This is a genomic window from Micromonospora humida (genome assembly GCF_016901255.1).
Lineage (GTDB): Bacteria > Actinomycetota > Actinomycetes > Mycobacteriales > Micromonosporaceae > Micromonospora > Micromonospora wenchangensis.
The window spans coordinates 56,571-113,288 of record NZ_JAFEUC010000001.1 but is presented as its reverse complement, the minus strand read 5'-3'; the positions used below and the strand labels follow the sequence as shown (position 1 = coordinate 113,288).

Annotated in this window: 52 protein-coding genes, 1 pseudogene and 1 riboswitch (2 of these 54 running past the window's edge); of the genes and pseudogenes, 37 read left to right on the top strand and 16 right to left on the bottom strand. The window is 74.1% G+C overall.

Annotation, left to right across the window (positions count from 1 at the left end):
* Together crcB and JQX11_RS00510 are read right to left on the bottom strand one after the other, a co-directional pair.
* Nucleotides 1-75 carry the 5' portion of a fluoride efflux transporter CrcB gene (crcB, locus tag JQX11_RS00515; RefSeq protein WP_204922939.1) on the bottom strand. Its footprint begins 288 nt before the window's first position, so only the first 75 of its 363 coding nucleotides appear in the window; its start codon is at nt 73-75; its stop codon lies beyond the left edge, outside the window.
* Nucleotides 72-626 (bottom strand): FluC/FEX family fluoride channel, encoded by a 555-nt coding sequence (locus JQX11_RS00510; protein WP_204922938.1) that lies wholly within the window; start codon nt 624-626, stop codon nt 72-74. The genes crcB and JQX11_RS00510 overlap by 4 nt, the downstream gene beginning before the upstream one ends.
* Before the next feature lie 311 nt (nt 627-937).
* Between JQX11_RS00510 and paaI the strand changes: the two genes are divergently transcribed.
* From paaI to JQX11_RS00480, 6 genes and pseudogenes are all read left to right on the top strand, one after another.
* The gene (paaI, locus tag JQX11_RS00505; protein WP_204923549.1) at nt 938-1,318 is read left to right on the top strand and encodes a hydroxyphenylacetyl-CoA thioesterase PaaI; all 381 of its coding nucleotides are present in this window, start codon (nt 938-940) and stop codon (nt 1,316-1,318) included.
* Between the two features lie 206 nt (nt 1,319-1,524).
* Nucleotides 1,525-3,060 (top strand): ABC transporter substrate-binding protein, encoded by a 1,536-nt coding sequence (locus JQX11_RS00500; protein WP_204922937.1) that lies wholly within the window; start codon nt 1,525-1,527, stop codon nt 3,058-3,060.
* Between the two features lie 9 nt (nt 3,061-3,069).
* A complete protein-coding gene (locus tag JQX11_RS00495; protein WP_204922936.1) occupies nt 3,070-4,014 on the top strand; it encodes an ABC transporter permease in 945 nt (314 codons plus the stop codon).
* Nucleotides 4,011-4,952, top strand: coding sequence for an ABC transporter permease (locus JQX11_RS00490; protein WP_232376982.1), 942 nt, complete (start codon nt 4,011-4,013; stop codon nt 4,950-4,952). The genes JQX11_RS00495 and JQX11_RS00490 overlap by 4 nt, the downstream gene beginning before the upstream one ends.
* Nucleotides 4,949-5,944 (top strand): annotated as a pseudogene (locus JQX11_RS00485) (ABC transporter ATP-binding protein); the annotation flags it as partial. The gene JQX11_RS00490 and the pseudogene JQX11_RS00485, both read left to right, overlap by 4 nt.
* Nucleotides 5,945-6,054: 110 nt before the next feature.
* Nucleotides 6,055-7,092 (top strand): ABC transporter ATP-binding protein, encoded by a 1,038-nt coding sequence (locus JQX11_RS00480; protein ID WP_204922934.1) that lies wholly within the window; start codon nt 6,055-6,057, stop codon nt 7,090-7,092.
* Here JQX11_RS00480 and JQX11_RS32865 read toward each other — a convergent pair.
* Nucleotides 7,072-9,546 carry an adenylate/guanylate cyclase domain-containing protein gene (locus JQX11_RS32865; RefSeq protein ID WP_269756737.1) on the bottom strand — a complete coding sequence of 825 codons (2,475 nt, stop codon included), beginning with the start codon at nt 9,544-9,546 and terminating at the stop codon, nt 7,072-7,074. The genes JQX11_RS00480 and JQX11_RS32865 overlap by 21 nt on opposite strands.
* 195 nt (nt 9,547-9,741) lie before the next feature.
* Here JQX11_RS32865 and JQX11_RS00470 point away from each other — a divergent pair, with 195 nt between their 5' ends.
* The 5 genes from JQX11_RS00470 (at nt 9,742) to JQX11_RS00450 (ending at nt 17,130) form a co-directional block, all read left to right on the top strand.
* Entirely contained in the window at nt 9,742-12,735 is a 2,994-nt protein-coding gene (locus tag JQX11_RS00470) for a helix-turn-helix transcriptional regulator (RefSeq protein WP_204922933.1), read from the top strand.
* Between the two features lie 116 nt (nt 12,736-12,851).
* Nucleotides 12,852-13,622: a DUF5995 family protein gene (locus JQX11_RS00465; RefSeq protein WP_204922932.1), complete on the top strand. Its 771-nt coding sequence runs from the start codon at nt 12,852-12,854 to the stop codon at nt 13,620-13,622.
* Nucleotides 13,623-13,696: 74 nt separating this feature from the next.
* Nucleotides 13,697-14,446, top strand: coding sequence for a phosphotransferase (locus JQX11_RS00460; RefSeq protein ID WP_204922931.1), 750 nt, complete (start codon nt 13,697-13,699; stop codon nt 14,444-14,446).
* A 65-nt stretch (nt 14,447-14,511) separates the two neighbouring features.
* Nucleotides 14,512-14,922 carry a hypothetical protein gene (locus JQX11_RS00455; protein ID WP_204922930.1) on the top strand — a complete coding sequence of 137 codons (411 nt, stop codon included), beginning with the start codon at nt 14,512-14,514 and terminating at the stop codon, nt 14,920-14,922.
* A gap of 99 nt (nt 14,923-15,021) precedes the next feature.
* Nucleotides 15,022-17,130, top strand: coding sequence for an APC family permease (locus JQX11_RS00450; RefSeq protein ID WP_232376981.1), 2,109 nt, complete (start codon nt 15,022-15,024; stop codon nt 17,128-17,130).
* A 277-nt stretch (nt 17,131-17,407) separates the two neighbouring features.
* On the opposite strand, the gene JQX11_RS00445 is transcribed toward JQX11_RS00450, so the two are convergent.
* The 4 genes from JQX11_RS00445 to JQX11_RS00430 all read right to left on the bottom strand — a co-directional run bounded on the left by JQX11_RS00445 (nt 17,408) and on the right by JQX11_RS00430 (nt 20,400).
* Nucleotides 17,408-17,614: a hypothetical protein gene (locus JQX11_RS00445; protein ID WP_145919792.1), complete on the bottom strand. Its 207-nt coding sequence runs from the start codon at nt 17,612-17,614 to the stop codon at nt 17,408-17,410.
* 194 nt (nt 17,615-17,808) lie between these two features.
* A complete protein-coding gene (locus JQX11_RS00440; RefSeq protein ID WP_204922929.1) occupies nt 17,809-18,972 on the bottom strand; it encodes a helix-hairpin-helix domain-containing protein in 1,164 nt (387 codons plus the stop codon).
* 199 nt (nt 18,973-19,171) lie between these two features.
* On the bottom strand, nt 19,172-19,519 hold the full coding sequence (locus tag JQX11_RS00435) for a TcmI family type II polyketide cyclase (RefSeq protein WP_204922928.1): 348 nt from the start codon (nt 19,517-19,519) through the stop codon (nt 19,172-19,174).
* Entirely contained in the window at nt 19,516-20,400 is an 885-nt protein-coding gene (locus JQX11_RS00430; protein WP_204922927.1) for an AfsR/SARP family transcriptional regulator, read from the bottom strand. The genes JQX11_RS00435 and JQX11_RS00430 overlap by 4 nt, the downstream gene beginning before the upstream one ends.
* A gap of 357 nt (nt 20,401-20,757) precedes the next feature.
* Between JQX11_RS00430 and JQX11_RS00425 the strand changes: the two genes are divergently transcribed.
* From JQX11_RS00425 to JQX11_RS00345, 17 genes are all read left to right on the top strand, one after another.
* Nucleotides 20,758-21,465, top strand: a complete 708-nt coding sequence (locus JQX11_RS00425) for an SRPBCC family protein (RefSeq protein WP_204922926.1) — start codon at nt 20,758-20,760, stop codon at nt 21,463-21,465.
* Nucleotides 21,458-21,862, top strand: coding sequence for a cupin domain-containing protein (locus JQX11_RS00420; protein ID WP_204922925.1), 405 nt, complete (start codon nt 21,458-21,460; stop codon nt 21,860-21,862). Before JQX11_RS00425 ends, JQX11_RS00420 begins: the two co-directional genes overlap by 8 nt.
* Nucleotides 21,859-23,127, top strand: a complete 1,269-nt coding sequence (locus JQX11_RS00415) for a beta-ketoacyl-[acyl-carrier-protein] synthase family protein (RefSeq protein WP_204922924.1) — start codon at nt 21,859-21,861, stop codon at nt 23,125-23,127. The genes JQX11_RS00420 and JQX11_RS00415 overlap by 4 nt, the downstream gene beginning before the upstream one ends.
* A complete protein-coding gene (locus JQX11_RS00410) occupies nt 23,124-24,422 on the top strand; it encodes a beta-ketoacyl synthase N-terminal-like domain-containing protein (RefSeq protein WP_204922923.1) in 1,299 nt (432 codons plus the stop codon). Before JQX11_RS00415 ends, JQX11_RS00410 begins: the two co-directional genes overlap by 4 nt.
* Before the next feature lie 392 nt (nt 24,423-24,814).
* Nucleotides 24,815-26,206 carry a class I adenylate-forming enzyme family protein gene (locus tag JQX11_RS00405; RefSeq protein WP_204923546.1) on the top strand — a complete coding sequence of 464 codons (1,392 nt, stop codon included), beginning with the start codon at nt 24,815-24,817 and terminating at the stop codon, nt 26,204-26,206.
* Nucleotides 26,207-26,367: 161 nt separating this feature from the next.
* Entirely contained in the window at nt 26,368-26,634 is a 267-nt protein-coding gene (locus tag JQX11_RS00400) for an acyl carrier protein (RefSeq protein ID WP_204922922.1), read from the top strand.
* A complete protein-coding gene (locus JQX11_RS00395) occupies nt 26,634-26,879 on the top strand; it encodes a hypothetical protein (RefSeq protein WP_088647750.1) in 246 nt (81 codons plus the stop codon). Before JQX11_RS00400 ends, JQX11_RS00395 begins: the two co-directional genes overlap by 1 nt.
* On the top strand, nt 26,872-28,068 hold the full coding sequence (locus tag JQX11_RS00390; protein WP_204922921.1) for a beta-ketoacyl-[acyl-carrier-protein] synthase family protein: 1,197 nt from the start codon (nt 26,872-26,874) through the stop codon (nt 28,066-28,068). Before JQX11_RS00395 ends, JQX11_RS00390 begins: the two co-directional genes overlap by 8 nt.
* A gap of 26 nt (nt 28,069-28,094) precedes the next feature.
* Complete coding sequence (locus tag JQX11_RS00385; protein ID WP_307826053.1) at nt 28,095-28,622, top strand: beta-ketoacyl synthase chain length factor; 528 nt, start codon at nt 28,095-28,097, stop codon at nt 28,620-28,622.
* On the top strand, nt 28,619-30,235 hold the full coding sequence (locus tag JQX11_RS00380) for a class I adenylate-forming enzyme family protein (RefSeq protein ID WP_204922920.1): 1,617 nt from the start codon (nt 28,619-28,621) through the stop codon (nt 30,233-30,235). Before JQX11_RS00385 ends, JQX11_RS00380 begins: the two co-directional genes overlap by 4 nt.
* Nucleotides 30,232-31,491, top strand: coding sequence for a beta-ketoacyl-[acyl-carrier-protein] synthase family protein (locus JQX11_RS00375; protein WP_204922919.1), 1,260 nt, complete (start codon nt 30,232-30,234; stop codon nt 31,489-31,491). Before JQX11_RS00380 ends, JQX11_RS00375 begins: the two co-directional genes overlap by 4 nt.
* Before the next feature lie 70 nt (nt 31,492-31,561).
* On the top strand, nt 31,562-32,671 hold the full coding sequence (gene hppD / locus JQX11_RS00370) for a 4-hydroxyphenylpyruvate dioxygenase (protein WP_204922918.1): 1,110 nt from the start codon (nt 31,562-31,564) through the stop codon (nt 32,669-32,671).
* The gene (locus JQX11_RS00365; protein WP_204922917.1) at nt 32,668-33,591 is read left to right on the top strand and encodes a phytanoyl-CoA dioxygenase family protein; all 924 of its coding nucleotides are present in this window, start codon (nt 32,668-32,670) and stop codon (nt 33,589-33,591) included. Before hppD ends, JQX11_RS00365 begins: the two co-directional genes overlap by 4 nt.
* 2 nt (nt 33,592-33,593) lie before the next feature.
* Nucleotides 33,594-34,391: a DUF3050 domain-containing protein gene (locus JQX11_RS00360; RefSeq protein ID WP_204922916.1), complete on the top strand. Its 798-nt coding sequence runs from the start codon at nt 33,594-33,596 to the stop codon at nt 34,389-34,391.
* Nucleotides 34,388-35,356: a thiamine pyrophosphate-dependent dehydrogenase E1 component subunit alpha gene (locus JQX11_RS00355; RefSeq protein ID WP_204922915.1), complete on the top strand. Its 969-nt coding sequence runs from the start codon at nt 34,388-34,390 to the stop codon at nt 35,354-35,356. Before JQX11_RS00360 ends, JQX11_RS00355 begins: the two co-directional genes overlap by 4 nt.
* Before the next feature lies 1 nt (nt 35,357).
* A complete protein-coding gene (locus tag JQX11_RS00350) occupies nt 35,358-36,332 on the top strand; it encodes an alpha-ketoacid dehydrogenase subunit beta (RefSeq protein ID WP_204922914.1) in 975 nt (324 codons plus the stop codon).
* On the top strand, nt 36,329-37,687 hold the full coding sequence (locus JQX11_RS00345) for a hypothetical protein (RefSeq protein ID WP_204922913.1): 1,359 nt from the start codon (nt 36,329-36,331) through the stop codon (nt 37,685-37,687). Before JQX11_RS00350 ends, JQX11_RS00345 begins: the two co-directional genes overlap by 4 nt.
* Nucleotides 37,688-37,964: 277 nt before the next feature.
* On the opposite strand, the gene JQX11_RS00340 is transcribed toward JQX11_RS00345, so the two are convergent.
* Together JQX11_RS00340 and JQX11_RS00335 are read right to left on the bottom strand one after the other, a co-directional pair.
* Nucleotides 37,965-38,648, bottom strand: a complete 684-nt coding sequence (locus JQX11_RS00340) for an SGNH/GDSL hydrolase family protein (protein ID WP_204922912.1) — start codon at nt 38,646-38,648, stop codon at nt 37,965-37,967.
* Between the two features lie 211 nt (nt 38,649-38,859).
* Entirely contained in the window at nt 38,860-40,215 is a 1,356-nt protein-coding gene (locus JQX11_RS00335) for an AfsR/SARP family transcriptional regulator (RefSeq protein ID WP_204922911.1), read from the bottom strand.
* A 326-nt stretch (nt 40,216-40,541) separates the two neighbouring features.
* Here JQX11_RS00335 and JQX11_RS00330 point away from each other — a divergent pair, with 326 nt between their 5' ends.
* Nucleotides 40,542-41,066, top strand: a complete 525-nt coding sequence (locus tag JQX11_RS00330) for a hypothetical protein (protein WP_232377042.1) — start codon at nt 40,542-40,544, stop codon at nt 41,064-41,066.
* Between the two features lie 29 nt (nt 41,067-41,095).
* On the opposite strand, the gene JQX11_RS00325 is transcribed toward JQX11_RS00330, so the two are convergent.
* A complete protein-coding gene (locus JQX11_RS00325; RefSeq protein WP_204923544.1) occupies nt 41,096-42,304 on the bottom strand; it encodes an MFS transporter in 1,209 nt (402 codons plus the stop codon).
* A 269-nt stretch (nt 42,305-42,573) separates the two neighbouring features.
* Nucleotides 42,574-44,127, bottom strand: a complete 1,554-nt coding sequence (locus JQX11_RS00320) for a class I adenylate-forming enzyme family protein (protein ID WP_204922909.1) — start codon at nt 44,125-44,127, stop codon at nt 42,574-42,576.
* A gap of 357 nt (nt 44,128-44,484) precedes the next feature.
* Between JQX11_RS00320 and JQX11_RS00315 the strand changes: the two genes are divergently transcribed.
* From JQX11_RS00315 to JQX11_RS00290, 6 genes are all read left to right on the top strand, one after another.
* Nucleotides 44,485-45,771, top strand: coding sequence for an SGNH/GDSL hydrolase family protein (locus JQX11_RS00315; protein ID WP_204923542.1), 1,287 nt, complete (start codon nt 44,485-44,487; stop codon nt 45,769-45,771).
* Nucleotides 45,772-45,833: 62 nt separating this feature from the next.
* Entirely contained in the window at nt 45,834-47,054 is a 1,221-nt protein-coding gene (locus tag JQX11_RS00310) for a cytochrome P450 (RefSeq protein WP_204923543.1), read from the top strand.
* A gap of 11 nt (nt 47,055-47,065) precedes the next feature.
* Nucleotides 47,066-48,049: a LipP1 family hormone-sensitive lipase gene (gene lipP1 / locus JQX11_RS00305; RefSeq protein ID WP_204922908.1), complete on the top strand. Its 984-nt coding sequence runs from the start codon at nt 47,066-47,068 to the stop codon at nt 48,047-48,049.
* A 2-nt stretch (nt 48,050-48,051) separates the two neighbouring features.
* A complete protein-coding gene (locus tag JQX11_RS00300; RefSeq protein ID WP_204923541.1) occupies nt 48,052-49,191 on the top strand; it encodes an alpha-hydroxy acid oxidase in 1,140 nt (379 codons plus the stop codon).
* A gap of 4 nt (nt 49,192-49,195) precedes the next feature.
* On the top strand, nt 49,196-50,515 hold the full coding sequence (locus tag JQX11_RS00295; RefSeq protein ID WP_232376979.1) for an aminotransferase-like domain-containing protein: 1,320 nt from the start codon (nt 49,196-49,198) through the stop codon (nt 50,513-50,515).
* 113 nt (nt 50,516-50,628) lie between these two features.
* Nucleotides 50,629-50,880, top strand: coding sequence for a hypothetical protein (locus JQX11_RS00290; RefSeq protein ID WP_088646644.1), 252 nt, complete (start codon nt 50,629-50,631; stop codon nt 50,878-50,880).
* 68 nt (nt 50,881-50,948) lie between these two features.
* Here the strand turns inward: JQX11_RS00290 and JQX11_RS00285 are convergent, their stop codons facing one another.
* Entirely contained in the window at nt 50,949-52,385 is a 1,437-nt protein-coding gene (locus JQX11_RS00285; protein WP_204922907.1) for a glycine hydroxymethyltransferase, read from the bottom strand.
* 18 nt (nt 52,386-52,403) lie between these two features.
* A riboswitch (ZMP/ZTP riboswitch) is annotated at nt 52,404-52,493 on the bottom strand.
* A 238-nt stretch (nt 52,494-52,731) separates the two neighbouring features.
* Between JQX11_RS00285 and JQX11_RS00280 the strand changes: the two genes are divergently transcribed.
* Nucleotides 52,732-53,601 (top strand): metallophosphoesterase family protein, encoded by an 870-nt coding sequence (locus tag JQX11_RS00280; RefSeq protein ID WP_204922906.1) that lies wholly within the window; start codon nt 52,732-52,734, stop codon nt 53,599-53,601.
* Between the two features lie 9 nt (nt 53,602-53,610).
* Here the strand turns inward: JQX11_RS00280 and JQX11_RS00275 are convergent, their stop codons facing one another.
* Nucleotides 53,611-54,426 (bottom strand): SDR family NAD(P)-dependent oxidoreductase, encoded by an 816-nt coding sequence (locus JQX11_RS00275; RefSeq protein ID WP_204922905.1) that lies wholly within the window; start codon nt 54,424-54,426, stop codon nt 53,611-53,613.
* 110 nt (nt 54,427-54,536) lie between these two features.
* Here JQX11_RS00275 and JQX11_RS00270 point away from each other — a divergent pair, with 110 nt between their 5' ends.
* Nucleotides 54,537-54,962: a winged helix-turn-helix transcriptional regulator gene (locus tag JQX11_RS00270; RefSeq protein ID WP_204922904.1), complete on the top strand. Its 426-nt coding sequence runs from the start codon at nt 54,537-54,539 to the stop codon at nt 54,960-54,962.
* Between the two features lie 100 nt (nt 54,963-55,062).
* Here the strand turns inward: JQX11_RS00270 and JQX11_RS00265 are convergent, their stop codons facing one another.
* The 3 genes from JQX11_RS00265 to JQX11_RS00255 form a co-directional block, all read right to left on the bottom strand.
* On the bottom strand, nt 55,063-55,563 hold the full coding sequence (locus tag JQX11_RS00265) for a hemerythrin domain-containing protein (protein WP_204922903.1): 501 nt from the start codon (nt 55,561-55,563) through the stop codon (nt 55,063-55,065).
* Between the two features lie 89 nt (nt 55,564-55,652).
* Nucleotides 55,653-56,522: an NAD(P)H-hydrate dehydratase gene (locus JQX11_RS00260; protein WP_204922902.1), complete on the bottom strand. Its 870-nt coding sequence runs from the start codon at nt 56,520-56,522 to the stop codon at nt 55,653-55,655.
* Nucleotides 56,506-56,718: the 3' portion of a histidine phosphatase family protein gene (locus JQX11_RS00255; RefSeq protein ID WP_204922901.1), read on the bottom strand. 519 nt of this gene lie beyond the right edge of the window; 213 of the gene's 732 nt are visible here — the last part of the coding sequence; its start codon lies beyond the right edge, outside the window; the stop codon is at nt 56,506-56,508. The genes JQX11_RS00260 and JQX11_RS00255 overlap by 17 nt, the downstream gene beginning before the upstream one ends.

The following is a 56,718-nucleotide window of genomic DNA, read 5'->3' as shown; positions in this document are numbered from 1 at the left end:
CTGCACGGCCCGGTCGGTGAGGTAGCGCAGCGGCGCGCCCAGCGCCGCGCCGAGCGCGATCAGCAGCACGCTCACCGGGCGTCCCGCCGGCCAGGCCGTTCCGCCGCCGGGTCGGGCCGGCCGGGCCCGCGTCCACCCCGGCCGGCCCCCGGCCGGCGGCGGTCGGCGCGGTCCAGCAGCCGACCGGCCAGGGCGTCACCGGCCGTGACGGCCGCGAGCCCACCGACCAGGGTGGCGACCAGGTAGGCCAGCGCCGTCCCGGCGGCCCCGGCGGCCAGCGCCCGGTGGACGTCCATCGCGTACGCGGAGAAGGTGGTGAACCCGCCGAGCACGCCCACCCCGAGCAGCGGCCGGACCAGCGGGCCGGCCCGTCGTCGGCCGAGCACCGCCATCAGCGCCCCGATCAGCAGACATCCGGTGACGTTGACCGTGCAGGTGGACCAGGGAAAGCCGGTCGGGGAGTGTGGCAGGGCGGCCTGCACCCCGGCGCGGGCGAGCGCCCCGAGCGCCCCACCGGCGGCGACCACGCCCAGCACGGCGGCCGGGTGCGCGGCCAGTTCGCCCCGGTCGGCCGGGACCCGCAGGTCGACGTCGGGATCGACGCGCCGCGACGACGGTGACGTCATCGGTACCTCCCCACCAGTATCGCCGAGCACTGGCAGGGACCGTTGGCGCGTCCGCGCGGTTCTCCCGGTCGGGCCGGGACGGCGGGCCCCACCGCCGACTCGTCCGTGAGCATAGTCCGGCCGGCCCGGGTGCCGTGGCCGGTGCCCACCGGCGCGTACGGTCGGCGGGGCGGCCGGCCCGGGTGCCGGTCGTCGCGCCACGACCGTCAGGAGGAGCAGTGCCGGACCGTAGCCCGTACCCCCGTGGAGCGGACCCCGCCGGGCGGGCCGACGGCGCTGCGGTGCCGCCGGCCCGGACCGCGGCCCACGACATGTTCGACGCCGACGTGGCGTCCCGGGGGCTCGGCATCGAGCTGGTCCACGCCGCCTTCGGCACGGCGGTGGCCCGGATGCGGGTGACCGCCGGGATGGTCAACGGTCACCGGATCGGCCACGGCGGGTTCGTCTTCCTGCTCGCCGACACCGCCTTCGCGCTGGCCTGCAACACGCACGGCCCGGCCACCGTCGCGGCCGGCGGCGAGATCAGCTTCCTGCGCCCGGTCCGCGAGGGGGACCTGCTGACCGCGTCCGCCACCGAACGCGTCAGGTACGGCCGCAGCGGCATCTACGACGTCACCGTCACCCGCGACGGCGAGGTGGTGGCCGAGTTCCGGGGACGCAGCCGCACCCTCACCCGCCCCGCCGACGACTGACCCCGGCCCGGGTTTCGACAGGCGTCGGACGGGAAACAGAGCCGGTTTGGGAGCGGTCCGCTGTGCACCCTCCACCCGCGACGGTCGTCGATTGCACTGATTTCCGGGCTTTCACACCACTTTGGTCGGGTTTTGTTGACATCGCCCCGCCCGGCAGAGAAGACTCGCCATTCTGATCTGCCAGGCGACGAAGGGTGACCGAGTCCATGACCAGATCGAAGATCGTCGCGGCGGCGCTCGTCGTCGCCCTGACCGCGCTGGCCGGGTGCAGCGCCGGAGAGAGCGTCGACGTCGACGGCGGGTCCACCGCCGGCGGATCGACAGGCGGCACGCTCACCGCCGCCATCGGCGGCGAACCCGACCAGCTCGACCCGCACAAGACGTCGGCCTACTACAGCTTCCAGGTGCTGGAGAACGTCTACGACACCCTGGTCGAGCCGGACGCCGACCTGAAGATGGGGCCCGCGCTGGCCACGAAGTGGACCACCAGCAGCGACCAGCTCACCTGGACGTTCACCCTCCGCGAGGGGGCCCGGTTCTCCGACGGGTCGCCGCTGACCGCACCGGACGTCGTCTACTCCTACCAGCGGATCATCAACGAGAAGCTGAACGCGGCGTACAAGTTCGCCACCGTCAAGACGGTGACCGCGCCCGACCCGGCCACGGTGGTGGTCACGCTGACCGCGCCCACCCCCAACCTGCTGGCCAACCTCGGCGGTTTCAAGGGCGTCGCGATCGTCCAGAAGGCCAACGTGGAGTCGGGCGCGATCAAGACCCGTCCGGTGGGCAGCGGCCCGTTCACCGTCGCCTCCTACACCTCCGGCGACACCATCAAACTGACCCGCAACGACGCCTACTGGGGGCCGAAACCGAAGCTCGACGGGGTCACCTTCACCTTCGTCAAGGACCCGACCGTGGCGTGGCAGAACCTGCGCGGCGGTGAGGTGCAGTGGACCGACAACCTGCCACCGCAGCAGGTGCCGACCCTCAAGGAGGACGACGCGGTGACCGTCGCCACCACCCCCTCCACCGACTACTGGTACCTCGCCCTCAACGAGGCACGCAAGCCGTACGACGACGTGAACGTGCGCCGCGCCGTCGCGTTCGCCCTGGACCGGGAGGCGATCACCAAGGCCGCCAAGTTCGGCCAGGCCACCGCCAACCAGACCGCCATCCCCAAGGGCAGCTCCTGGTACTACGACTACGCGCCGTACCGGCACGACCCGGACCAGGCCCGGCAACTGCTCGGCGGGGCCGGCGTCAGCGGCCGCACCATGGACCTGATGGTCACCAGCGAGTACCCGGAGACGGTCACCGCCGCCCAGGTGATCGCCGCCCAGTTGAAGGACGTCGGGATCACCGTGAAGATCCGGACCCTGGACTTCGCCCAGTGGCTCGACGAGCAGGGCAAGGGGAACTTCGACGCCTTCCTGCTCGGCTGGCTGGGCAACATCGACCCGGACGAGTTCTACTACGCCCAGCACCGCACCGGCGGCACGTTCAACTTCCACAAGTACAGCAACCCCACCGTCGACACCCTGCTCGACCAGGCGCGCACCCAGACCGACGAGGCCGCCCGCAAACAGACGTACGAGCGGGCCGCGAAGCAGATCGTCGACGACGCCAGCTACGTCTACCTCTACAACCCGGACGTGGTGCAGGGCTGGTCCCGCAAGGTCACCGGCTACCAGGTCCGCTCCGACCGGGCGATCCGGTTCCGCGACGTCGCCCTGAACCGCTGAGGGGGCGAGGTGGGACGCTTCGTCCTGCGGCGGCTGCTCCAGTCGGTCGTCGTCCTGCTCGGGGTGACCCTGGTGGTCTTCCTGCTGCTGCAACTGGTCCCGGGCGACCCGGTGCGGGTCTCCCTGGGCACCCGCTTCGACCAGCAGACCTACGACGCGTTGCGGGAACGCTCCGGGCTGGACCGCCCACTGGTGGTGCAGTACCTCAGCTACGTCGGCAACGCGCTCACCGGTGACCTCGGGGTGAGCTTCCGCAGCGGCCAGCCGGTCACCACGATCGTGCTGCAACGGCTGCCCGCCACCCTGTCGCTGGCGGTGACCGCCGTGCTGCTCGCCCTGCTCGTCGCCTTCCCGCTCGGGGTGCTCTCCGCGGTGCGCAGCGGATCCTTCGTCGACCACGCCGCCCGGGTGTTCAGCCAGTTCGGCGTGTCCGTCCCCGACTTCTGGACGGGCATCATGGGCATCCTGCTCTTCGCCGGGGTGCTCGGCTGGCTGCCCCCGTCGGGGTACGTGGCGCTCACCGACGATCCGGTGGGCTGGGCGTCGCACGTCGCGTTGCCCGCCGCCGCCGTCGGCCTGGTCACCGCCTCCATCCTCACCCGGTTCATCCGCTCCTCGGTGCTGGAGGTGCTCGCCGAGGACTACGTCCGCACCGCCGAGGCCAAGGGGCTGCGCCCCCGGGTGGTGGTCGTGCGGCACGTGCTGCGCAACGCGCTGATCCCGGTGGTCACCGTGGTCGGCGTGCAGTTGGCCAGCCTCGTCGGTGGGGTGATCGTGATCGAGGTGCTGTTCGCCTGGCCGGGCGTCGGTCGGCTCACCTACGACGCCGTCCAGGCCCGCGACTACCCGGTGCTGCAGGGCGCGGTGCTCTTCGTGGCCACCCTGTTCCTGCTGATGAACCTGCTGGTGGACGTCCTCTACGCCCGCCTCGACCCGAGGATCACGCTGCGATGAGCGCCGGGGACCGGGCGACGCCCCCCGCCGCCCCGCCGGTCGACGACCGTCCGTCGGCGACGGCCGCCGAGCCGGGCACCCTGCGCCGTGCGCTGACCGCGCTGCGGCACGACCCGCCGGCCGTCGCCGGCACGCTGGTCCTGCTGGTCCTGCTGGTCGTCGGGCTGGCCGGGCAGTGGCTCGCGCCGGCCGGGACCAACGACGTGGACGTCGAGGAGATGCTGCGTCCACCCAGCGGCGCGCACCCGTTCGGCACCGACGAACTCGGCCGCGACGTGCTCAGCCGGGTGCTGGTGGCGGCCCGGGTGTCGTTGCAGGTGGGCCTGGTCAGCGTCGGCATCGCCCTGGCCGTCGGGGTCACCGTCGGCCTGCTCGCCGGCTGGTACGGCGGCTGGACGGACAACGTCCTGATGCGCGGCATGGACGTGCTGTTCGCGTTCCCGGTGCTGCTGCTCGCCGTGGCGATCGTCGCGGTCCTCGGCCCGGGGCTGGTCACCGCGATGACCGCCATCGGGGTGGTCTACACCCCGATCTTCGCCCGGGTGACCCGGGCCGGGGTGCTCGCCGTACGGGAGCAGGTCTTCGTCCGGGCCGCCGTCTCCATCGGCACCTCCGACCTGCGCATCCTGCGCCGGCACGTGCTGCCCAACATCGCCGCCCCGCTGATCGTGCAGACCTCCCTGTCGTTGGCCTTCGCGATCCTGTCCGAGGCGGCGCTGTCCTTCCTCGGGCTGGGCGTCCAGCCCCCCGCGCCGGCCTGGGGTCGGATGCTCTACGACGGGCGCGGGTTCGTCACCGACGCCTGGTGGCTGGGGTTCTTCCCCGGCGCGGCGATCTTCTTGACCGTGCTCGCGTTCAACCTGGTCGGTGACGCCCTGCGCGACGTGCTCGACCCCCGTCAGCTCACCGTCAGCGAAGCCCGCAGGAGCACCCGATGAGCGGACCCGCCGTACCGTCGCCACGGGTCGCCGGGGACACGCCGGTGCTGGAGATCAGCGACCTGACGGTCACCCTGGGCACCCGCAACGGCCCGGCCCGCGCGGTCGCGGGCGTCGACTGGTCGGTGGCCCCCGGCGAAACCCTCGCCCTGGTCGGGGAGTCCGGCAGCGGCAAGAGCATGACCGTGCTCGCCGCCACCGGACTGGCCCCGCGCTCCGCCACCGTCACCGGCCGGGTCCGGCTGCTCGGCCGGGAGCTGACCGGCATGTCCGGGTCGGACCGTCGCCGGTGGCGGGGCCGGCACGTCGGCTTCGTCTTCCAGGACCCGATGACCACCCTCAACCCGGTGCTGACCGTCGGCCGGCAGGTCGCCGAGGCGTGCGAGGAACACCTCGGGATGAGCCGGCGGCAGGCCCGCTCCCGCGCCGTCGAGCTGCTCGACCTGGTCGGCATCCCGGCACCCGGGCGGCGGGTGGACGCCCACCCGCACGAGTTCTCCGGCGGGATGCGGCAACGGGTCGTCATCGCGATGGCCCTGGCCTGCGAACCGGCCCTGCTCATCGCCGACGAGCCGACCACCGCGCTGGACGTCACCACCCAGGCGCAGATCGTCGACCTCGTCGCCGACCTGCGCCGCCGGCTCGGCACCGCGGTCGTCTGGATCACCCACGACCTTCCGGTGGTGGCCGGGATCGCCGACACCGTCGCGGTGATGTACGGGGGACGGATCGTCGAGCAGGGCCCGGTCGACGCGGTCTTCGTCACGCCGGGGCACCCGTACACCCGGGCCCTGCTGGCGGCCCGGCCCCGGCCCGGCGCGCCGGGGGAGGACCTGGCGGCGATCCCCGGCGCGCCGCCCAGCCCGCTCGACCTGCCACCCGGGTGCGCGTTCTGGCCCCGCTGCCCCGTGCGCGGGGACGCCCGCTGCGCCCACGAGCTGCCGCCGCTGGTCCCGATCGCCCCCGCCCACCGGGTCCGCACCTTCTATCCCGCCCCCGCCCCCGCCACCGCTGCCGAGGCCCGGGACGGCGCGGCCGGGCGTCCCGCCGCCGGGGCCCGGTCCACCGCCGACGACCCGGACCAGCCCACCCCGGAGGACCGATGAGTACGGGAACGATCGCCGAACTCGACGACCTCACGGTCTGGTTCCCCAGCCCCGGTGGCCCACCGGTGCGGGCGGTGGACGGGGTGTCGCTCACCGTACGGTCGGGCGAGACCCTGGGCCTGGTGGGGGAGTCCGGCAGCGGCAAGTCCACCACCGGCCTGGCGCTGCTGCGGCTGGTGGCCCCGACCGGCGGCCGGATCGTCGTCGGCGGGCAGGACGTCACCGGCTGGTCGCGGCGTCGGCTGCGCGGGCTGCGCCGCCGGGTGGCCATGGTGTTCCAGGACCCGCAGGCGTCGCTGGACCCGCGCCGCACCGTCGGCGCGAGCATCGCCGAACCGCTCGTCGTGCACCGGCTGGCCCGCTCGGCCGACGCCCGCCGGCACCGGGTCGCCGAGCTGCTCGACCTGGTGGGCCTGCGGCCGGAGACGGCCGGCCGGCACCCGCACGAGCTGTCCGGCGGCCAACGCCAGCGGGTCGGCATCGCCCGCGCGTTGGCCGGGGAACCCGACCTGATCGTCCTCGACGAACCGATCGCGTCGCTCGACCTGAGCGTGCAGGCGCAGATCATGAACCTGCTGCGACGGCTGCAACGCGACCTCGGACTCACCTACCTGTTCATCGCGCACGACCTGGCCGCGGTGGAACACCTCAGCGACCGGATCGCGGTGATGTACCTGGGTCGGATCGTGGAGACCGGCACCCCGGCGCAGCTCTGGCGGGAACCGGCGCACCCCTACACGGCGGCGCTGCTGTCGGCGGCCCCGGTAGCCGACCCCCGGGTGGAACGGCACCGGCGGCGGATCATCCTCACCGGTGACCTGCCCAGCCCGACCGATCCGCCGAGCGGCTGCCGGTTCCGTACCCGCTGCCCGCAGGCCCGTCCCGCCTGCGCCGAGACCGACCCGCCGCCGGTCGAGGTGGGTCCCGACCACCGGGCCGCGTGCCTGTTCGCCGGGGAGGCGGTACGCGCCATGCGCGCCGACCCGCCCACCCCGGTCACCGACGGCGACGGGTCAGGCGGCGCGCGCCGGTAACGGTACGGCGGGACGCGGCAACCCCTCCCCACGTCGTCGCCGGCCGGTCACCGGCCCCTGAGCAGCGGCGACACCGGACGGTCGGGACGGCAGCGGCACGACGACAGTCAGTCGCCGACCGGCCCGGCCCGGCCGTTGCGGCAGCGCCGCCGGACGTCCGGTCACGGTCGCCGCCCACCCGGGCCGCCCGCCGTCGGTGTCGCCGGACCCCCGGCCCGGCTCGGGACGTCGGGCGACCCCGGGTGGGGCTGTCGGCTGCCGAGATCCCCGGTCGAATACTCCGTCACCCGTGGGCAGGCTGCGCAGGAGCTGCCCGGCCACCCCGGCGGCGGCAGCCGCCCGACCCGCCCCGGGCCACTGACCGGCGGACCCCACGCGCTGCGTCCCCGCCCCCTGACCGGCGGACCCGGCGCGGTGGGCCCCGCCGATCCGACCGGCGGACCCGGCGCGGTGGACCGGTTCCGCCGCACGGGCGACCCCGGTGCGCCGACCCGGTGCGGCCCGGTGCACGGGTGCCACCCGCCCCGGGTCCCCGGCCCGGTGGGGCACCCCGACCGGGCGACGAGCCCCGACCCGCCCGGTCACGCCGGTCGGCCGGCTGGCCCCGGCCCGCGCGGCGGCCACCCCGGCCACCTCGGTCTGCGCGGCCACCCCGGCCTGTCCAGTCGTCCCGGTCGGTGCGGTCATCCCGGTCAGACCGGCGGATGCGGCCCGGCGGGCGAAGTCGGCGCGGACCGGGCGGGGCAGCCGGTCGGACGCGCAGCGGCGCACGGCCGGGTCGGCCACCACCAGACCACCCCGGGTCGACGGCTGCAGGAGCCCGGCGTCGGTGAGCCGGCGCAGCGCCCCGGCGACCCGCTCCGGGGCCCAGTCGAGCAGCACCGCCACGGCCGGGGCGGTGACCGGGACGTCGAGGGTCGCGGCGGCCATCAGCACCGCCCGGTGGGCGCCGTCGCACCGGTCCAGCCGGGCGGCGGCGCGGCGGCGCAGCCCTTCGGGCAGTGCCGGCTCCGCCCCGGCGTCGACGGCGGGATCACCGGCCGTGCCGTGGCGGGGCATCGCCTCGACGTAGGCGGCGGCGTGGCCGGGCCGGCCGGCGACCAGCGGCAGCAGCCGGGCGGCGGCCCCGACCGGCCGGCCGGAGCCGGCGAGCAGCCGGCGCAGCAACCGGCCGGTGTGGAGGGTGCCCAGCGGGGCCAGTTCGATCAGGTGCCGGCCGGCGGGCGCGGGCAGCGGGTCCGTCCGGTCCGGCCGGTGGGTGGCCAGCACCGCCAGCGGCAGGCCCCGGTCGGTCGCGGCGGCGAACAGCGCGTGCAGGAACCGTCCCAGCTCCGGGGCCGCCCGGTCCAGGTCGTCCACGCCGACCACCACCGGCCGGCGGGCGGCCAGGGCGAGCAGGACCCGGCGTACCGCCGCGGCCCCGGCGACCGCCGACCGGTCCGGGGCGTCCAGCAGCGCGGCGAGCGCCGCCACGGTCGGGCCGACCTGGCCCGCCGGGACCAGCCCGTCGACCAGGGCGGCCAGCCGGGGACGGACGGCGTCCGGCGGGCCGCCGGCGGGCAGCCCCGCCAGGTCCCGCAGCAGCTGCGCGACCGGCCCGAACACCTGCTCCGGGTACGGCGGGCAGTGCGCCACCGCCCAGCGCACCGCCCGGCCGTCGACCTCGGTCAGCCGGTGGCGCAGCTCGGCCAGCACCCGGCTGCGGCCGATCCCGTCCGGGCCGGTGAGGGCCACCCACCGTGGACGATGTTCCCGGACCGCCCCGGTGAGCTGGTCCAGGGCGGTGGCGACCTCCCGGCGTCGACCGATCAGCGGGCCGTCGTGGCGGGCCGGCCGGCGGTGGGTGGGGCGGGTGACCCGCCAGACGTCGACCGGCAGCGCCTTGCCGGTGAGGCTGGCCGGGGCGAGGGCGTGCTGGTCGACCAGGCCGGCGGTGGCCCGGTGGGTGGCCGCGCAGACGACCACGCCGCCCGCCGGGGCGTACTCCTGGATGCGGGCGGCGGTGGTGAGGACCGCGCCGGAGGCCATGCCGTGCCCGCCGTCGCGGGCGGCGGCCAGGTCGACCACGGCCTCGCCGGTGGCGACACCCACCCGGACCCGCAGCGTCACCCCGCCGGGCAGCGTCCGCCGGTCCAGCGCGGCCTGGATCTCCAGGGCCGCCCGCACCGCCCGGTAGCCGTCCAACCCGTCGGAGGTACGCGCCCCGAACAGCGCCATCACCGCGTCGCCGACGTACTTCTCCACCGTGCCCTGCCAGCGGCGCAGCACCCCGGCGACGGTGTCGAAGTAGGCGAACTGCACCGCCCGGACATCCTCCGGGTCGAGCCGTTCGGTCACCGCGGTCGACCCGACGATGTCGGCGAACAGCACGGTCAGCGTGCGTCGTTCCTGCGGCACCGGCCAGGGCGTCGTGGTGGCGTCTTCCCGACCGGTACCGACCGTGGACAGTGGCATCCCACCCACCCCTCTCCTGCGCGGTGCTGCTGTTGTTGACGACGATCGGAGACTGTCACCACCGGGCTGACGGGGGATCTGCCGAACGACGTATGTCGGTCGGTCGCCACCTTTAGTCGCAATATCGACGCGAGAGGTACCAATGCCGGATCCAGCCCGTAGAACGGTGCGGGGACCTGTGACTAGGCTGCGGACATGGCCAGCGATGTGGACACCGCACCGCTCGTCGGCCGCGCCGACCAGCTGGCGGTGCTGCGCGCCGCGCTCCACGACGAGATCGGCCCCGGGCAGACCGCCGCCGTCTTCGTCACCGGTGAGAGCGGGGTGGGCAAGACCCGGCTGCTCACCGAGGCCGCGGCGCGGCTGCGCGACGCGGGGGCGGTGGTGCTCACCGGCTCCTGCCTGGACATCGGCGACGCCTCACCGCTGCATCCGGTCCTCCAGGCGTTACGCCGCTTCGACGCCGACCTCACCGCCGGCCAGGCCCGCACCTCCTCGGCGGTGCGCGGTCTGCTGCGGACGTTCGCCGAGGACAGCGGCGGCGCGGACAGCGCCGGGGCGCTGCTGGAACGGGTCTCCCGGGGGCTGAGCCTGATCGCCGAGGGGCGTCCGCTGGTGCTCGTCCTCGACGACCTGCAGTGGGTGGACCGGACCACCCGGCAACTCCTGCTCTATCTGCTCGCCGGCCTGGGCGACCTGCAACTGTCGGTGCTGGCGGCGGTCCGGGCCGAGTCGCTGCAGGGGGCCCACCCGCTGCGCCGGGTGCTCACCGAGCTACGTCGGCTGCGGTCCGTGCGGGTGCTCGACCTGGGTCCCCTCGACCGTACCGGCACCGACCTGCTGGCCGCCGAGATCGTCGGCGCGCCGCTCGCCCCGGAGGCCGCCGACCAGGTCTGGCAGCGCAGCGGCGGGAACCCGTTCGTGGTCGAGGAACTGGCCCGTGACCTGCGCGACGGCCACGACGGGCTGTCCGACACGCTGCGCGAGATCTTCCTGTCCCGGGTGGACGCGCTGCCCCGGCACGCGCACGCCGCGGTGCACGCGGTGGCGGCGGGCGTCGAACCGGTCGAGCACTGGCTGCTGGCCGAGGTGCTCGGCCTGCCCGAGGCGGAACTCATCGACGCGTTGCGGGAGGCGGTCGCCCACCGGCTGCTCGTCGGCGCGGACGACGGTTACCGGCTGCGGCACCGCCTGGTCGCCGAGGTGCTCGCCCACGAGCTGCTGCCGGCGGAACGCGCCGGCCTGCACCGCCGCTACGCCGAGGCGCTCACCCGGGTTCCGGCGGAACTGCACCAGGCCCGGCTGGCCCACCACTGGCGGCTGGCCGGGGAGCCCGGCCGGGCCCTGCCGGCGGCGATGGCCGCCGCCCGGGAGGCCGAACGGCTGCACGGTTTCGCCGAGGCGCACCGGCACTGGACGGCGGCGTTGCAGTTGGCCGCGACGCCGGTCACCGGGCCGGTGGACGCCCCACCCGAGGTGGACCGGGCGGTGCTGCTGGGGCGGGCCGCCGAGGCCGCCCACAAGAGCGGCGAGCACGCCCGCGCGTTGTCCCTGCTGGCCGAGTTGACCGGGGGCGAGCCACTCGACCCGTCCTGCGCGGTGCGTATCCAACGGGCCCGTTACCTGGCCGCCGCCGGTCGGTCCGCCCCCGCCGAGGCGGAGTACCGCAGCGTGCTGGAGGCCGCCGAGTGCACCGCCCGGGAACGGGCCAACGCCGCCGCCCGGCTGGCCGAGCTGCTGCTGCACCTGGGGCGGTACGCCGACGCCGGGCAACGCGCGCGGGAGGCCCTGGAACTGGCCGCGTCGGTCGACGGCAGCACCACGGAGGTGGTGCTGGCCAGCTCCGCGCTCGGCTTCAGCGAGGCGTTCCTGGAGGACCCGGACGCCGGGCTGGCCGTGGTACGCCGGGCCCTGGAGACCGCCGAACGCTCCGGCGGCCCGGAGGACGTGGCCTGCGCGTACCTGCACCTGGCGGAGCTGCTGACCGGGCCGCTGAACATCCTGGAGGAGGGGGTGGTGGTGGCCCGCCGGGGTGCCGAGCGGGTCGCCGAGCTGGGCCTGGGCCGCACCTACGAGACCCGGTTGTTGGCGATCGCCACCAACGGGCTGTTCCGGGTCGGCCAGTGGGCCGAGGCGGAGAAGGTGGTCGCGGCGGCGCTGCGGCACCGCCCGTCCGGCGCCGACGCGGTCGAGTTGCTGCTGGCCCGCTGCCGACTCTCCGTCGGGTACGGCGACATTGAGGCCTCCGACCGGGACCTGGAGGCGGTGGCGACGATGCTCGCCGGCGGTGGCGCGCCCCGGCACGTCCTGCCGATGCTGATCCTGCGGGCCGGGCTGGCGATGTGGCAGGGCCGGCACGACGTGGCCCGGCAGGCCGTGCAGCGGGGCCTGACCGAGAGCCGTTCCGACGACGTGGTGCTGTTGGGCGCGCTGGCCTGGCACGGGTTGCGCGCGGAGGCGGAGGCGCACGCGAGCCGTACCGTGGCGGTCGACGAGACGGCGGTCCGCCGGCTGCGCGACGCGGTCGACCGGGTGGCGGCCAAGAGCGCGACGGCCGCCGGGCCGGTGCGGGTCAACGCCGACGGCTTCCTGGCGTTGTGCACGGCCGAGCTGAGCCGCCTCGACGGCCGGGGTGACCCGGAGGCCTGGGCCCGGTCGGCGGCCGAGTGGGACAAGCGGAACCACCCCTACCCGGCGGCCTACTCCCGGCTGCGTCAGGCCGAGGCGTTGCTGGCCCGGCGCAGCCGCAGCAGCACGGCGACCACCCTGCTGCGGCAGGCGCACGAGATGGCGTCGAGCCTGGGTGCGGTGCCGCTGACCAGCGAGATCCGGACGTTGGCCGGCCGGGCACGGGTGGAATTGACCGGTCGGACCCAGCCCGGGGCGGGGCGGGTCCCGGCGGCCCGCAGGGGCGGTTCCCCGTCGTCGGGCACGGGTCGCGGCCGCGCCGTCGCGGCGGCGGAGACCGCGGCCGCCCCGCCGGGGGCCGACGAGCTGGCCCTGCTGACCGCGCGGGAACGGGAGGTGCTCGCCGCGGTCGCCGAGGGGCTGACCAACAGGGAGATCGGTCAGCGGCTGTTCATCAGCGAACGCACCATCGGCGTGCACGTGTCGCACATCTTCGACAAGCTCCAGGTGCGGACCAGGGTCCAGGCCAGCGCCATCCACCTGCGTAACCGGGGCGGGTGAGCGTACGTCCGGCGCGGGCGAATACGTCGTTCTACTGATCCCCGCCGTGGCCGGCGCTGACAGGCTGTGCATCGGAAACGACGGCGCGGCGCTGCCCCGACCACTGTGGAGGAGACATGACGGAACCGGTCTGGGGGCCCGTCCACGCGGACATCGTCGATCTCCTCGCCGACCACCCGGAGGACGTCCCGGCGGTGGTCGACCACCTCACCAAGCTCCAGGACCTGCTGGTGCGGCTGCCGCCGCTGGAGCGCAGCTGCCCGCTGGCCGACTTCAACCGGCTCTACCTGACCATCACCAGCCGGGTGCTGGAGGGGCTCTACGACGACTACTTCGCCGACCCGGTGTTCCTGTCCCGGCTGGACGTGGAGTTCGCCGCCCGCTACTTCGACGCGTTGCGGCTGTGGACCGAGTCCAGCCCGACCACCCCGCGCGCCTGGTCGTGCCTGTTCAAGCGGATGCGTGGCCCGGACGCCCGGCCGTTGCCGTCGGCGGCGGCGGGGGTGAACGCGCACATCAACTTCGACCTGCCGTTCGCCCTGGTGACCACGTTCGACCACCTGGAGTCCGAGCCGGTGGACGGCACCGAACAGCACCGCGACTACCTCAAGATCAACGATATCTTCGCCGACAAGATCCCGACGCTGCGGCGGGGGTACCTGGAGCGGTGGCAACTGCTCCTGGACATGCTCAACGGCGACATCGACGACTGGTACCAGGGCGAACTGGTCGAATACACCAGGGACGTCGCCTGGCGCAACGCGCAGAAGATCTGGCGTTGCCGGCACGACCCGCAGGCCCGAGACTGCGAGCGCACCCGGCTGGACGACAACGCCGCGGCGCTCGGCCGGCTGCTGCTGTCACCGCTGGGGGCGTTCCTGCAGTAGCAGCCGGGACGGGGGGTCCCCGCGCCCCGGGAAACCGGGGCGCGGGGACGCGTCCGTTGCACCAGGATGACCGGATGAGTCCGATCGAGGAGCCGCTGCCCGGCAACGTCACCACCGGCGTGGTGCGGGTCGGTGACACCGTCCGCCGGCCGGTCGGCCCGTGGACCGACGCCGTCGACGCCCTGCTGACCCACCTGCACGGCGTGGGCTTCGACGGTGCGCCCCGGCCGCTGGGCCGCGACGGGCAGGGCCGGCAGGTGCTGGAGTACGTGCCGGGGGAACTGGGCCACCCCTCGGGCCTGTACCCGACCGCGGAGCTTGCCTCGATCGGCCGGCTGCTGGCCGACCTGCACCGCGCCACCGCGGACTTCGTGCCACCCGAGGCGGCCCACTGGCAGGTGCCGATCCGCCCCGACGGCACGGACCTGCTCTGCCACCACGACCCGGCGCCGTGGAACCTGGTCCGCGCCCCGCGCGGCTGGGTGCTGATCGACTGGGACGGCGCCGGCCCCGGCACCCGCCGCTGGGAACTGGCGTACGCCGCGCAGGCCATGGCCGGAATGCGCCCCGACCGGCCGGTGCCCGACTCGGCCCGCCGGCTGCGCGCCCTGGTCGACGGGTACGACCTGCCGGCGGCGGACCGGCCCGCGCTCGCGGCGACCCTCGGCCCCCGGGCGCGGGCGATGTACGACCTGCTGCGCGACGGCGCGCGGCGCGGCATCCAGCCCTGGGCCCGGATCCACGCCGAGGACGGCCCCTACTGGCGGGCCGTCGCCGAGCACCTGTCGGCCCACGTCGACGACTGGACCCGCGCCCTGGCGTGACCCCGCGAACCGGCGTGCACCCGGCCGGCGGGTGTCGGACGGCCCGCCCGGGGTACCCGTCGGTCATGCCCGCACACCGGTTCGCGTTCCGTTTCGACCCGGCCTTCCGGGTGCCGTTGGCGCTGCTCGGCATCCGACCGCAGACCTGTGCCGTGCTGCTCGACGACGCGGAACTGGTGATCCGGTTCGGCCGCTTCCGGCTGCGGACCGGCCGGGCGAACGTGGTCGACGCCCAGCGCGGCGGGCCGTACCGCTGGTGGCGGGCCGTCGGGCCGCACCTGTCCCTGGCCGATCGGGGGGTCACCTTCGGCACGGGCACCACGGCCGGGGTGTGCCTGCGGTTCGGTACACCGGTGCCGGGGCTGGCCCCCGGCCGGTGGCTGCGCCACCCGGCGGCCACCGTGACGGTGACCGACCCGGACGCCCTGCTGGCGGCCCTGCACCGCACCCCGGCCGACCAGCACCGTTCCGGCTGACGCCCGGCCTGCGCTGACGCCCGGCTTCCCCTGTTCCGGCCGGCCGGACCGCCTCCAGCGCCTACCGTCGGGGGCAGGGGACACGAGGGCGGTCGGCGGATGGCGGACGGGCGGGACGGGACCCGGGGGCGGCGGACCCGGGAACGACGGGGGAGCGCGCCGCCGCCGGGGCACGGGCGGGCGTTGCGCGAGGCCCGGGACGCCGGCCAGGGTGAGCGCACCCGACCCGGGCCGGTGGGCCTGCCGGAGTGCGTGAACAGTCACGCCCGGCCGGCCCGGCCCGGTGGCGCGCTGCGCCGGTGGCTGTTCGCGTACCGGGTGCAGCCGGTCGGCCCGGAGAGCGAGGAGGGCAGCCAGCGCCGGCACCCCTGGTGGCAGGTGATGTGCCTGACCGGAGTCGACTACTTCTCGACCCTGTCCTACCTGCCGGGCATCGCGGCGCTGGCCGCCGGGGCGCTCTCCCCGCTGGCCACCCTGCTGATCGTGGCGCTGACCCTGCTCGGGATGCTGCCGATGTACCGGCGGGTCGCCCGGGAGAGCCCGCACGGCCAGGGCTCGGTGGCGATGCTGGAGCGGCTGCTGCCGTTCTGGCGGGGCAAGATCTTCGTCCTGGTGCTGCTCGGTTTCGTTGCCACCTCGTGGATCATCACGATCACCCTGTCCGCCGCCGACGCCACGGTGCACCTGCTGGAGAACCCGTACCTGCCGTCGTCGGCGCCGCACGGTGACGGGCTGGCGGTGCTGGTGACGGTGGCGCTGCTGCTCGTCCTCGGCGGGGTGTTCCTGCTCGGGTTCAGCGAGGCGGTGCTGGTGGCCGTACCCCTGGTGGTGGTCTTCCTCGGCCTCAACGCGGTGATCGTGGCCGACGGCCTGGCCGGGATCGCCGCCGACCCGGGCGTCGTGCGGAACTGGACGGCGGCCCTGACCGCCGGGGGGTCCGGGGTGGGCGACCTGCTCGGCCCGGCGGTGCTGGCCTTTCCGCTGCTGGTCCTGGGCCTGTCCGGCTTCGAGACCGGGGTGAGCATGATGCCCCTGGTACGCGGGGCGGGCGAGGACCGCGCACAGCGGCTGGCCGCGCGGATCCGCAACACCCGCCGGCTGCTCACCGCCGCCGCGCTGATCATGTCGGTGTACCTGCTGACCACCACGTTCGTTACCACCGTGCTGATCCCGCCCCGGGAGTTCCAGCCGGGCGGGGCGGCGAACGGCCGGGCGTTGGCCTGGCTGGCCCACGCCCGGCTGGGGGAGGGGTTCGGCACGCTCTACGACATCAGCAGCGTGCTGATCCTCTGGTTCGCCGGGGCGTCGGCGATGGCTGGTCTGATCAACATCGTGCCGCGCTACCTGCCGTCGTACGGGATGGCGCCGGAGTGGGGCCGGGCGGTCCGGCCGGTGGTGCTGGTCTACACCCTGATCAGCATCGTCATCACCGTCGCCTTCCGGGCCGACGTCAACGCCCAGGCCGGCGCGTACGCCACCGGCATCCTGGCGATGATGGTCTCCGGCGCGGTGGCGGTGACCATCGCGACCGTCCGGGCCCGGCACCGGTTCGCCGCGTCCGGCTTCGCGGTGCTCACCGCCGTGCTGCTGTACGCGCTAGTCGAGAACGTCATCGAAAAGCCCGACGGGCTCGCCATCTCCGGCATGTTCATCGCCGGCATCGTGGCGGTGTCGCTGGTCTCCCGGATCACCCGGACCACCGAGCTGCGCACCGAACGGATCGAGTTCGACGAGCCGGCCCGACGGTTCGTCACCGAGTCGCTGGCCCACGACGGCCGGCTGCACCTGATCGCCAACAAGCGCGACACCGGCGCGCTCAAGGAGTACCGGGTCAAGGAGCGGGCGCAGCGGAGCATGAACCCGGTGCCGGGCGCGTCCGACGTGCTCTTCCTGGAGATCGACGTGGTCGACCCGTCGGAGTTCAGCCAGGTGCTGTGGGTGCACGGGGTCGAGGTGGGCGGCTTCCGGGTGCTGCGGGCCAGCAGCCCGGCGGTGCCGAACGCGATCGCCGCCATCCTGTTGGCGCTGCGCGACGGCACGGGGGTCCGCCCGCACGCCCACTTCGAGTGGTCCGAGGGCAACCCCATCGCCCACCTGCTGCGCTACCTGATCCTCGGCCGGGGCGACACCCCGCCCGTGGTCCGCGAGATCATCCGCAAGAGCGAACCCGACCCCTCCCGCCGCCCCGGCATCCACGTAGGCGCCTAACCCACCCCCCTCCCCACCCGCCCTCCCGCCTCGCCCCCCACCCGCCCTCCCGCGTGATCAAGAGGTTTGCGTCACCGGAGCGCGCATCTCTGACCACAACTTCTTGATCACCGCACGACGATCGTCGATGGGCGGGCGGGGAGGGCTGCGGGGTGGGTTCCTAGGATGATTAGCGGGTGTGGGGTGGTGGGCGCGTCGCGGAACGAGGCAGGTGATCTGGAGCGGACATGACGCGGCCCGCGCCCCGAGGGGTGGGCGCGGGCCGGGGAGGTGCGGCTTACTTGGACGGCTCGGGGAGCTTGCAGTCGATCTTCGGGTTGGCGCCGATGTAGTTGAGCGGCCCGGCCACGATGGTCACCAGGATGGTGCCGGCCTCGGCACAGTTGGTGTCGTCATTCCCGTAGTAGCCGCGCTGACCAGCGGCGATGGCGCCGATGACCAGCCAGATGACGACGATGACTCCGAGGATCGACGAACCGCGCATGGGGGTGCCTCCCGGCTTGTGTGATGTTCGAGGTGACGCCCATGTACCCAACGGCCGGGACCGGGTAAACGGTATTCCGGAACGGTCAGCGCGATGATGGCCAATTCACCGACGGCGGGCCGCCGCGTACCCCGGACGACAGGGGCCGGCGGCCACGCCTCGCACGTGTCCACCGGCCCCGTCGGTTCTGCGGGTCAGCCCTGGCTGTCGCCGCCGGTCGGCGTCGGCAGCACCCGCTCGGCCTCGGCGCCCGCACCGGCCAGCACCTGCGCCTGCTGCGGCCAGGTGGCCAGGCTCGCGGTGGCACGCAGCCCGGCGGCACGGATCGTCTCCCGCAGGCTCGCCTCGTCCAGGGCGGCGAGCTGCCGGTAGCTGCGGATTCCGGCGGCCTGGAGCGCGGCGGCCATCTTCGGGCCGACCCCCTGGATACGCCGGAAATCGTCCGCCGGCTCGTCCTGCGCCGCCGCGACCTCCGTGACCGGGGCACCCGCCGAACCCGGAGCACCGTCCACGACCGGAGCACCGTCCACGGCCGGGGCACCGTCCACGGCCGGGGCACCGTCCACGGCCGGAGCACCGGCCGAAACCGGGGTGCTGTCCGCGATCGCGGGGCTGTCGGCCTCGGGGGTGCGCTGTGCCGGGATCACCGGCCCGGCGGCGACCGGGGCGTCGTCCACGTCGGCCGTACGCGGGGCGGTGTCCTCGGGCGTGCCGGCCGGCTCCGGGTCCGTCGGGGTCGGTTCCGGCAGGTCGGCCGCCGCGCTGTCCGGGGTGTCCTCGGCGGTGGCCCGGGGCGCGGGGACCGGCGCGGCGGTCTCGTCGGTGACGCTGTTCGCGGGCGCGTCGTCCGAGGCGGTACGGCCGGCCAGGTCGACGGTGGTGGGCTCGTCCGCGAGGTCCGGCAGCGGGACGGTCCGGTCGGCGGCGACCGTGCTGGAGGTGCCGTTGACGGCGACGTCCTCGACGGCGGAAGCGCCGGACTCGGAGGCGACCGAGGATTCGGAGGCGACCGAGGACTCGGAGAGGGCAGGGGACTCGGCGGAGGATTCGACCGAGCCGGCAGTGGCGGCCGACCCGGTGGTGGCCGGGGTGAGGTGGTCGGGGTCCGGCGCGACGTGCGGGGTGGGGTCGTCGACGACGGCGGCGGGTGCCGGGGAGTCGTCGACCGTGGCGGCCGGACGCGGGGCGTCGATCGTGGCGGCGGCCTTCTCCTCGGGGGTGAGCCCGACGACCGGGTCACCCTCCACGATGGGCGCGGCGGCGGTCGGCTTCTGCCGTCCCCACAGCGCCCAGCCTCCGGCCAGGCCCACCAGCAGGGCCAGGATCACGACGAGCCACTGCCCGACAGTCGACGGCACGGCTACCTCCCTATTGCGTATGTCGTTGAAGTCGCGAGGAAAACGCGAAAACCCGCCGCAGCTTTGCACACGCGAATGTCGGACGACAGGGAGGACCACACCTCGTTGCGCAGGTGGAATGCCCGGTGTCGGGCGGTATCGACGTCACGACAGGGTGTCGTCGTCGGACGTCGGTGACGGTCCGCGCCGCAGCGGCGGTTCAGCGCAGCGGCTCCGGGCTGGGTGCGTCGGAGACGTCCCAGCTGTAGAAACAGCCGGCAGGCGCGTCCCGGGGCGACCGCCAGGTGGGCAGGTACGCCGACGTGTGGGCCGACAACCGTTCGTTGGTCCGCTGGTACAGCGGGTGCTGGCGGGCGGTGACCAGGGTGTCGACGTCCACCTCGGTGGTCTCCATCAGGTGTACGCACAGGTCGTGCAGGCGGTACAGGGAGCGGTGGCGCAGCCCGGTGAGTCCGGGTAGTTCGGTCGCGTCGAATTCGGCGAAGATCTGGGCGACCCGCCCCTCCGCGCCGGGAATGATCCTGCTGACGATCACCAGACGGCTCATCGGACCCCTCTCGCCGGTGGCGCGCCCCGATCGGTCCAGGGCTCACGGTGGGTTAACCCTGGCGGTGGGGATGTCACCTCGTCGTCACGCCGTCCGGCCGGCTCGTGACGGCGGGCGGCCGGGGTGCGGCGGGTGGCCCGCCGGATCGGCGCGAGGGTCTCGTCGACCAGGGCGCACATCGCGGGGGAGGGTTCCAGGCGCAGTTCCCGCATGAGCAGGTCCCGGTAGACGTAGAAGGCGTGCACCGCCTCGAACGCGTTGCCCTCGGCGAGGTGGATGCGTACCACCAGGCGGTGCGGGGTCTCCCGCAGCGGTTCGGCGGCCATCGCCTCCAGGGCGGCCTGTAACGCCTCGCCGTGCCGGCCGGCGTCGAGGTGGTCGACGGCGAGTTGTTCGAGCATGTGCAGCCGGAGTTGGCGCAGCCGTTCCCGGTCCAGCAGCACCCAGTCGTCGTACCAGCCGGGGAGCAGGTCGCGGCTGCCGGCGGCGAGCGCGTCGGCGGCGGCGCGCGGGTCGCCCCCGTCGCGGATCCGGGCGGCGGTGGCGACCAGGTCGTCCACGTCGAGGCGGACGGCCGGGTCGAGGCGGACGGTGTCCCCGCTGACCAGCAGCGGGCAGCAGGGGTCCTGGCGCAGCCGCCACAGGGCGGTCCGCAGGGACGACAACGCCCGTTCCTCGGGCACCTCGGGCCAGAGCAGGCCGGCGAGGTTGCTGCGGGTGGCGCCGGGGCGCAGTCCGATGAGGCCGATGACCCGTTGCAGCCCCCGGGGGACCACCACGGGGGTGTCGCCGTGCAGCAGCCGGAAGCCGCCGAGCAGGTGCAGGCGTACCGGCGGGTCGGCCGGGACGTCGCTGGTCGGCGTGCTGGCATGACCGGTCACGGGCGCACCCCCCCTGCACGGAAACCTGGGTCCAGATCGTCCGGTGTCCCGACGCGGTCCCCCGCGACGCCGGGGCCGGTTCACTGTGCGGCCGAGCCCGGCCGGCCGGCACGAACACTACCAATATGATTACTCTCGGTCAACGAAAGTGTAGCCATGGTGACCGGGGTCGAATCGCCTCTGATCTGCGAACCTCCATCATGATGGACAGCTCGCGCATAGCCGGTACACAGTCTGCGTCAACGCAACGTCACCACGAAGCGGGGGCGTTGCGGGCTGCGGTGTGACGCCCGGGTGACGGGTCGGGCGGAGGGTGGCGGCTACCGGGGTGAGTCGCCCGGTGGAGGAGGACCCGAGATGACCGTCACCCACGGCCGACCGCTGACCAGCGAGATCACCGAGATCCTGGTGACCCGCTGCGGTCTCGACGCCGACGCCGCTGCCCGCGCGCCCGCCGCCAGCCTGGAGGAGCTGGGCATGGACTCGCTGGCGCTGCTGGAACTGTCCGCCGTGGTCGCCGACCGCTGGCGGGTACGCATCCCCGAACAGGCCGGGCAGCTCAGCATCGCCGGCGTCGCCGACCTGGTGGCCGACGCCGGCCCGGCCGGGCACACCGAGAACAGCATCCTCATCGCCGCCCCGCTGGCGCTGGTGTGGAAGATCACCAACGACGTGGCGCGCTGGACGGACCTGTTCACCGAGTACGCGGTGGTGGAGGTCCTGCACCGGGAGGGGGACACGGTGCGGTTCCGGCTCACCATGCACCCCGACGAGAACGGCGTCGCGTGGAGCTGGGTCAGCGAACGTACCGCCGACCCGGCGACCTGGCAGGTGCGGGCCCGGCGGGTGGAGACCGGACCGTTCGAGTACATGCGCATCCACTGGTACTACGACACCGAACCGGAGGGCACCCGGATGACCTGGGTGCAGGACTTCGCGATGAAACCGACCGCCCCGGTGGACGACGTGGCGATGACCGAGCGGATCAACACCAACAGCCGGGTGCAACTGGCCGTGATCAAGGAGCGGATCGAGCGGGTGTACGCGGGGGGCGGCGATGAGTGAGGTCACCACCGGCCTGGTCGCCGCCCGGGACGTACCGGCCGACCGGCGGCGCGGCGGGGAGCTGCGGGTGCTGCTGGGCCCGCGTACCGTCGGCAGCACCTCCGGGTTCATGGGGGTGGTGACGGTGGCCCCCGGTGACCGGGTGGCCGAGCACTACCACCCGTACAGTGAGGAGTTCCTCTATCTCGTGCGCGGCGCGATCACCGTCGACCTGGACGACGAGCCGGTGCCGCTGGCCGCCGGGGAGGCGCTGTTCGTGCCGCGCAACGTGCGGCACCGGCTGCGCAACACCGGCGACGTCGCCGCCGAGGTGGTCTTCCACCTCGGCCCGCTCGCCCCCCGCCCGGAACTCGGCCACGTGGACACCGAGCTGGTCGAGCAGCGGGGCCCGTCGTGACCGGCCGGCGGGTGGTGGTGACCGGTGTCGGGGTGGTCGCCCCGGGCGGGGTCACCCGGGACCGGTTCTGGAAGACCCTCACCGAGGGGCGGACGGCCACCCGGCGGATCAGCTTTTTCGACCCGTCGCCGTACCGGTCGCAGATCGCCGCCGAGTGTGACTTCGACCCGGACGCCGCCGGGCTCACCCCGGCACAGCGGCAACGCTCCGACCGGTACGTGCAGTTCGCGTTGGCCTGCGCGGCGGAGGCGCTGGCCGACAGCGGCCTGGAGCTGACCGACGCCGAGCGGGACGTCGCCGGGGTGGTGCTGGGCACCGCCGTCGGCGGCACGACCGCGCTGGAGCAGGAGTACGTCCGGGTCAGTGACGCAGGCCGGCACTGGCTGGTCGACCACGCCCTCGGTGGGCCGTACCTCTACCAGGCGCTGGTGCCGAGCAGCCTGGCCGCCGACGTGGCCTGCCGGCACGGGTTGCGCGGCCCGGCGCAGGTGGTCTCCACCGGCTGCACCTCCGGCATCGACGCCATCGGCTACGCCCACCAGCTCGTCGTCGACGGGGAGGCGGACGTCGTGCTGGCCGGCGCGGCCGACTCGCCGATCTCCCCGGTGACCGTGGCCTCGTTCGACGCGATCCGGGCGACCAGCCCGGACAACGACGACCCGGGGCACGCCAGCCGCCCGTTCGACGCGCACCGGCAGGGTTTCGTGCTCGCCGAGGGGGCGGCGGTGCTGGTGCTGGAGGAGTGGGAGCACGCCCGGCGGCGCGGCGCGCACGTCTACTGCGAGGTCGCCGGCTACGCCGGCCGCAGCAACGGCTTCCACATGACCGGGCTGCGGCCCGACGGGGTGGAGATGGGGTTGGCCATCGCGGCGGCGCTGCGGCAGGCCCGGCTGGACCCGTCGGCGGTCTCCTACGTCAGCGCGCACGGCTCGGGCACCCGGCAGAACGACAGGCACGAGACGGCGGCGTTCAAGCGGTCGCTGGGCCCCACGGCGTACCGGGTGCCGGTGAGTTCGATCAAGTCGATGGTGGGGCACTCGTTGGGCGCGATCGGCGCCATCGAGATGGCCGCCTGCGCCCTGGCCATCGAGTACGGCGTGGTGCCGCCGACGGCCAACTGGACCACCCGGGACCCGGAGTGCGACCTGGACTACGTGCCGAACGTGGCCCGGGAGACCCCGGTGGACGTGGCGTTGTCGGTGGGCAGTGGGTTCGGCGGGTTCCAGTCCGCGATGCTGTTCCGCCGGCTGGCGGTGACGCGGTGACGCTCCCCGCCACCGCCGCCCCCGCCGTCACCCCCGCCCCGGACGAGCGGGCGCGGGCGGTGGTGACCGGGATCGGGGTGGTCGCGCCCAGCGGCATCGGCGTCGACGCGCACTGGCGGACGGTGAGCGGGGGCATCCGGCGGACCGGGCCGATCACCCTGTTCGACCCGACCGGCTATCCCACCCGGGTCGGTGGCGAGGTTCCCGGCTTCCACCCGGCGGCCTACGTGGACACCCGGCAGCTCGTGCAGACCGACCGCTGGACCCAGCTCGGGTTCGCCGCGACCGCGTTGGCGCTCGCCGACGCCGGCCTGCCCGCCCGCGCCCCCGACCCGTACGCCTGGGCGGTCACCCTGGCCAGTTCGTCGGGGGGGAACCTGTTCGGGCAGCGGGAGCTGCAACGGCTCTGGGGTGGGCCGAGCCGCACCGTCGGGGCGTACCAGTCGATCGCCTGGTTCTATGCGGCGAGCGTCGGGCAGTTGTCCATCCACCACCAGTTCAAGGGGCCGTCGGGGGTGCTGGTCGCCGAGGCCGCGGGTGGGCTGGACAGCCTGGCGCACGCGGTGCGCACCATCCGGCGGGGCACGTCGGTGGTGATCGCCGGGGCGACCGAGTGCCCGCTGAGCCCGTATGCGCTGGCCTGTCAGCTCCGTTCCGGGCTGCTCAGCGCCGTCGACGAGCCGGCGGCGGCGTACCGGCCGTTCGACCGGGCGGCCGGCGGGTACGTGCCCGCCGAGGGCGGTGCGGTCTTCGTGGTGGAGGAACGGGAGCACGCAGTGGCCCGGGGTGCCCGGATCTACGGGGAGGTGACCGGTTGGGCGGCCACCCACGACGCGGTGCACACCGGCCCGGACACGGCCGGCGACCCGGCGACGTACGCGCGGGCGATGCGGCTGGCGTTGGCCCGCTCCGGCAGCACGCCCGACGAGGTGGACCTGGTCGTGCCCGACGCGCTCGGGGTGCCGCGGTACGACCGCAGCGAGGCGACGGCGCTGCGGACGGTCTTCGGTGACCGGCCGCCGCCGGTGAGCACCCACAAGTCGTTGACCGGCCGGGCCCACCAGGGTGGGTCGGCCCTGGACGTGGCGACCGCGCTGCTCGCCTTCCACCACGACACGCTGCCCGCCTCGGCCGGCCCGGTCGAGCCGGCCCCCGGCTGCGAGTTGGGTTTCCTGCGTGCCCCGCGCCGGCCCGAGCACCGGGTGGCGTTGGTCTGCGCGCGTGGCTTCGACGGCTTCAACAGTGCCCTGGTGCTCCGGGGTGCCGTCCCGACACCGAGGAATGCCACCGACTGATCACTGTGCGTAACGCCCGCGTGGTGTGCCCGGCCGGCAGGGAGCTGCCCGCCGGGCACACCCCTGTCCGCGTCCGGCGGGTCGTGACGACAGGCCGTCGACCGTCCATCGTGACCGGTGCCGACCTGGGCGGAGGGCCCGCCGGATCGCCCGCGTCCCCAGTGGAACGGCGGGCACGGCGAAGTCGCCGGTGGTGTCGCGGGCCGGCGTACGCGCCCGATCCTGCCCGGCCGATCGAGCGGCGGCAATCCGGCCGGCCGCCTTTTATGATCTAGCCATTCGCATCTAGTAATGGTCTTCCGGGCTGTCGTAGGGTGCCGTGAGCACGCCAAGAGACATCATTTATGGGCGCATTCGCCCGATTCTATGCTGGACGGTGGCCGGCGGTGACCATGTATCGCCCGACGGAAGATCCTGCGGCGCAAGACCCCGGTTGGGTGGACGACGTGTTGTTCGCCGGCCCTCCGACCGACGTTTGTCTCCGGCTGCCCGAGCCGGTGGACCGGGGCACCCTGCACCGCCTGGTCGTCGCGGCACAGGACCGGCTGCGCGAGGCGGGACTGCGCCCCGGCGGGGCCGTCGCGCTGCGCCTGCCGCCCTCGGTGTCCTATGTGGTCAACCTGCTGGCGACCTGGCGCAGCGGCGCTCAGGCGGTGCTGCTCGACCACCGGCTCACCGACCACGAGGTCGACCGGGCGCTGCGCCGGCTCACCCCGCAGGTGGTCGTCGCCCCGGCCCGTACCGGTGGTGGCGCGCTGAAGGTCTTCCTCGACGTCACCGAGAGCGTCACCGCGTACGCCGACCGACCGGCGGTCAGCGGGCACGCCGTGATCCAGCTCAGCTCCGGCTCCACCGGACCGTCCAAGGTGATCGGACGCACCGCCGCCGACCTGGTCGCCGAGGTGCACCGCTACACCCGCATCGACGGGGTGGCGCTGCCCGGCGAGCGGATCATCCTGCTGCCGTCCATGGTGCACGTGCTCGGCCTCGTCGGCGGACTGCTCTACGGCCTGCACGCCCACGTCGAGCTGGTCCCGCCGGAGCGGCTCGGCGGCGACGCCGTGCTGGCCGCGATCGCCGCCCAGGACACCCCGGCCACCGTGCTCGGCGTTCCGTTCCACATCGGCCTACTCGCCTTCACCCGCCCCGACCGGCCGCTGCCCCAGTTCAAGCGGATGACCACCGGCGGGGAACTGGTCCCGCCGGCCATCGTTCAGGCGTTCACCGACCGGCACGGCGTTCCCCTGGGCAACATGTACGGGATGACCGAGGTCGGCGTCATCGGCACCGACCTGTACGGGCGGCACCGGCCCGCCATCACGCCCGCCCCCGGCATCGAGGTCCGCGAGTCCGACGGTGAACTGCTGATCAGCTGCCCCGCGTCGCCGTACGTCGGGCTCAGCGACCCCACCCGCTGGGCCGACGGCTGGCTGCGCACCCGCGACGCCGGCACCGTCGACCCGGACACCGGCCTGGTCACCGTCCGGGGCAGGCTCGACTCGCAGGTCTCCGTGGGGGGCCTCAAGGTCGACCTCACCGAGGTCGAGGCCACCCTCACCGGCCTGCCCGGGGTGGCCGCCGCCGTGGTCGCCTACGACGACGGGATCACCGCCTACGTGCAGCCCGACGGCCCGCTGTCCGAGGAGGAGCTGGACAAGCTCCTCGCGGAGCGGCTGGCCGGCTACAAGCGGCCCCGCACCCTGCACCTGGTGGCGCAACTGCCGCGTACCACCACCGGCAAACTGGTCCGCTCGCTGGACGTGCTGCGGGCGGCGGCGCCATGACCGGTCCGCTCCACCCCGCCCCCCGGCCGGTCCCCGTCGACCGCCGCCGGGGCGCCACCACCGCGTCACCACCGGCCGACCGTCGGCGGTACGCCCGAACCACTTCCGCACGGTGCCCCGACCGGGCACCGGCGACCCGCCCATCGAGAGAGGTAACCGTCATGCGAGACGAGGTCCGCACCTTCGTCATCGACCAGCTCCAGGACATGAACTACGACGTCGACGGGATCGACGACGAGACCACCCTCGGCCCGTCCGGGGTGGACCTGGAGTCGCTCGCCCTGTCCGACCTTTCCGTCCGGGTGGAGGACCGCTACGGGCTGCGGTTCGCCGACGACGAGTCGGAGAAGCTGGCCCTGATGACGGTGGGGGAGTTCACCACCATGGTCGCCGACCGGGTCGCCGGGGCGACCACCGACAACCGCTGATGTCCGGTCAGCCCGACCTGGGGCGAGCTGACCTGGTGAGCATGCTCGCCGAACTGACCGGCAAACCCGTCGACCAGGTCCCGCACCGGGTCGGCTCGATGGAACTGGCCTGGCTGGTGCACCTCGTCGAACAGCGCTACGACACCCGGATGGACCTCACCGACGACCAGCTCGCCGGCATCCGCACCCTCGACGACGCCCTGGCCGTGTTCCACACCTGCCTCACCGCCTCCGCTGATGGTTGAGCGGAGCACCGTCACGATCTCCGGCACCTACGCCCTCAGCGCCTTCGGCAGGGGCGTGGACGCCCTGCTGGCCGGGGTCCTGTCCGGGGTGCCGGCGTTCCGACCGGTCCACCGGTTCGACACCACCGGCCGCCGGGTGACCGTCGCGGCCACCCGCCCCGACGTGGCGACCCTGCCGCAGGAGCTGGCCGACGCCGTCGACGCCGCCTGCCGGGCGGCCGGGCTGGACCCGGCGCAGCGCCGGGCGTCGGCACTGCTCCTGGCCACCCACGGCGGGCCGGCCACCCTGCCCGGCCCGTACACCGACGACCGACCGGTCGCCGACGCCGCCGACCCGTGGTGGGCCGGTGGCGAACGGGACGACGCCGGCCCGGCCTGGCCGGAGCTGCCCGCCCTGGCCGACCGGCTGGCCCGGCGGTGCGGGCTCGGCGGCCCGACCCGGGTCTACACCACCGCCTGCGTCTCGGCCAGCAACGCGGTCGCCGACGCCGCCGCCATGATCCGCCGGGGGGACACCGACCGGGTCGTCGTGGCCGCCGGCTACCTGGTGGAACCGGACCAGTACGCGCTCTTCGACGCCGGCCGGGCACTCGCCGCCGACGGGGCGGTCCGTCCGTTCAGCGCCGGACGGCAGGGCCTGCTGCTCGGCGACGGGGTGGCCGCGGTGGTGCTGGAGTCCGCCGCCGCGCTGCGCGGCCGCGGCGGTGAGCCGGTGGCGACGCTGGCCGGCTGGGGCCGGGCCGGCGACGCCCACCACCCCTGCCAACCCGATCCGCAGGGGGGAGGGCTGGCCCGCGCGATCGGCGCGGCGCTGGGCCGCGCCGGCCTGCCCGCCGGGGCGGTCGGCTACGTCAACGCGAACGCCACCGGCACCGGGTTCAGCGACGCCTCCGAGGCGGCGGCGCTGCGGCTGGCCCTGGGCGGGTGGGCCGGGCAGGTGCCGGTCAGCTCCACCAAGGCGCTGCACGGGCACGCGCTGGAGGCGTCCGGCCTGCTCGAACTGGTGGTCACCGTGGCGGCGCTGGGGCACGGGAAGCTGCCGGTCAACGCCGGCTGGCTCGGCCCCGACCCGGCCTGCCCGCTGGACGTGGTCACCGCCGCGCCCCGCCCGGTGACCAGCCGGTACGCCCTCAGCCTCAACGCCGCCTTCGGCGGCGCGAACACCGCCCTGCTGGTGGGTGCGCCGTGACCGGCACGCGCGGCCCGGGACCCGGGATCGTCCCGGGCCGTCCGGCCGGTCACGGCGCACCCCGGGTGCTGGCGCAGGCGCGCTGGCCGGAACCGGGCGACGGGCCACCACCGCCGCTGCCCGGGTTCCTGCACTCGCCGTTCGCGCCGCTGGTCGCGGCGGTGGCCGGGCGTTGCCTGGACCGCCGGCCCGGTGGCCCGCCGGCGGCCGGCAGCCGGTGTGCGGTGGTGCTGGTCAGCGCCGCCGGTGACCGGCCCAGCGCCACGCACGTCCGGTCGACCGTCGCCGCCGGGGGGCGGGTCGGTCCACTGTTCTTCTTCCAGTCGGTGCCCAACAGCGTCGCCGGGCAGGTCGCCGCCCGGTGGGGGCTGACCGGGCCGGTGGTGTGCCTGAGCCCGACGGGTGACCCCCGGGCCGACGCCATCGCCGAAGGGGAACTGCTGCTGTACGACGGCGACACCGACGAGGCGTTGCTGATCATGATCGACGAGGCACCCGACGCGACGCCCACCGGTGCGGTCGCGGTGCTGCTGGGGGGAGGAGACAGTCAATGAGGACGAAGGGACTGCGGGGGGTGCTCGCCGCCGATCCGCAACTCGGCGCGGGAAACGTGCTGGCCCGGGTGCTGGCCCACGGCGCTGACCCACAGGGGCCGGGGCTGACCTTCGACACCCCGGTCGACGGGCACCCCGCCGGGCAGCCGCTCACCCTGGGGCAGCTCGACGAACGGGTCGCCGCGCGGGCGGCCTGGCTGCACGCCCGGGGGGTGCAGCCGCGCGACCCGGTCGCCGTCTGGGCCACCGCCGCCGCCGACATGGTGCTGAGCTTCCTGGCACTGACCCGGCTCGGCGCGATCCCCGCGCTGATGAACGGCAAGCTGCGCCCCGAGATCGCCGCCGAGTACATCCGCCGGTTGCGGGGCGTCGGGGTGCTCGCCGACGCCGCGCACGCCGAGCTGCTGGCCGGGCACGACCTGGGCGTACCCCTGCTCGGCACCCCGGCGGAGGCCGGCGCCGGCGACCCGGCGCAGGCCCCGGCCGACTACCGGCACCACCCCGACGACCCGATCGTCATCACCCACACCTCCGGCACCACCGGGGTGCCCAAGGCGGTGCTGCACTCGCACGCCAGCCTCTTCGCCGCCACCCGGCACCTGCTGTCCATGCCGCAGGCGCAGGGCACCCGCCGCATCCTCAACGCGCTGCCCGCCCCGCACACCGCGACGGTGCTGATGGTCAACCAGGCGCTGGGCAACCGGGCGGAGATGTTCCTGCTCTCCGAGCAGGGCGGCGAACGGGTCCTCGACGCCATCCAGCGGTGGCGGCCCGACGGGGTCTTCGGCTTCTCGATGACCTGGGCCGAGCTGGCCCGCTTCGACCTGAGCGGGTACGACCTGGACTCGGTGCGGTTGTGGTTCAACACCGGCGACTGCTCGCACGAGCCGCACGTCCGCCGGCTCGTCGCGGTCGGCTCGCGGGACGTGGTCACCCGGCAGGGCGTCACCCGGGTCCCCGGTTCCGTCTTCATCGACGGCCTCGGCTCCAGCGAGATGGGGCACTCGATGTTCCACATCACGCACACCACCGACACCGACCGGTACGGCCGCTGCGTGGGCCGGCCCTACCGGTTCGCCAGGGTGGCCGTCCTCGACGCCGAGGGCAACGAGCTGCCCCCCGGCCAGGTGGGTTTCCTCGGCATCGACTCGCCGTCGCTGTTCCGGGGCTACTGGAACGACTCGGTCACCAGCTACCGGTTCCGGCTGCGCGGCTGGTACCTCACCGGTGACCTGGTCCACGCCGACGCCGACGGCCGCTACTACCACCTGGACCGGGCCGTCGACTCGGTGACGCTGCCCGACGGGCGGCGCTACTTCACCGCGTTGTCCGAGGAACGCGTCCTCGCCGCCTGCCCCGACGTCACCGACTGCACCGTGCTGATCGTCGCCGACGGCGACACGGTCACCACCGACGTGCTGCTGGAGTTGGCCGCCGGGGCCGACCCGACGGTCGAGCGCACCGACACGATCCGGGCCGCGCTCGGCGCGGACGTGGGGGCGACCCTGCGCCGGGTGGTACCGGTGAGCGCCGACGACATCCCCGTCACCGTCACCGGCAAGGTCCGCAAGGTGGCGCTGCGGGAACGCTACCTCGCCGAGTCGTCGTCATGACCGTCGTCATCACCGGCATGGGCCTGTTCAGCCCCGTCGGGCGGGGCGTGGCCGACACCTTCACCGCGTTGACCACCGGCCGGTCCGGGCTGGGCCGACCGCCCGAGGGGCACCCGGCCCGGGAGTCGCTGGAGGTCGCCGGGGTGCTCCCGCCGATCGACCCGCGGACGGTCGCCACCGGCCCGGAGACCAAGGTGCTCGACCGGGTCGTGCTGTTCGCCCTGCTCACCGCCGCCGACGCGCTCGCCGACGCCGGCATCGTGGTGGGCCGGGACGTCGACCCGGCGCGGATCGGCGTCGTCGTCGGCGGGGTCGGCGGGATGTCCACCCTGGAGCAGCAGGTGATCGCCCGCACCGAGCGGGGCCGGGCCGCCGTCAGCCCGTACCTGCTGACCGGCATCCTGCCGAACATGGCCTCGGCGCGGATCGCCATCGCCCACGGCATCCGCGGCTACAGCTCGTCGGTCGGCACGGCCTGCGCCTCCGGGGCCCAGGCGGTCGCCGACGCGGCCCGGCTGATCCGGGCCGGCGAGGCCGACGTGGTGCTCTGCGGGGCCAGCGAGGCGCCGCTCTTCCCGACCTTCGCCGACACCTTCGGCAACGCCCGCGCGCTGGCCCGGGGCTGGGCGGACCCGACCGAGGCGAGCCGCCCCTTCGACCGGCGACGCAACGGGTTCGTGCTCGCCGAGGGGGCCGCCCTGCTGGTGCTGGAACGGGCCGGACACGCCGCCGCCCGGGGCGCCCGCACGTACGCGGAGGTGGCCGGCTACGGCAGCACCACCGACGCGCACCACCCGACGATGCCCCGGCCCGACGGGGAGGGGGCGGCCGACTGCATGCGCGCCGCCCTGGCCCGCGCCGACGTCCCGCCGGCCGAGGTCGGCTACGTCAACGCCCACGGCACCGGCACCAAACTCGGTGACATCGCCGAGAGCACCGCGCTGGGCAAGGTCTTCGGTGTCGGCGGGGTGCCGGTCAGCTCCACCAAGGCGCTCACCGGGCACCTGCTCGGCGCGTCCGGGGTGGTGGAGGCGGCGGCCTGCGCGCTGGCACTGCGGGCCGGCCTGCTGCCGCCGACGTACCACCTGGACGACCCGGACCCGGACTGCCCGGCGGACCACGTCCGCGACGTGCCCCGGGCGAGCCGGGCCGAATTCGCGCTCACCAACTCCTTCGGATTCGGCGGGCAGAACGTGAGCCTGCTGCTGCGGCGCACCACCGGGGCTGGCGCCCGGCCCGCCGAGCCGGGGAGGTGATCGACGCTGCGACCCGGGCCGCACGCGCCCGGACGGCAGTCACGGGGGGACATGGGGAAGGGCTGGAGAGATGGATATTCGTGGAATAGACCACATTGAAATGTACGTGGGGGACGCCCGGCAGGCGGCCTTCTATTTCGGCACCGCCGTCGGTTTCACCCTGCTCGGGCAGGGTGGGCCGGAGACCGGGCTGGTCGGGCAGCGGTCCCTGCTGCTGGGGCAGGCCGACATCCGGATGGTGCTGACCACCGGCCTCACCGCCGAGCACCCGGCCTCGGGGTACGTGGCCCGGCACGGTGACGGGATCGCGGTCGTGGCGGTGGAGGTCGGCGATGCCGCCGGGGCGTACGCGGAACTGGTGGCCCGGGGTGCGACGCCGGTGACCCCGCCGCGTACCTGGACCGGCGCGGACGCCGAGGTGGTGACCGCCGAGGTGGGCGGCTTCGGTGACGTGCTGCACCGGCTGGTGGAACGCCGGGGCGACCGGGCCGACTTCCTGCCCGGTGCGATCGAGGCGACCCCGGCCGGCGGGACCGACGACCGGCTGCTCGCCGAGATCGACCACCTGGCGGTCTGCGTGCCGCCCGGCCAGCTCGACGACACCGTGACGCTCTACGAGCGGGTCTTCGGCTTCGCGCAGATCTTCGAGGAGCACATCGAGGTCGCCGGTCAGGCGATGAACTCCAAGGTGGTGCAGGACGCCTCCGGGCGGGTCACCCTGGTGCTGCTGGAACCGGACGCCGGGCGGCGTCCCGGCCAGATCGACAAGTTCCTCAGTGAGCACCACGGGGCCGGGGTGCAGCACCTGGGGCTGCGCACCGACGACATCGTCGGCGCGGTCGGCGCGCTCGGTGCCCGCGGGGTGCGCTTCGCCGGCACCCCGGCGGCCTACTACGACGACCTGGAGCAGCGGGTCGGCAAGATCGACGCGCCGCTGGAGCGGCTGCGGGACCTCAGCATCCTGGTCGACGCCGACCACGGCGGGCAGCTGTTGCAGATCTTCACCGAGTCGATGCACGTGCGGCGCACCCTCTTCCTCGAACTCATCGAGCGGCGCGGGGCACGCACCTTCGGCAGCGGCAACATCCGGGCCCTCTACGAGGCCAAGGAACGGGAGTTGGCCGTGGCGGGGGCGACCCCCGCCGTCGCGGCCGGCACGGCACGAGGAGCAGGTGCATGACCACGACACATCCGACGTTGACCGCCGAGGAGGAGGCGCTGCTCCCGTCCGACGAGGACGTGCGCCACTACGCCGAGCACGGCTGGTACCTGTCCAAGAAGTTGCTCACCGACGACGAGGTGGACGCCCTGACCGCGGCCACCGACCGCTACTACGACGGTGAACGGGACCGCACCCTGCCGGTGCGCCCGCCGAAGCTGGCCTACTGGGACCCGTCGAAGGGGCCGGTGCAGCGGCACAACGACTACGTCCACCACGAGCACGACGGGATCGCCGCGATCCTGCGCAAGCCGCTGATCGGCGCGGTCGCCGCCCGGCTGGCCCGGGCCGACGAGATCCGGATCTTCCAGTCCACGCTGATCTACAAGCCACCGATCTCCGGTGAGCCGTCCAACATCGTGCCCTGGCACTTCGACAAGCACTACTGGTCGTCCTCGTCGTCGGAGCGGATGCTCACCGCGTTCATCCCGTTCCACGACTGCGGTGAGGAGATGGGCACCATCACCATGGTCGACGGCTCCCACCGGTGGTCGGAGACCGGCGCGGACGACACCGTCGTGCGGCACTTCGCCGAGCGGGACCGCGACCAGCTCGAGGAGATGCTGGCCGAGAACGCGGCGCACAACGGCGCGCAGATCCGCAAGATCCCCATGGTGATCCCCAAGGGACACATGAGTTTCCACCACTGCCGCACCTACCACGGCAGCGGCGCCAACGTCAGCGGACGCCCGCGCCGGGCGATCTCGCTGCACCTGCAGGACGGCGACAACGCCTACCGGGAGTTCCCGCTCTCCGACGGCAGCCTCGCCGCGTACAACCACGACGTGCTGGTCCGCCGCACCCACGACGGGCGGCCGGACTACGCGGACCCCGACTACTGCCCGGTCATCTGGCGCGATCGCGCCCAGCAGGGAGGCTGAACATGTCACGGTACGACTGGGGTAAGACGCACCCGGGCATCGAGCGGTTGGAGCAGGCGGTGACCGACCGCCGCGACGTGGTGGTCAAGCACCCGCTCTACGCCAACCTGGACACCCACGAGGCGTTGGTCACCTTCATGGAGCACCACGTCTTCGCGGTCTGGGACTTCATGTCCCTGCTGAAGTCGTTGCAGCGGCAGCTCACCTGCGTGACGGTGCCGTGGATCCCCACCGGGCCGACCGGCAGCCGGCGGCTGATCAACGACATCGTCATGGTGGAGGAGAGCGACGAGCTCGGCGAGGGCTACATCAGCCACTTCGAGCTGTACGTGCGGGGGATGGGCGAGGCGGGCGCGGACACCACCGCCGTCAACCGGCTGGTCGACCTGCTGCGCGGCGGCACGTCGGTGACCGACGCGCTGGTCGAGGCGGGTGTGCCCGAGGCGTCGCGGGCGTTCGCCGCCACCACCTGGAAGATCATCGAGTCGACGCCGGTGCACTGCCAGGCCGCCGCGTTCGCCTTCGGCCGGGAGGATCTGATCCCCGACATGTTCACCCAGGTCGTCGCGGTCAACGAGCGCAGCAACCGGCTGCACACCTTCGTCGACTACCTGGAGCGGCACATCGAGGTCGACGGCGAGCAGCACACCCCGATGGCGATGCAGATGCTCGCCGACCTGTGCGGCGACGACGACGTCAAGTGGCAGGAGTGCGCCGACACGGTCAACCTGGCGCTGACCGCCCGCGCGCAGCTCTGGGACGACATCCTCGCCGCCGTCAAGGAGGGCCGCGACCGGTGACCGACGCCGACCCGGCCCGGCTCTACCGCACCGTACGGCTGATCCGCCGGTTCGAGGAGCTGGCCATCGCCCTGGTCCGCTCCGGGCACATCGTCGGCGGCATCCACCCCTACCTCGGTCAGGAGGGGATCGCCGCCGGCGTGTGCGCCGCGCTCGGCGCGGGGGACCTGGTCACCGGCACCCACCGGGGGCACGGCCACGTGCTCGCCAAGGGTGCCGACCCGGCCCGGATGATGGCCGAACTGTGCGGCCGGGAAACCGGACTGAACCGGGGCCGGGGCGGCTCGATGCACGCGGCGGACCTGTCCATCGGGGTGCTCGGCGCCAACGCCATCGTCGGGGCGTCCCCGGCGATCCTCACCGGCGCGGTGTGGGCGCACCGGCAGCGCGGCAACCCCGTGGTCGGGGCGAGCTTCTTCGGTGACGGCGCGGTCAACGAGGGGATGCTGCTGGAGGCGTTCAACCTGGCCGCGCTCTGGCGGGTGCCGGTGCTGCTGGTCTGTGAGAACAACGGCTACGCCACCACCATGCCGGTGGCCGGCGCGGTGGCCGGCACCATCACCGGGCGGGCCGAGGCGTTCGGCATCCGGGCCACCGTCGTCGACGGGCAGGACCCGGAGGCGGTCCGGCAGGTCACGGCCGCCGCCGTCGCGCGGATGCGCGACGGCGGCGGGCCGGAGCTGGTCGAGGCCCGCACCTACCGGTTCGACGCCCACCACACCTTCGAACACGCGGTACGCCTGGAGTACCGCACGCCGCAGGAGGTGGCCGACGGCCGGTCCCGGGACCCGGTGGAGATCCAGGGTGCCCGGCTGTCCCCGGCCGACCGGGAGACGGTCGACGCCGAGGTGGAGGCGACCCTCGACGCGGCCGTCGCGTTCGCCCTGGCCGGCCCCGAACCGGACCCGGCCGGTGCGCTGGACCACCTGTACGCCAGTGGGCTGACCGCCCGGGGAGGCTCCTGAGATGCCACGGCTGTCGTACCGCAAGGCGCTGACCCGGGCGCTGACCGACGAGATGACCCGGGACGAGTCGGTGTTCCTGCTCGGCGAGGACATCCGGGTGGGCGCGTCCAACGTCACCCCGGGCCTGCTCAAGCGGTTCGGGCCGGACCGGGTGCTGGACACCCCGCTGTCGGAGCAGGCGTTCACCAGCTTCGCCACCGGTGCGGCGCTGGCCGGGCTGCGGCCGGTGGTGGAGTTCCAGATCCCGTCCCTGCTGTTCCTGGTCTTCGAGCAGATCGTCAACCACGCGCACAAGTTCCCGATGATGACCGGCGGGCAGTGCTCGGTGCCGGTCACCTACCTGGTGCCCGGCTCCGGTTCCCGCACCGGCTGGGCGGGGCAGCACTCCGACCACCCGTACTCGCTGTTCGCGCACGTCGGGATCGTCACCGTGGTGCCGGCCACCCCGGCCGACGCGTACGGGCTGCTGGCCTCGGCGATCCGGCACGACGATCCGGTGGTGGTGTTCGCCCCGGCCGCCGCGCTGGAGGTCCGCGACGACGTCGACTTCGCCACCCTCGCCCCGGTGCCGCTGGGGCGCGGGGTGGTCAGCCGGGCCGGCGACGACGTCACCGTGGTCGCCGTCGGGCACCTGGTGCACGACGCGCTGGCCGTCGCCGAGGAGTTGGCCGACCAGGTGTCGGTGGAGGTGTTCGACCCGCGCACGATCTACCCGTTCGACCTCGACGGCCTGCTCGACTCGGTGTCCCGTACCGGCCGGCTGGTGGTCGTCGACGACTCCAACCGGTCCTGCGGCATCGCCGCCGAGATCATCACCTCGGTGCTGGAACGGGTGCCGCTGGTCGCGCCGCCGCGCCGGGTCACCCGGCCGGACGGCGCGGTGCTGCCCTTCGCGCCGGTGCTCGACCGGGCCGTGCAGCCGGGCCGCGAGCAACTCACCGCCGCCATCCAACTGACCATGAAGGACAGATCATGACCGATCCGAACTACCCCTGGCCCGAGCCCGGCCAGGCATGGCGCGAGCTGCCGGAGACGGCCCGTACGGCGATGGTGTCCAGCGGGGCCGCCGCCTGGCGGGAGATCTTCTACGGCTGTGCGACGTACAACAAGCAGTGGCGGCTGGCCCGGCCCCCGGTCATGCCGGCGGACGCGTTCCGCGAGCTGAACGAGGTCTGCGACCGGATCGCCCAGCTCATCCTGGACGCCTGCCGGCGACGGGCCCGCACCGCCGGGGAGCTGCGCGAGCTGCTCGGGGTGCCCGAGGGGGCGACGCGGCTGCTCGACGAGTCCGAGGAGCTGTCCGAGGAGCTGCTCGCCGCCTACCGGCCCGACGTGCTGATCTCCGGTGGGGTGCCGAGGATCGTCGAGTACAACATCGACAGCAGTCTGGGCGGCGGTTTCGACGCCGACACGGTGGTCCGCCGGTACGCGGCGCTCTACCAGGAGCGGGGCATCCTCGACGGGCTGCCGGTGCGGCCGGCCCCGTCCCTGCTGGACCAGCGGTTCGTGGCGATCCGCGACGGGCTGTCCCTGCCCGACGGGGCCCGGGTGGCGCTGCTGCTCGACTTCGACGCCGACTACCCCGGCCTGGAGACCCCGGACGACTTCATCAAGATCCTCTCCCCGCTTGTCGACCAGGCCCGCCGGTTCGGCATCGACCTGGTGATCGCCCCGGTCGGCACGGCCACCCTGGACGAGGCGAAGCGGCTGGTCGTCGGTGGCGCGCCGGTCGACGCGCTGTTCCGCCTCTTCGTGCCCAACCGGGTCACCCCGAGCGCCGGCCTGGACGCGGTGGCCGGGGCGCTCGATGCGGGCACCCTGCCGATGTTCGTCAGCACCGCCGCCTGGCTGCTCGGCAACAAGATCAACTTCGCCTGGCTGTACGAGGACCTGGACCTGCTCTCCGCCGACGACCAGGCCCTGGTCCGCCGGTACGTCCCGCACACCGTGGCGTTCACCGCCGCCGAACTGGAGCGGGCCCTGGCCGACCGGGAGAACCTGGTGGTCAAGCCGGCCGACGGCTCGGCCGGCCACGGGGTGCTCATCGGCCGGGAGATGGGCGACGCGGAGTGGGCCGAGGGCCTGCGCGCCGCCCTCGACCGGGGCGGCGACATCCTTCAGCGGTACTGGCCCGCCGACCGGGTGGAGATGGACTTCGTCCAGATCGAGACCGGCGAGACGGTCAACGCCGAGGTCCCCTACAGCATCGCCCCGTACCTGTTCGGGCGGACCGGCTCCGGGGCGCTGGCCCGGGTCGGCTTCCCCGGCTGCGACGAGGTCCTCAACCTGGCCCGGGGCGTCCTGCTCACCGGCATCCTCCTCACCGACTGACCCAGCTCCCCCCCATCCCTCCCCCCACGCTCCCTCCCCGCCCCCGCGACTGCCCCGCCCCGGTGATCAAGAGGTTCGCGTCACCATTCCGCTGGCGGATGCCGCAAACCTCTTGATCACCCGGCTCCGGCCGGGCTGGGGTGCGGTGATCAAGAGGTTTGGGGCGGGGCCGGCCGTTCCGGATGACGCAAACCTCTTGATCGACCCCGCCGGGGCCGGTGGGTGGAGGGGGTGGGGGGCCCGCCGGGGGCCGGTGGGAAGGGTGGTGGGGTGGGGGTCAGGGGTGGTTGCCGAGGTGGGCGCCGAGGCGGCGGATGGTCTCGGCGGCGGCGATGGCGTCGCTGCGGGCGCTGCCGTGCCGGCCGTCGCTGCTGTACATCGACGGATCGGTGCCGGCCGGATGGTCGCTCAGGTGCACGTGCAACGCCCCCAACCGGTCGGCCAGCCGGCCGGTACGCGAGGAGAGCAGCCGCATCCGGGCGCCCAACCCGGGCCGCAGGGCCGCCGGGACCGCCGGGCTGTGCGACACGTCGAACATGCCCACCGTGATCACGTCGGCCCCGGCGTCGCGCAGCGCCCCGACGATCGCGATCAACTCGGTGTCCACCGCGTCCGGGTCGAACGCCGTCCGGAAGGCGTCGTTGCCGCCGCAGACCACCAGCGCCAGGTCGGGGGAGAAGGCCAACGCCCGGTCGAGCTGCCCGGCCCGGACCTGTTGCGCCCGCAGCCCGCGCCGGCCCAGGTTCAGGTACGCCAACCCGGGCCGTACCGCCGACAGTTCGGCGGCGATCCGGTCGGCCCACTGCACGTCCGGGTACCCCTCGACCGGCTCGCACATGCCCTCGGCGACGCTGTCGCCGAGCACCACGAACCGGTGCCACGGATGGTCGCGCAGCAGTGCGGCGCTCTCTCCCTCGCGCAGGCAGTACGGATCGGTGGCCTCGGTCAACATCGATGACATGGCCGGGAATGTAGCCGACCGTGCGGGTGCCGTCGATCACACCGACCCCTCGGATCGCCTGGTGGTCGTCCAGGTGCGCCGACCAGCGCCGGCGCCGCCTCCGTCGGCCCTGCCTCCGTCAGGATCCCCGCCGTCGGTCCGCGCTGGTCGAGACCCGGGGGCTCGGCAACGGAGTGGCGATGCGGCGCCACCGGCGTCGATCCGAGGCGTCTCAGGTGCCCCGGCAGGGTGCCTCGGTGGCCGGCCGGCCGCAGGTGGCCAGGCTGCACCAGCGTCGCATTCCGGTGTCGTCGAGAAAGAGCCATCCGCAGCGCGGGTCCGGGCAGACCCGGACGGTGAGCCGGCGCGGATCGCCGAGCAGTTGCGCGGCGCTCCACGCCGCCGCGTGTACCGGCAGTCGCAACCCGGTCGCCGGATCGGGCCACCACCGTCCCCGCCCGTCGGCCTCCCGACGGAACACCAGCGTCCGGGCGGCCTGCTCGGCGTACCGGGCCACCGCGTCGAAGGCCGGTCCGTCGGCCGGGTCGGTGAGGCAGGCGTACAGCCGGGCCCGCAGCGCACGCACCTCGTCCAGGACCACCGCTGCACCGGCCGGATCACGGCGGCCCAGCTCGATCAACCGGCCCACGGTCGGGTCGTCGACCAGGCCGGCGTGCCCGGTCCACACCGCGAGCGTGCGGTAGCCGCGCAGCCACTCGGCCCCCGGCACCGGCGGTTCGTGTCGCCAACCGGCGAACGTGTTGCAGAACTCCAGCGCCGGGTGCCCGCCGACGCCCCACGGCAACGCCTCGCCGCGCACCCGGACCTCGTAGACCGGCCGGTCCGCCCGGTCCAGCCGGTGGTCGGCCCGGAGTATTCCCCGGTGCACCTCCCGCAGCCGGGCCCCCGGTTCGACCCCGATCTCTTCGACCAGGGTGCGTCGGGTGCGCCGGTACAGCACCAACGCGTCGGTCTGTCGGCCACCGCGGTACAGCGCGGTCATCAACGTCGCCACCAGTTCCTCCCGGCCCGGGTGCCGGGCCACCAGCGGGGTCAGCTCGATGACCACCCGGGTGTGCTGGCCGAGCGCGAGCCGGGCGGCCGCCCGCAGTTCGACGCCGGTCAGCCGCAGGTCCTCGATCGGACCGGCCAGCCGGTCGCGTAGCTCGTCGTCGGCGGTGTCGGCGAGCAACGGCCCACGCGGCAGGGCCAGCGCCCGGTCGAGCAGCCGCACCCGCTCGGCCGGGTCGGCGCTGCCACCTGCCCGGTGCACCAGCCGGGCGAGTTCGGCCACGTCCACGGTGTGCCCGTCGTCGTGCACCAGGTAGCCGTCGCCGCCGGTGGCGATCCGCACCCGGTACGGCCCCAGCGCGGCCCGCAACCGTCCGATGTAGGTGTGCACCGCGCTGCGGGCCGAGGCCGGCGGCCGGTCCGGCCAGAGCAGGTCGATGAGCCGGTCGGTGCCGACCAGGTGTCCCACGTCGAGCAGGAGCAGCCCGAGGAGGCACCGCTCCTGCCGGCGGACCCCGAGATCGACGACGACGCCCTCCTGGCGGGCCTGGAACGGGCCGAGCAGACGGAACTCCATGCCACTGAGACCCCCTGGCGGACCCGATCGGTTGCCGCCGCCGTGGTCACCGACGCCTCGGGTGGAACCGGGACGGCCGCCGGTCGAGGATCGTCCCCGGCATCCCACCGTTGGCGTCGGCAGGGTCGCCCGCCCCCCGCGCACCGGGGGCTCGGTGATCGTCCGGGTCGTCGGGCGCAAACCGTGGACGGGTCCGGTGAGCCGGTGGTCAGCGGCCCGGCAGCGGGGGATCGTGCTCCGCCGCGAAAACCCTGCCGGGCGGTCAGCCGGTGGTGAGGACGGCCGGTGACCCTGGACCGGACGACGACGAGGAGATCGGAGTGCCCATGCGCTGGACGACGAGACTCGGTGCCGCCCTCACCGCGGTGACGCTGGCGGGGACCGTGCCGACCGCCCCGGCGGCGGCCGCCGGTCGCCCCACCGGAGGCTGGGTGCCGGCCCCGCAGGAGGAGTTCACCCTGCCGGCCGGGGCCCGCTGCGCGTTCGGCATCCGGGTGGCGGCCGAGGTCGACGAGGTCCGCAAGCTGGTGCTGACGACCGACCCGGACGGTTCGCCACGCCGGGAGCTGTACACCGGCGCGCTGATCGAGACGGTGACCAACACCGACACCGGGGCCGTCACCCGGGTGGACGCCAGCGGCACCTCCCTGGTCAGCTACGCCGCCGACGGCGCGATGACCTGGTACGTGACCGGCCCGGTGCTGCTCGGGTTCCGGGACGACGCCGGCTCGTTGCCGAAGGGGTTGTGGCTGATCGACGGTCAGTTCGTCGTCCGGTTCACCGCCGACTACGACAAGACCGTCACCATGCTGCACGGCACCACCCACAACGTCTGCGACGACCTGGACTGACGGTGGGGCTGGCCGTGGCGACCTGACCGTCAGACCTTGTCGACGGCCGTCGGTGGGGGTGCCGGCCGGCCCATCCGCAGCGGCCCGGCGACCAGCGGCGTCACGGTCAGCACCGCGCACACCACCGCCATCACCAGTAGCGCCGGTCGCAGCCCGAGGGCCGCCACCGACCAGCCGCCGACCAGCGCCCCCACCGGCAACCCGACGAACGCCAGCGAGCCGGAGATTCCCAGCACCCGGGTCTGCAACGCGTCCGGTACCCGTTCGTAGAGGGCCGCGCCGAGCAGCGGGTTGACCGCCGCGATGCCGATCCCGGACAGGAACGTCACCACCAGCACCACCACCAGATGGTCGGTCAGCGCCAGCACCAGCAGCCGGGGCGCACCGCTCAGCGCCGCCCCGGCCGCGAAGATCAGGGTCCGGGGCAGCCGGGGGCCGAGCATCGTGAAGACCACGTTGCCGAGCAGCGCGCCACCGCCGAACACCCCGAGCACCAGCCCGAACCCGGCCGGGTCGCCGAACTCGTCGCGGACCCACAGCGGCACCCACACCGCCGTGTTGGCGGCGGCGAACATGTTCAACGCGGAGACCACCACCAGCATGGTCAGCAGCACCCGGTCGGTGCGCAGGTAGCCGAAGCCGGTGCGCAACGCCTGGAAGTAGCCTTCCCGGGGCGCGGCGGGCGCGTCGCTTGCGGGCGGGCGCACCAGCACCCCGACCAGCAGCGCGCAGACCGCGAAGGTGCCCGCGTCGATCCAGATCGCCCGGGTCACCCCGACCCAGTCGATGAGCAGACCGCCGATGACCGTGCCGAACAGCGCCACCCCGCGCGCCAGCCCGTCGTAGGCGGAGGTGAGCCGGATCAGCTCCACCCCGGCGCGCTGCGCGGCCGGCCGGAACATGACGTGCTTGACCCGGTCGCCGATGCCGCGCAGTCCGCCGGCCACCGCGACGAGGGCGACGAGCGCCCCGAAACCGAGCCACGGGGCCAGCGCCACCACCGCGATCACGGCCGCGCTCGCCGCGTCCACCGTGATCGAGGTACGTCGTACGCCGAACCGGTCCGCCCACGGCGTCGCCAACGAGCTCGACAGCATGTACGGCAGGAACTCGGCCGCCGCGACGATGCCCATCTTGGCCGGGCTGCCGGTGGTGGTGAGCACCAGCCAGGGGATCGCGATCACCGAGATCCGGCTGCCCAGGTTGGAGATCAGGTCGGCGGCGACCAGGGTGACCAGTTCCCGCCGGGCGGCCCGCCGCTCGGGACCCGGCGGCGCGGCGAGCGACCCGGCGTCGCCCGCCCCGGCACCTCCCGCTCCGGTGTCACCCGAACCGGCACCACCCGAAGCGGCGTCGGCCTGACCGGTGGCCGGTCCGGCACCGGGCGGGCCGCCGGCCGGCTGCCGGCCGGACACCCCGCCGGGAGCCCCGGTGGCGGCGTCGGGGCCGTCGGCCGGCCAGCCGTTGTCGTCGGTGGCTGTCCGGGGGCCGGTGGCGGCGTCGGCGGTCACGACGGGCTGCCGACCGGATCGGCGGGCGCGCCGGCGGCGTACCGTTCGCGCAGCGCCCGCTTGTCCACCTTCGCCGACCGGTTCAGTGGCAGCGCGTCGACGAACTCCACCGCACCCGGCGCCCAGGTGTCGCTCAGTTCGGCGGTGACCAGGTCGATCAGCTCCGCCCCGGTCACCGTCGCCCCCGGCGTCGGCACCACGTACGCGTACGGCAGCTCCCCGGCGACCGGGTCGGGCACCCCGATCACCGCCGCCGCGCGGACCTGCGGATGCCCGGCGAGGACGTCCTCGATCGGCCGGGAGTAGATCGGCCAGCTGCGCTGCCGGGTGAGGATGCGGTCCTGCAACCGGTCGACCAGGTAGAGGAACCCGTCGTCGTCGAGGTGGCCGATGTCGCGGGTGCGTACCCAGTCGTCGACGAGCGTGTCGGCGGTCAGCTCGGGCTGGCCGTGGTAGCCGTGGAAACTGAGTCTGGTCCGCACCCACACCTCGCCGTCGGTGCCGGCCGGCAGCACCCGCCCGTCGGCGTCGCGGATCTCCACCGTCACGTCCCCGTACGGTCGGCCGCAGGAACCCAGCCGCTCCGGGTGCGCCGGGTCCTCGGTCAGGCCGGGCTGGGCGCAGATCACCACCGCCTCGCTGAGGCCGTACACGATGCGCAGGCACGGGCCGAACCGGGCGATGGCCTGGCGCAGCCGGGCGGGCGCGGCCGGTCCCGCGCCCACGTTGAACATGAACATGGCGGAGAAGTCCGCGCCGTCCAGGGCCGGATGGTCGAGCACCTCGTAGAGCATCGGCGGGGTGACGAACGTGGAGGTGAGCCGTTCGGCGTCCACGGTGGCGATGAACGTGGCCGGGTCCCACTGCTGGCGCAGGAAGAGCACCCCGCCGGTGAACAGGTTGAACAGGGTGGTGATCTGGCCGCTGGCCAGCCACATCGGCGAGTGCGACAGGTGCCGCAGCAGCGGGAAGCCGGCGGCGCGGAAGTCCGCCGCCAGGGTCAGCACCTGCCGGTAGAAGCTCTCCCGGTGGTGCACCAGTTTGGGGGTGCCGGTGGTGCCGCTGGTCTGCAGGAACGACTCCGGCGTGGGCACCCGCGCGGGCAGCTCGACCGGCGGGGCGTCGGCGGTCAGCTCGACGCCCAGCCGCAGCACCGGCACCCCGGGCAGCGAGGCGGCGATCTGGTCGCCCAGCCCGTCGGGGGCGTACGCGTGGTGCACGAACACGTCGGGGCGGGCCAGCCGGACGAACTCGTCGATCTCCCGCCGGGAGGTGACCGGGGCGATCCACATGCTCCGGCAGCCGAGCAGGTGCAGGGCGAGCTGGAGCAGCGGGCCCTCCACCGCGTTGCCGAGCATCACCAGCACCGCCGCGCCGGGGCGTACCCCGTGGCCGGTCAGGGCGTACGCCAGCCCGCGTACCTCGGCGGCGACCTGCGGGTAGGTCAGCCGGCGACCGTCGCCGACCAGCGCCTCCCGGTCGCCGAACCCGGCGAACAGCGCCAGCGCGTCGTGCACGTAGGTGGTGGATCGGTCGGCCCCGTCGGTCATCGCACAGCCCCCAGCTCGATGCGGCGGGTCGCCGGCGGCCCGGTGGGACCCGCCGTGGCGACCGGCCGGGTTGGCGTCCGAGCAGGTCACAGCCCGGCCCGCGACGGGGGTGCGCGCCATGGGCGACCGCACCGCCGCCGCTAGCGAGCCTAGGCCGACGGCCTCGCCCGGGGACAGAGCCGAACGGCGAGGGGCCGCCCACCATGGACATTTGATCATGTCTATCGGGTTGATTGACGCCTGTCAGACGTCGCGGCTAGGTTTCTGGACCATCGTCCGGGCGGTGCCGTCAATGGGCGCCGGCCCTGGGCGGCCCAACATGGAGGTTCAATGTCGACCCCGAAGAGATGGCAGGTCATAGCGTCCGCGGCCGTGTTGCTGGTCGTGGGCGCCCCGGCGGTGGTGGCCAGCGCCGGTCCGTCCGACTCCGACACCGGCGGGGCAGCCGCCCGGGCGCAGTGGGCGGGTACGTGGGCCGCGGCGGTCACCCGCGGCAACACCGTCGGGCTGACGAACACCGGCCTGAACAACCAGAGCATCCGGATGACCGTGCGCACCACCGTGGGTGGGGAGCGGCTGCGGGTCCGGCTGAGCAACCTCTACGGTGAGCAGGCGGTGCAGGTGGGACACGCCACCGTCGCCCGCCCCAACACCGCCACCCTGACCGACCGGTCGGACATCCTGCCCGGCAGCGTGCGGGAGCTGAAGTTCGGCGGTTCCACCTCGGCGACCATGAACAAGGGCGCCGAACTGCTCAGCGACCCGTTGACCTACGCGGTCGGCGAGCAGGAGGACCTGGTCGTCACCCTGCACTTCCCGGTGCTCACCGGGCCGGTCACGTTCCACGGCCAGTCCAAGGTCACCACCTTCATCGGGGCGAACGACCTGACCACCGCCGCCGACGGCGCCGGCTTCACCATCCGCCCGGACTGCTGCTGGATGTTCCTGTCCGGCATCGACGTGCTGCGCCCGGCGAGCCCCGGCGCGGTGGTGGTGCTCAGCGACTCGATCGGGGATGCCAACGGCAGCACCGTCAACGCCAACAAGCGCTGGCCGGAACTGCTCGCCGGGCGGCTGGTCGCCGCCCGTCCCGAGGTGCGTACCCCGGGGGTGCTCAACCTGAGCCTGGCCGGCAACCGGCTCAACCACGAGGGCACCGAGCCCGGCGCGGGCGGTTTCCCCGGCTACTACGAGCTGGGTCCGAACGCGCTGGCCCGGCTCAACGAGGACGTCTTCCCGCAGACCGGCGTGAAGACCCTGGTGACGCACCTCGGCATCAACGACATCTGGATGTCCGACGACTCCGCCGACCGGATCATCGCCTCGCTGCGGCAGATCAACAAGCAGGCCAAGGCGCGCGGCCTACGCAGCCTCGCGGTCACCCTCACCCCGTACGAGGGGCACGGCAACCCGGGGGTGTGGACGCCCGAGAAGGAGACCACCCGCCAGGCGGTGAACACCTGGCTGCGGGGCCCGGGGGCGGCCGAGTTCGACGGGCTGCTCGACTTCGACGCGGTGCTGCGCGACCCGGCCCAGCCGAGCCGGCTGCTGCCCGCGTACGACGCCGGTGACCACATCCACCCGAACGACGCCGGCAACCAGGCGTTGGCGGACGCCGTACCACTTCGACTGCTCGGTCTGTGACACCGGTGGGGCGGCGGGGGTGACCCCGTCGCCCCCCGGTCATTTCCTGGGGAGGAAGCACCATCGTGGACGTCGACGAGATCCTGTCCGGTCTCTACAGCGAGGCCGGCCGGCAGGACCCCTATCCGTGGTATGCGGCCCTGCACGAACACGGGCCGATCAGCGTCATCCCGAACCGTCCGGAGCACAGCACGGTCAGCGCCGTGGCCGTCGGCTACGACCTGGTCGACCAGGTGCTGCGTGACCCGCAGTGGTACAAGCAACCTCCACCGGGCTGGGAGGAGCAGGAGATCCTGCGGACCTTCCAGTCGTCGATGATGTTCGTCAACCCGCCCGACCACGGCCGGATGCGGGGCGTGTTCTCCCGTACCTTCACCCCGCGCCGGCTCGGCGCGCTGGAACCGGTGATCGTCCGGGTGGTCGACACCCTGCTGGACCGGATGGCCGACACCGGGGCCGACGGCTCCGAGATCGACTTCGTCGCGGACTTCGCCTACCCGGTGCCGGCGCTGGTGATGGCCGAGTTCATCGGCCTGCCCGAGAGCGAGCTGGCCTGGTACCGGCAACGGGTCGACTGGATCGACGAGTTTCTCGACGTGGCCGGCAAGACCCCGCAGCGGCTGGCGCTGGCGAACCAGGCCGCCGAGGAACTGCGGGCGCTCTACCGGGACCTGATCGGGCACCGCCGCCGCCAGCCGGGTGAGGACCTGATCTCCGGGCTGGTCGAGGCGCTGGACTCCGGCGAGGTCGACCTGACCGAGGAGGAGTTGATCAGCAACCTGATCGTGCTGTTCAACGCCAGCTTCGTCACCACCGTCTACATGTTCAGCAACGGCCTGCCGGTGCTGCTGGGCCACCCCGACACGGTGGCCGCGCTGCCCGGCGACGAGACCCTGGCCCAGGGCTGCGTCGACGAGGTGCTGCGGCTGCAGAGCCCGGTGCACTTCCTGGCCCGCGCCGCGCCCCGGGACACCGTGCTGGACGGCGTGCCGGTCGCCCGGGACGAGAACGTCCTGCTGATCATCGCCGGGGCCAACCGGGACCCGCGCCGGTTCCCCGGGCCGGACCGGTTCGACCCGCGCCGCGACGGCCCCCCGTCGCTGGCCTTCGGCGTCGGCCCGCACTTCTGCCTCGGCGCGGCCGTGTCCCGCCTGGAGGGTCGGATCGGCCTGCCCCGGCTCTTCGCGCGGTTCCCCCGGCTCGCGGTCAGCCAACCGGCCGACTACAGCGGGAGTCTGTTCCTGCGCGGCATCGACAAGCTCTTCGTCACCACCGGCGGATAGGAGCCGATCCCATGTCCCTCGACCCCCAGGTGGTGGCCTACCGGGCCGCACGGGCCGCCGCCGGCACCCCACCGCTGTACACCCAGACCCTCGCCGAGGCCCGCGCCGCCGACCTCGCCGCGATCCGGGCCGGTGGCGGTGACGTCGAGCCGGTCCACGAGGTACGCGACACGACCGTCCCCGGTCCCGCCGGTGACCTGCGGGTCCGGGTGCACCGGCCGGCCGGCGACGGGCCGCTGCCCACCCTGGTCTACTTCTTCGGCGGCGGTTGGACGCTGGGCAGCGTGGAGACCGCCGACGGGATCTGCCGCCGGCTCGCCAACGCCACCGGATGCCAGGTGGTGACGGTCGGCTACCGGCTCGCCCCGGAGCACCCGTTCCCGGCGGCCGTGCTGGACTGCCACGCCGCCACCCGGTGGCTGGCCGAGCACGCCGCCGAGCTGCGCGTGGACCCGGACCGGCTGGCGGTGGGCGGGGACAGCGCGGGGGGCAACCTGGCGGCGGCGGTGACCCTGCTGGCCCGCGCCGAGGGCGGCCCCCGGCTGGCCGGGCAGCTGCTGGTCTACCCGAACACCGACCAGCGGGCCGCCCTGCGTCCCGCCGACGACCAGGATCCGTTGCTGTTCAACAGGCACTCCGTGGACTGGTACCGGGGTCACTACCTGGCCGACCCGGCGGACGCGGCCGACCCGCTGGCCTCGCCGCTGCTCGCCGACGACCTGTCCGGCCTGCCGCCGGCCCTGGTGGTCACCGCCGAGCACGACCCGCTGCGCGACGAGGGACAGCGGTACGCGCAGCGGTTGCGGGACGCCGGCGTGCCGGTGCGGGCCACCTGCTATCCCGGCATGATCCACGGGTTCTTCGCCATGCCCGGGGTCTTCGACGCCGGCCGGCGCGCCCAGGACGAGGCCGCCGCCTTCCTGCGGGAGGTCTTCGGGCTGCCCAACCCGCCGGCCGACACCCCCGTCACCGCCACGGTGAGGGACGAGCGGTGACGGTGCTCCCCCCTCCCGCCGGACCGCCGGCCACCGTCGCGGCGGGCGGGGACGGTGACCGCCCGCCGGTCAGCCTGGCCGACTTCGCCGAGCTGGCCCGGCGGGCACTCCCGCCCGGGGTCTGGGACTTCGTCGGCGGGGGCAGCGGGGTGGAGACCACGCTGGCCGCCAACCGGGCCGCCCTCGACCGGGTCGCCGTGCTGCCCCGGGTGCTGACCGGGGTGGAACGCCCGCGCACCCACGCGCCGCTGCTCGGCCGCGAGCAGGCGATGCCGGTGGCGGTCGCGCCGATGGCGTACCAGCGGTTGCTGCACCCGGACGGTGAGCCGGCGCTGGCGGCGGCGGCCGGCGCGGCCGGGGTGCCCTACGTGCTGAGCACGTTGAGCAGCACCCCGGTCGAGGAGGTCACCGCCGCCACCGCCGGGCCGGTCTGGTTCCAGCTCTACTGGCTGCGTGACCGGGGGCTGGTCGCCGACCTGCTCGACCGGTCGCACGCCGCCGGCTGTGCGGCGTTGATGGTCACCGTCGACGTGCCGGTGCTCGGCCGGCGGCTGCGCGACGTGCGCAACGGCTTCGCGTTGCCGCCGGAGGTGACCGCCGCCAACCTGCCCGCCGGCCGGGACGACCTCGCCCATGCCGGCACCCCCGGCGTGTCGGCCATCGCCGCGCACACCGAGGCCGCCTTCGCTCCCGCCCTGACCTGGGCGGATCTGGCCTGGCTGCGGGAGCGCACCCGGTTGCCGCTGCTGGTCAAGGGGGTCCTCGACCCGCGTGACGCGGTCCGCGCCGCCGACGTCGGGGTGGACGCCGTGGTGGTCTCCAACCACGGCGGCCGGCAGCTCGACGGGGCGCCGGCCACCGCCACCATGCTGCCCGAGGTGGTCGCGGCGGTCGGCGAGCGGATCGAGGTGCTGCTGGACAGCGGGGTACGGTCCGGCACGGACGTGCTGCGCGCGCTCGCCCTCGGCGCGTCCGGGGTGCTGCTGGGCCGCCCGATGCTGTGGGCGCTGGCGGCCGGCGGGCGGGCCGGCGCGCAGGCCGCCCTCGACCTGCTCGCCGTGGAGCTGCGCGACGCGTTGACCCTGACCGGCTGCGCCGACCCGACGCAGGCCCGGCGGCTGCGTACCCTGACCGGAGACTGACCCGTTGGAGCATCTGGTGGACCTGGACCTGGCGACCCTGCACCCGGCGGTCGACGACCCGGCGCTGAACTCGATGAACTTCCTCAACGAGGTGTCCCAGCACTGGCCCGACGCGGTGTCGCTGGCGGCCGGGCGGCCCTACGAGGAGTTCTTCGACGACGACGCGCCGGGGCGCTGGCTGGACCGGTTCCGCCGGCACCTCGCCGTCGACCTCGGGCAGACGCCCGAGCAGGTCCGCCGCACCCTGTTCCAGTACGGCCGGACCAAGGGGATCATCCACCACCTGATCGCCCGCAACCTCGCCGTCGACGAGGACGTCCACGTCGACGACGAGGCGGTGGTGGTGACCGTCGGTTGCCAGGAGGCGATGCTGCTGGTGCTGCGGGCGTTGCGGGCCGGCCCGGCCGACGTGCTGCTCGCCGTCGCCCCGACGTACGTGGGGTTGACCGGGGCGGCCCGGCTGGTGGACCTGCCGGTGTGGCCGGTGGCCGGTGGCCCGGCCGGGGTGGACCTGGCCGACCTGCGGGCGCAGGCGCACCGGGCCCGGGCGGAGGGCCTGCGGCCCCGGGCCTGTTACGTGATGCCCGACTTCGCCAACCCCTCCGGCACCAGCATCGGCCCGGCCGACCGGCAACGGCTGCTCGACCTGGCCGCCGAGGAGGACCTGCTGCTCATCGAGGACAACCCGTACGGCCTGTTCCCGGCCGGGGACGTCGACCGGGTGCCGACGCTCAAGGCGTTGGACACCCGACGGCGGGTGGTCTATCTCGGCTCGTTCGCCAAGACGGTGCTGCCCGGGGCGCGGATCGGCTATGTGGTGGCCGACCAGCGGGTGGGCGGGGTCGACGGTGCGGTGGGGTTGTTCGCCGACCAGCTCGCCAAGATCAAGAGCATGGTCTCGGTGAACACGTCGCCGCTGGCCCAGGCCGTCATCGGTGGGGCGTTGCTGGAGCACGGCTGTTCGCTGGTCGCCGCGAACCGGCGGGAACGGGCGGCGTACACCCGCAACCGGGACCATCTCCTCGCCGGCCTGCGGCGGCGTTTCCCGGCCGGGTCGCCGGTGCGCTGGAACTCCCCGGCCGGGGGGTTCTTCGTCGTGGTCACCGTCCCCTTCCCGGTGGACGACGCGCTGCTGCGCCGCTCCGCCGAGCGGTACGGGGTGCTCTGGACCCCGATGGCGCACTTCTACGACGATGGCCGCCCGGTCGAGGCGTTGCGGCTGTCGGTCAGCGCCGTCACCCCGGCGCAGATCGACCTCGGCCTGGACCGGCTGGCCGCGCTGATCACCGACGAGTTGACCCGTACCACGGTCCCGGCCGGCTGACCGCCGCGTTCTGTGGCCGGTGTCGACCCGGTGGCACCCGACCTCCACCCGGTGTCGCCGAACCGCCACCCCCCGTGCTGTGCGGCGGCCGGCGCGGTGGCCATAATGGACGCATGGTCGCTTGGGAGTACGCCCTGTTGGTCCGCCGCTACCAGGGACAGGGACGCCAGTTCCACGTCTCGTTCGTCTGGTACGGCCCGGACGGCTCACGCACCGACGTCACGGCGTACGGCGACACCGCGATCGCCCACCTCAACCGGGTCGGTCGGGAGGGCTGGGAGCTGGTCTCCGCCGCCGAGGACGTCAACAACATCCAGGGCAGCACCGAGGTGCACCGCTACCACCTCAAGCGTCCCCTCACCTGATCCCGGCTCCCCGTCGGTCGGGAGGTTCCGCCACCGGAACCTCCCGACCGGACGTGGGGCGGGCCGGGTCAGCCCAGGTCGACGGTGGGGTAGAGGGGGAAGCCGGCGAGCAGGTCGGTGGCCTGCTTGCCGACCGAGTCGGCGACCGCCGGGTCGAGCACGTACTTGGCCTTCGACGGGGTGCCGTCGGCGTTGGCACCCGGCGTGGTCTGGCTGAGCACGGTGTGGATCAGCTCGGCGGTAGCGTCCATCTCGGCGGTGCCGAGACCCCGGGTGGTCAGCGCCGGGGTGCCGATCCGGATGCCGGAGGTGTACCAGGCGCCGTTGCGGTCCTGCGGGACGGCGTTGCGGTTGGTGACGATGCCCGAGTCGAGCAGCGCCTGCTCGGCCTGCCGGCCGGTCAGGCCGTAGCCGGAGACGTCGAGCAGCACCAGGTGGTTGTCGGTGCCCCCGGTGACCAGGGTGGTGCCCCGGCGCAGCAACCCCTCGGCGAGGGCCTGCGCGTTGTCGACGATCCGCTGCGCGTAGTCGGCGAAGTCGGGTCGCCGCGCCTCGGCCAGCGCGACCGCCTTGGCCGCCATCACGTGCGGCAGCGGACCGCCGAGCACCATCGGGCAGCCCCGGTCGACCTGGTCTGCCAGCTCCGGACCGCAGAGCACCATGCCGCCGCGCGGGCCGCGCAACGACTTGTGGGTGGTGGTGGTGACGATGTGCGCGTGCGGCACCGGGTCGAAGTCGCCGGTGAAGACCTTCCCGGCGACCAGGCCGGCGAAGTGCGCCATGTCGACCATGAAGGTCGCGCCGACCGAGTCGGCGATCTCCCGCATGATCCGGAAGTTCACCTTCCGGGGGTACGCCGAGTAGCCGGCGACCAGGATCAGCGGCTTGAACTCCCGGGCGGCCTCGGCGACCCGGTCGTAGTCGATCAGACCGGTGGCCGGGTCGGTGCCGTAGCTGCGCTGGTCGAACATCTTGCCGGAGATGTTCGGCCGGAAACCGTGGGTGAGGTGGCCGCCGGCGTCCAGCGACATGCCCAGCATCCGCTGGTTGCCCAGCTCGCGGCGCAGCGCGAACCAGTCCGCCTCGGTCAGGTCGTTGACCTGGCGCACCTGGGCCTTCTGCAACGCGGGGGACTCGACCCGATCGGCCAGGATCGCCCAGAAGGCGACCAGGTTCGCGTCGATGCCCGAGTGCGGCTGCACGTAGGCGTGGCTGGCCCCGAACAGTTCCTTGGCGTGCTCGGCGGCGAGGGCCTCGACCGTGTCGACGTTCTGGCAGCCGGCGTAGAAACGACGGCCGACGGTGCCCTCGGCGTACTTGTCGCTGAACCAGTTGCCCATGGTCAGCAGGGTCGCCGGGGAGGCGTAGTTCTCGCTGGCGATCAGCTTCAGCGACTCACGCTGGTCGGTCAGCTCCGCGCCGATGGCGTCGGCCACCCGGGGTTCGACCGCCCGGATCACCTCGAGTGCGCTGCGGAAGGCGGTGGACTCGGCGTTGGGCGACATGCGACCTCCAGGTGACGTGCGGAAGGCCCAGGCGCTCGGCGTGCGTCCTCATGACGGGGCCGCTTCCCGATGGTGCTCCATCCCCACGCGCCAGTCACGGCCCGCCGACGATCCTACCGGGTGGCCGGCGGGGGCGTCCGGAGCACCTCCGGCGGGCCGGGTCGGCCGGCCCGATCCGGGGCGATGCGGGCAGCGAAGAACAAGGTCCGGGCGGCGGCCCGGCTCACGCCGGACCGGATCGAGGCCGAGCAGCACCGTTGGATGGCCGACCCCGGCTCCGCCGACTGACGACGACGGTGCTCCCCGCGCGCACCGCGCCGGGTGACCTTCTGCGTACGATCGGCGGATGCTGGGGGAGGACACCGAGGGCAGTCTGGTCGCGATCAGCGACCTGCACGTCGGGTACAAGGAGAATCGTGCCCTGGTCGAGGCGCTACGGCCCGCCTCGCCACGGGACTGGCTGATCGTCGCCGGTGACGTGGCGGACACCGTCGCCGACATCGAGTGGGCGCTCGGCACGCTCGCCGGGCGCTTCGACACCGTCATCTGGGCGCCGGGCAACCACGAACTGTGGACCCCGCCGGCCGACCCGGTGACCCTGCGCGGGGTGGACCGCTACGAGCTGCTGGTGCGGCGGTGCCGGGACCTGGGCGTGGTCACCCCCGAGGACGACTACCGGGTGTGGCGGGGGCCGGGCGGACCGGCGCTGGTGGCACCCCTGTTCCTGCTCTACGACTACAGCTGGCGACCGCCGGGCTTCGACACCCGGGAGGCGGCGCTGGCCGAGGCGTACCGGACCGGGATCGTCTGCACCGACGAGTTCATGCTGCACCCCGACCCGTACCCGAGCCGGCAGGAGTGGTGTGCGGCCCGGCTGACGGAGACCGCCCGCCGCCTGGACGCCCGCGACCCGCAGCTGCCCACCGTGCTGGTCAACCACTGGCCGCTGGACCGCCACCCGACCGAGGTGCTGCGCTACCCGATCTTCGCCCAGTGGTGCGGGACGGAGGCGACCGCCGACTGGCACCGCCGGTTCGCCGCCACCACCGTGGTCTACGGGCACCTGCACATCCCCCGTACCACCTGGAAGGACGGGGTGCGGTTCGAGGAGGTCTCGGTGGGCTACCCCCGGGAGTGGCGTCAGCGCAGCGTGCCCCCCGGGCGGGTACGGCAGATCCTGCCCGCGCCCACCGGCACGCCGGCACCCCTCTGGTGAGCCACCGGCTCAGCCGGCGTGCAGGCGGGTGAGCAGCGCGTCGGTTACCGTGCCGAGGCGGCGGGCGGCGGCCGGGTCGAGCGTCGTGGCCGACAGCGGGACGGGTCTGCCCCGGTCGCTGGCGGTCAGGGCGTCCGCCGGTGGATCGTCGATCCATTCCACGACGGGGCGGATCGACTTCTCGACCGGCCTGGCGACGACCGACGCCGCCCGGATCACCCCACGGACCACCGGCGGCATGGTGGACAGGTCGCCACTGCGGGTGAAGCCGGGGTGGTAGAGCACGTACCGCGCCCGGGAGCCGGACCGCTGCGCGAAGTCCACCCCGAGCAGGTCGTTCGCCCGGCCGGCCTGTAACTGTGCGTCGACCATGCCGTACTTCCGGGTGAGCTGGAGGTCGTCCCAGTGGATCGACCCCCTGGTGGTGCCGACGCCCGCCACGTTGACGATGACCGGCCGCTCGGCGGCGTCGAGCTGGTCGCGCAGACCGTGGCTGAGCAGGTAGCGGCTCAGGTAGTACAGCGCGAAGGTCTGCTCCAGGCCCTCGTCGGTGACCACCCGTCGGGGCGACTGCCGGTTGGCGAACAGGGCCAGGGCGTCCACCCTCGGCCACCGACCCCTGATGGTGTCGATGACCCGGCGGGTCTGCGCCACCGAGCGCAGATCCGCCCGGAGGAAGTGCACCCGGCCGGAGAGCGCCCGCACGGCCCGCCCCTTCGCCGGGTTGCTGCCGATGGCGACGACCTCGTCGCCACGGCGGATCCGGGCTTCCAGCGTCGCCCGGCCCATGCCGTCGGTGCCGCCGCTGATGACGATGACCCGCATGCCACCCCTTTTCCCGCCCGGTGGCCCCCGTTCGGCACCGGACGTCGACCGTGGACCACGACCGGCACAATCCTCGGCGGAGGCCGGCGACAGCGGAAGAAGGCAGTGTCATGTCCGTACCGAACACGGATGTTCGTTCCCTGGTGGCGGCGGTCCTGCCGACGCCCGTCCCGGCCGACGAGTACGACGGCTGTCCGGTCACCGGGCTGCTGCGGCTGCTCAGTGACAAGTGGTCGATGCTGGTGCTGGTCCTGTTGGGCCGTCAGCCGTACCGCTTCAACGAGCTGCACCGGGCCATCGGCGGGATCAGCCAACGCATGCTGACCCGCACCCTGCGCGGTCTGGAGGGGGCCGGCCTGGTCCTGCGCGAGGTCCATCCCACCGTCCCGCCCAGCGTCGAGTACCGGCTCACCCCGCTCGGGCAGAGCCTGCTCGGCCCGTTGTCCGACCTCGCCGACTGGGCGGTCCGCCACGGGCCCGAGCTCGCCGCCGCCCGACACCCGGTCGCCGCCGCGACGTCGTCCGGGCCGCGCTGACCTGCCTCACGCGGGGCGCAACCGTAGCAATCCTCGCGCGCGGCGAGGGCCCGACCGGACGGTCGGGCCCCTCGGACGCGGTGCGGGTCGAACGGGCGGGTCAGGCGGTGGTGGCGTGCCGGGCGCTCTTGATCGCCTTCGGGTCGCTGGGGGAGCGGGGCGCGTCCGGGCGCAGCGCGATCATCCGCTCACCGATCTCCTGGAGCGGGTTGCGGCCGAGCGCCTCCCGCACCTTCGGGAACCACTCCTGCTCCTCCTCCTCGATGTGGTGCTCGACGTTCTCGATCAGCACCGTGGTCTTGGCGACGAAGTGGTCGTCGGAGGCGTCCATCGCGGACAGTTCGGCGCAGAGCACGTCGGCGACGTGGTGCTCCTCGTACGACTCCAGGATGTCGTCCTCCAGGTCCGGCAGGAGCTTGCGGACCTCCGGGTACATCACCTCGTTCTCGAGGTAGGTGTGGGTGGTGAGGGCGGCCACGATCTCGTCGACCAGCGTGCGGCGGCGGCTGACCGGCCCCTCCTGCGCCTTCTCGAACTCGCGGAAGAGACGGCGCATCTCCTTGTGGTCCTCTTTGAGCAGGACGATGGCGTCGGTGGACACCGGCAGACCTCCTTGATCGGCTGACGACAATCCCGGTACCCCGGGACGAAATACGCAAACGGATCGCGCCCGGCGAACGTCCGGCACGCTCAGACGGTGGCGATGGTGTGCGGGATCTCGTCGAGCAGTTCCCGGGCCAGGAACCCGATCCGGCCGAACCGGGGCACCAGCCGCTGCCCGCTCACCGCGTGCACCCACGCCGCCCAGCAGGCCGCCTGGGCGGGTTCCGCGCCCCGGGAGAGCAGCCCGGCGAGCAGCCCCGCCCGCACGTCACCGCTGCCCGAGGTGCCCAGCCCGGCGTCGCCGCTCTCCTCCCGCCAGCACTGGCCGTCGGGGGTGGCGATGTGGCCGTACAGGGAGACCACCGCCTCGTACCGGCGGGCCAGTTCGCGGGACTCGGCGTCCAGGTCGTCGCCGGGGTCGCGGCCGAGCAGGTGCCGGGCCTCGGTGAGGTTCGGGGTCAGCACCGCCTTCCGGTCCGCGCCGACCAGCAGGTCCGGTTCGTGGCTGAGCGCGCCCAGCGCGTACGCGTCGAAGACCAGTGCGGTGTGCGGCCCGGCCGCCGACAGCACCAGGCGCAGCAGGGCGCGGGTCTGGTCGATGTCGTTGAGGCCCGGCCCGACGGTGACCACGTCGGCCTGCTCGACCAGCTCTCCGAGCCGGTCGCCCGGGTCCCCGGCGACCGCGCCGTCGGCGGTCTCCGGCAGGCCGACCACCATCGCCTCGGGCACCTGGATGCTCAACGCGGCGGCGGTGGACTCGGCGGCGGCCAGTTGCAGCACCCCGGCACCGGCGCGCAGCGCGGCCACCCCGGCCAGCAGCACCGCGCCCGGGGTGAACCGGGAACCGCCGACGACCAGGACGGTGCCCCGGTTGTCCTTGCCGCCGGTCGGCACCGGCAGTGCCCAGTCGCGCAGCAGTCCCGGGGTGATGACCCGGGTGTCAGACCGGTTCGGCATGGATCTCGTCCTCCGTGGTGGGTGGTGCACCGTGCGCGTGCAGGTGGGCGACGTCGTTGAAGGTCTGCGGCACGAGCCGGCCGGTGGCGTCGGCCGACCAGCCGGTCACCGAGCAGTTGGCGATCACGTGCTCCCGGGTCAACCCCATCAGCTCCGCCTCGGAAAGCCCCTCCACCAGGTAGCGCAGCAGGAACAC

Coding starts and splice junctions, on each gene's coding strand:
- JQX11_RS00510 (WP_204922938.1), bottom strand. CDS start 626: ATGACGTCACCGTCGTCGCGGCGCGTCGATCCCGACGTCGACCTGCGG.
- paaI (WP_204923549.1), top strand. CDS start 938: ATGTTCGACGCCGACGTGGCGTCCCGGGGGCTCGGCATCGAGCTGGTC.
- JQX11_RS00500 (WP_204922937.1), top strand. CDS start 1,525: ATGACCAGATCGAAGATCGTCGCGGCGGCGCTCGTCGTCGCCCTGACC.
- JQX11_RS00490 (WP_232376982.1), top strand. CDS start 4,011: ATGAGCGCCGGGGACCGGGCGACGCCCCCCGCCGCCCCGCCGGTCGAC.
- JQX11_RS00480 (WP_204922934.1), top strand. CDS start 6,055: ATGAGTACGGGAACGATCGCCGAACTCGACGACCTCACGGTCTGGTTC.
- JQX11_RS32865 (WP_269756737.1), bottom strand. CDS start 9,546: ATGCCACTGTCCACGGTCGGTACCGGTCGGGAAGACGCCACCACGACG.
- JQX11_RS00470 (WP_204922933.1), top strand. CDS start 9,742: ATGGCCAGCGATGTGGACACCGCACCGCTCGTCGGCCGCGCCGACCAG.
- JQX11_RS00465 (WP_204922932.1), top strand. CDS start 12,852: ATGACGGAACCGGTCTGGGGGCCCGTCCACGCGGACATCGTCGATCTC.
- JQX11_RS00460 (WP_204922931.1), top strand. CDS start 13,697: ATGAGTCCGATCGAGGAGCCGCTGCCCGGCAACGTCACCACCGGCGTG.
- JQX11_RS00455 (WP_204922930.1), top strand. CDS start 14,512: ATGCCCGCACACCGGTTCGCGTTCCGTTTCGACCCGGCCTTCCGGGTG.
- JQX11_RS00450 (WP_232376981.1), top strand. CDS start 15,022: ATGGCGGACGGGCGGGACGGGACCCGGGGGCGGCGGACCCGGGAACGA.
- JQX11_RS00445 (WP_145919792.1), bottom strand. CDS start 17,614: ATGCGCGGTTCGTCGATCCTCGGAGTCATCGTCGTCATCTGGCTGGTC.
- JQX11_RS00435 (WP_204922928.1), bottom strand. CDS start 19,519: ATGAGCCGTCTGGTGATCGTCAGCAGGATCATTCCCGGCGCGGAGGGG.
- JQX11_RS00425 (WP_204922926.1), top strand. CDS start 20,758: ATGACCGTCACCCACGGCCGACCGCTGACCAGCGAGATCACCGAGATC.
- JQX11_RS00420 (WP_204922925.1), top strand. CDS start 21,458: ATGAGTGAGGTCACCACCGGCCTGGTCGCCGCCCGGGACGTACCGGCC.
- JQX11_RS00405 (WP_204923546.1), top strand. CDS start 24,815: ATGTATCGCCCGACGGAAGATCCTGCGGCGCAAGACCCCGGTTGGGTG.
- JQX11_RS00400 (WP_204922922.1), top strand. CDS start 26,368: ATGCGAGACGAGGTCCGCACCTTCGTCATCGACCAGCTCCAGGACATG.
- JQX11_RS00395 (WP_088647750.1), top strand. CDS start 26,634: ATGTCCGGTCAGCCCGACCTGGGGCGAGCTGACCTGGTGAGCATGCTC.
- JQX11_RS00390 (WP_204922921.1), top strand. CDS start 26,872: ATGGTTGAGCGGAGCACCGTCACGATCTCCGGCACCTACGCCCTCAGC.
- JQX11_RS00380 (WP_204922920.1), top strand. CDS start 28,619: ATGAGGACGAAGGGACTGCGGGGGGTGCTCGCCGCCGATCCGCAACTC.
- JQX11_RS00375 (WP_204922919.1), top strand. CDS start 30,232: ATGACCGTCGTCATCACCGGCATGGGCCTGTTCAGCCCCGTCGGGCGG.
- hppD (WP_204922918.1), top strand. CDS start 31,562: ATGGATATTCGTGGAATAGACCACATTGAAATGTACGTGGGGGACGCC.
- JQX11_RS00365 (WP_204922917.1), top strand. CDS start 32,668: ATGACCACGACACATCCGACGTTGACCGCCGAGGAGGAGGCGCTGCTC.
- JQX11_RS00360 (WP_204922916.1), top strand. CDS start 33,594: ATGTCACGGTACGACTGGGGTAAGACGCACCCGGGCATCGAGCGGTTG.
- JQX11_RS00350 (WP_204922914.1), top strand. CDS start 35,358: ATGCCACGGCTGTCGTACCGCAAGGCGCTGACCCGGGCGCTGACCGAC.
- JQX11_RS00345 (WP_204922913.1), top strand. CDS start 36,329: ATGACCGATCCGAACTACCCCTGGCCCGAGCCCGGCCAGGCATGGCGC.
- JQX11_RS00340 (WP_204922912.1), bottom strand. CDS start 38,648: ATGTCATCGATGTTGACCGAGGCCACCGATCCGTACTGCCTGCGCGAG.
- JQX11_RS00335 (WP_204922911.1), bottom strand. CDS start 40,215: ATGGAGTTCCGTCTGCTCGGCCCGTTCCAGGCCCGCCAGGAGGGCGTC.
- JQX11_RS00330 (WP_232377042.1), top strand. CDS start 40,542: ATGCGCTGGACGACGAGACTCGGTGCCGCCCTCACCGCGGTGACGCTG.
- JQX11_RS00320 (WP_204922909.1), bottom strand. CDS start 44,127: ATGACCGACGGGGCCGACCGATCCACCACCTACGTGCACGACGCGCTG.
- lipP1 (WP_204922908.1), top strand. CDS start 47,066: ATGTCCCTCGACCCCCAGGTGGTGGCCTACCGGGCCGCACGGGCCGCC.
- JQX11_RS00290 (WP_088646644.1), top strand. CDS start 50,629: ATGGTCGCTTGGGAGTACGCCCTGTTGGTCCGCCGCTACCAGGGACAG.
- JQX11_RS00285 (WP_204922907.1), bottom strand. CDS start 52,385: ATGTCGCCCAACGCCGAGTCCACCGCCTTCCGCAGCGCACTCGAGGTG.
- JQX11_RS00280 (WP_204922906.1), top strand. CDS start 52,732: ATGCTGGGGGAGGACACCGAGGGCAGTCTGGTCGCGATCAGCGACCTG.
- JQX11_RS00275 (WP_204922905.1), bottom strand. CDS start 54,426: ATGCGGGTCATCGTCATCAGCGGCGGCACCGACGGCATGGGCCGGGCG.
- JQX11_RS00270 (WP_204922904.1), top strand. CDS start 54,537: ATGTCCGTACCGAACACGGATGTTCGTTCCCTGGTGGCGGCGGTCCTG.
- JQX11_RS00260 (WP_204922902.1), bottom strand. CDS start 56,522: ATGCCGAACCGGTCTGACACCCGGGTCATCACCCCGGGACTGCTGCGC.